Consider the following 56,137-nt stretch of genomic DNA (forward strand, 5'->3'; position numbering starts at 1 on the left):
CCCTCGAAGAACTTCGTGAGGTCACCGCCGTCCAAGATGAACCACACCGGCACGTTCAGGAGCTGGTGCAGACCGACCGGGATCAGCAACCGGTTGAGCACACCGTAGATACCGCCACCGACCACCGGCGCGCCGGTGACCGCCTCACCCGCGGCCTGGATGCCGTCGTTGACCCAGTGGAAGACCAGGCCGAGCGGCACCGCGAGGATCATCAGCGTCAGTGCGGTGACGATCGGCACGAACCGGCGGCCGCCGAAGAAGGCCAGGTACGGCGGCAGCTTGATGCGGTAGAACTTCTGCCACAGCAGCGCGGTGACGAGACCGACGATCACACCGGCCAGCACGCTGTAGGGCCACTTGAGCGGGTTGAGCATCAGGCCCGCGGGCTTCTCGGGGTTCCAGCCCGGCAGTTCGGAGAACGGCGCGAAGACCTGGAGAACGCTGGTGAACACGAAGAAGCCGACCACTGCGGCCAGTCCGGTCGCGCCGTCGCTCTTCCGCGCGAAGCCGACGGCGATACCCACCGCGAACAGGAGCGGCAGCCAGCTGAACAGCGAGTTGCCCGCCGCGCCGAGCACCTCGGCGACCTTGTCCCAGCCGAGGCCGTCCTTGCCGAGCAGGTCCGGCTGACCGAGCCTGTTGAGAAGTGCGGCGGCGGGAAGAGCGGCGATGGGGAGCATGAGGCTGCGGCCGAAGCGCTGAAGCCCGGCCAGTCCCTTGCCCTTGCTCTTCGCCCCCTCCGCGGTGGTGGAGCTCATCGGGTACCTCCGTAGTGAGGATGGTGACCGGAATCCGGGGTGTTCCGGTCAAGCTGCATGGTGACCTGGTAGTGATCGCCCCGGTACCAGGAAGTCATGTCTTCGATCGGTTCCCCGTTGACGCTGGAGACCCGGCGGAAGACAAGGAGCGGACTGCCGGCGCGCATGCCGAGCATGCGGGCCGTTTCGCGGTCCGCGGATTCGGCCCAGACCGTCTGCCACGCGTGGTCCGGGCGAAGGTCATACGACTGGGCGAGTTGGACGTACAACGATCGAGTGAGATCGAGGTCGAGCAAGCCGGGCATCCGGCCGGCGTGATACCAGCCGCGTTCGACCGCCAGCGGTACCCCGTCGGCACGGCGAAGCCGGACCAGCCGGTGCGCCGGCGTGCCGGGGGCCAGGCCGAGTGCGTGTGCCGAAGGGGCGGGCGGGACCTCGGTGGCGGTCTTGACGACCTCCGTGGTCGGCGTCATCCCGCGACGGCGCATGTCCTCGGTGAAGGACATCAGGTAGAGCTGCAATTCCATCCGCCTCGCGGCGGTGAACGTCCCTTTCCCGCGCACGCGGGACAGGAGCCCTTCTTCGACGAGCTTGCCGATCGCCGACCGGACCGTGAGCCTGGACACCTGGTAGGTCTCGGCGAGGTCACGTTCCGAAGGGATCGGTGAGCCAGGGGGTAGCTCACGCTCCACTGTGCGGCGCAGAATCTCCCGCAGCTGGGCGTGCTTGGGCGTCGGTCCGTTGATCACACGGTCGGACGGCGGCAGCTGCGCCGAAGCGCTCATGACGGTCACCGTCCTTTCGGGCCGGTCGATTTGGGTAACCCGTACTCGCGTCTGGTCCGGAAGATTGGTACGTTCCGGTCTAGACCAATGATCCGATGGGGCAGGATGCTCCGTCGCACGAGCGGGTGTCAACCACCGTTACGCGTTCGTGGCCAGGGATCGGGTGCGAGTCGGCGAACGGCGTAGTACAGCTGGTTCGCATGTGGGAAACCGACAGGGAACAGGGAGACCGCGATGGCGGATGACAGGCCGGAAAAGATCCTCGCCGCGCTCGGCGGCGCCGAGAACGTCATCGAGGTGGAGGGGTGCATCACCCGGCTGCGCTGTGAGCTCGAAGACATGAGCCTGCTCGACGAGGCGGCGCTGAAGGCGGCCGGCGCGATGGGTGTCGTGCGCATGGGCGCCGGTGTCCAGGTCATCGTGGGGCCGGAGGCCGACACGATCGCCAGTGACATCGAGGACCTGCTGTGAGCCTGGAGATCCTGAGCCCGGTCGGCGGGAAGACGACCGCCATGACCGACGTGCCCGATCCGGTCTTCGCGCAGGCGATGGTCGGCCCCGGCCTCGCGGTCATGCCCGCGGGCGGGCGCCAGGACGCGGTCGCGCCGGTCGACGGGACGATCGTGACCCTGCACCCGCACGCCTTCGTGGTGGCCACCGAAGACGGCCGCGGCGTGCTGGTCCACCTCGGGATCGACACGGTGAAGCAGAAGGGCGAGGGGTTCACGCTCCACGTCGTCAAGGGTGAGGCCGTTCGCGCCGGACAGCCGGTCGTCGGCTGGGACCCGGAGGCCGTCGCGGCGGCGGGCTACTCGCCGATCGTGCCCGTCGTGGCACTGGACGCGAAGGCCGAAGTCCTTTCCGGACTGCTCACCGGCGGCGACGTCGAGGCGGGCGACCTGATCTTCACCTGGGACAGCTGAACTCCACACTCGCGAGTGTCATGAGGGGTCCCCATAGGACGGTAGTCGTCCGATGGGGCCCCTCATGACGTTTCTCAGGCGGTGACGACCTGACCGTTGGCGACCCTGACCGCGATCGAGGGCAACGGCTTGTCCGCCGGTCCCTTTTTGACCGCGCCGGTCGCCGCGTCGAAGATCGAGTTGTGGCAAGGACAGTTGAGTTCCGCGCCCGCCGGGACGACCGCGCAGCCCTGGTGCGTGCAGATCGCGCTGAACGCGGCCGCGGTGCCCTCGGCGGTCCTGGTGACGATGACGTCCTTGCCGTCGGCGGTCTTGGCGGCCTTCGCCTGGCCGACCTCGAGGTCGGAGAGCGCGGTCAAGGTCTCGCCCGGTGCCGCGACGGGCGGAGCGGCGGCCGAGCCGGACGACGGGGCTTCGCTTCCGCAGGCCGTGAGGGTGACGGCACCGACGGCCACGCCGGCGACGGCGGCCCCGGTGCTCAGGACGGTGCGGCGGGAATGCAGTTCGGCAGTCATGCCCATAGACACGGTTCAAGCGGCCATCCGGTTCAATTTCGGCGACCATCGGGTGCGGAATTGAACCGAGAGCCCCGCTTTTCCGTGTTCAAGGGCATGGGGGAACCGAACACGCGAAAAGAGATACGGGCATGATCCGGTGGTTGTTGCGGGCGGTGGTGGCGGCGAGCCTGCTCGGTTCGACGTGGGTGCATTACGTCGTATGGCAGGACTGGGCCGCCGAGACGGACGTGGTCGGGCCACTCTTCCTGGTGAACGTGGTGGCGGGCGTGGTGATCGCGGTCGCCGTTCTGGTCTGGCATCACTGGCTGCCCGTGCTGGCGGCGATCGGCTTCGGTTTGGCCACGCTGGGTGCGTACGTGCTTTCACTGACGACAGGGTTCTTCGGCGTCTCAGAGCGCTTCACCACCCAGGCCGAGCTGTGGGGCTTGATCACCGAAGTGGCGTGCGTCGTCTTCGCCCTCCCTTTGCTTTTCCTTCGCGAAGGCACGGATCGGTGAAGGAATTCGCGGAGGACCGGCTGATGCGGGCTCTGCACGACGAGCACGCCGCGGCGCTGTGGTCCTACGCACTGCACCTGACCAGCGGTGACCGGGTCCGCGCCGAGGACGTCGTCCAGGAGACGTTGCTGCGGGCCTGGCGCAACGCCAAGGTGCTCGACCAGTCCGAGGGATCGGCGCGGGGCTGGCTGTTCACCGTGGCGAGACGGATAGCGATCGACGACTGGCGTGCTTCCGCGGCGCATCCGGAGGTGGTGACCGGCGAACCGCCCGAAACGGCGGTCACCGACGGCACCGAACGGGCGGTTCAGGGCTGGCTGGTCGCCGAAGCCCTCGGCGAGCTCTCGCCGAGACATCGTGAAGTGGTCGTTTTGTGCTATTTCCAGGGCTACTCCGTCGCGGACGCGGCGAAGCGGCTTGGTGTGGCCGAAGGGACCGTCAAGTCGCGGACGCATTACGCCTTGCGGGCGTTGCGGATGGTATTGGAGGAAAGAGGGGTGACTCGATGACCGACCCCTTCGCCACCTACGACGCGGCCTACGTACTCGGGGCGCTGTCCCCGGAAGACCGGTCCGCCTACGAGAAACACCTCCATGTATGTGACCAGTGCGCCGCGTCCGTGCGGGATCTGGCGGGGATCCCGGGGCTGCTCGCCCAGGCCGGTGCCCCCGCGCCGCCGGCGGAGGAACCGCCGCCGGAACTGCTGCCGACCGTGCTCGACCGGGTCCGCCGGGGAAGGCGGCTCCAACGATCGATCACCGCCGTCGCGGCCGGAGTCGCCGTCGCGGCCAGTGTCACGCTCGCGGTCGTGCTGACCGGGCCGGTCGCGGCGGGCGGTGATCCGATGACGCCGCTCGGCGACTATCCGGTGACCGCCCAGGTCGCGATGTCCGCCACGGACACCGGCACCAAGGTCGACATGACCTGCAGCTACGGCGGCAACCGCACCGGGGACTACATCCTGGTCGCCGTCGACGCCGACGGCGGCACCAGCGAACTGGCGTCCTGGCGCGCGATGCCCAAGGACACCGCGCACATCGTGGTCGGCACCGCGATGCGCACCGGGGACATCAAGGCGCTGGAGATCCGCACGCCCTCGGGGCTGCCGCTGCTGCGGATGAACCCCTGAGTCCGGTGGGTCGTGAGTGATTCGGGTCGTTCTAGCCAAGGGTGTTTCAGGTACCTACGGCGGGTGAGCCCGGTAGCCGCCTGACCGTGAAGGACTCTTTGAGGGACTGTATTGGGTCACCCACTGGTGTGGGGCCCCACCCTCGGGCAGGGCAGGGCAGGCGTAAGTGCACAACTGCAGGTTCTCCTTTCCCAGTACATGAAGGCCCCCTTCACTGCGCCTAGCGCAAGGAAGGGGGCCATCATGTACTTCACGCGAGCAGGACCGCAGGTGACGAGTACCGCCCAGCCGCGGCGCCTCGCCTGCCGTAAGTGCGTGAAAGTCCCTGTCACGAAAAGAAGTTCTTGCCTGAGGGCACCACGGGGGCGGACTCTTGATCTTGTGTTCATGCCGATTGCCTTCGCGGTGGCGGGCGCCGGATCGGCGCTCGCCACCCGCGCCTGCCTGCGCCGCGCGGGAGCGCCGGTGACGGTCTGGACGGCCGCCCTCACAGCGGCCCTCCTCCTGGCGGTCTCCCTCCGCCACCAGGACGGGGCCTGGCCGTCCTGGTGGCTCGCGGTCCCCGCCGTGCTGACCGTCTTCGCCGTCCCGCTGGCGCTCGCCGACCTCAAGTACCGCCGCTTGCCCGACGTCCTGACCCTGCCCGCGTACCCGGCCCTCGCGGCCGCCATCACGGTCGCCGCGGCCGGGGGAGGGGCGGCCATCGCGGGGCGGGCCGTGCTGGGCGCGCTGGTCTTCGGCGGCGCGCACGCGCTCGTGCACGCGCTGTCGCCGTGCTCGCTCGGCGCCGGTGACGTGAAGCTCGCCGGGAGTCTCGGCGCGGTCCTCGCCGCGACGGGCTGGCCCTCGGTCGTGCTCGGCGCGGTCGCCGCGGCGCTGCTGAGCGTGGCGCTCGCGGTGGGCGGACCCAGGCATCCGACGGTGCCGCACGGCCCCGGTCTCCTGGTCGCGGCCTGGGCGCTCGCGGTCTTCGCCGGACCCGGTCCGGGATAGCCCGGCCCTTCCCCGGCAGGTTGGGACGTGTGACAGGATCTGTCAGGTGTTGCGCTGGATAACCGCAGGGGAATCGCACGGACCCGCCCTCGCCGCCATCCTGGAAGGGATGCCCGCCGGGGTCGAGGTCACGACCGCCGAAGTGGGCGAGCAGCTCGCGCGACGGAGGCTCGGCTTCGGCCGCAGCCCCCGGATGGGCTTCGAGACCGACCACATCGAGTTCACCGGCGGCGTCCGGCACGGGCTCACCCAGGGTGGCCCCGTCGCGATCCAGATCGAGAACGCCGAGTGGCCCAAGTGGGAGAAGGTCATGTCGGCCGATCCCGTGCCCGCCGAGGAGCTGGAAGGTCTGGCGCGCAACGAGCCGCTGACCCGTCCCCGGCCCGGCCACGCGGATCTGCCCGGCATGCAGAAGTACGGCTTCCCCGAGGCCCGTCCGGTGCTGGAACGCGCGAGCGCCCGCGAGACCGCCTCGCGGACCGCGCTCGGCACGGTGGCCCGCGCCTTCCTCAAGCAGCTGCTCGGGGTCGAGATCCTCAGCCACGTCGTGTCGATCGGCGGCGCCTCGGCGCCGGAGGGCCCGCTGCCCGTGGCGTCGGACCTGCCCGCCATCGACGAGAGCCCCGTCCGCGCCTTCGGCCAGGAGGGGACCGACGCGATGGTCGCCGAGGTCGACGCCGTGCGGAAGGCCGGTGACACCGTCGGCGGCGTCATCGAGGTGATCGCCTACGGGCTGCCGCCGGGCCTCGGCTCGCACGTGCACTGGGACCGCAGGCTCGACTCCCGCCTCGCCGGCGCGCTCATGGGCGTGCAGGCGATGAAGGGCGTGGAGGTCGGCGACGGCTTCACCACGGCCACGCGCTGGGGCAGCCAGGCCCACGACGAGATCGACCGCGGCACCGGCCCGGTCGGGGTGACCCGCCGGTCCAACCGCGCGGGCGGCCTCGAAGGCGGCATCACCAACGGCGAGCCGCTGCGCGTGCGTGTCGCCATGAAGCCGATTTCGACCGTCCCGAAAGCACTGTCCACTGTGGATGTCACCACCGGCGAACCCGCGGTGGCCATCCACCAGCGGTCCGACGTCTGCGCGGTACCCCGTGCCGGGGTCGTGCTGGAGTCGGTGGTCGCGCTGATCCTCGCCGACGCCGCGCTGGAGAAGTTCGGCGGCGACTCGCTGGCCGAAAGCAAGCGCAACGCCGAGGCCTACCTGAAGGCGCTCGAGGAGCGCTGGTGACTCCTCGTGCGGTGATCATCGGGCCGCCGGGCTCGGGTAAGAGCACGGTCGGCCCCGCGCTCGCCGCCGCACTCGGCCTGGCCTTCCGCGACAGCGACGACGACATCGTCGCCCGGGCGGGCAAGTCCATCACCGACATCTTCACCGAGGAGGGCGAGCCGGCCTTCCGCGCGCTGGAGGAGGAGGTCGTCGCCAACGCGCTGGCCGAACACGACGGCGTCCTCTCCCTCGGCGGGGGAGCGCCGATCACGCCGGGCACCCGGGCGCGGCTCGCCGCGCACACCGTGGTCTTCCTCAACGTCGGCATGGCCGCCGGCGTGCAACGCGCCGGGCTGTCGACGGCGCGTCCGCTGCTCGCCGGGGTGAACCCCCGTGCCACCTACAAGGCGCTCCTCGACGCGCGCCTGCCGGTGTACCGCGAGGTGGCCACGATCGAGATCGACACCGATCACCGTACGCCCGCCGAGGTCGTCGAAGCCGCCGTCGCCGGGCTGACCGAGTACAGCAAGGAACAAGCATGAAGCGCACCACCGCCGGCGTTCTCTTCGCCGTCCTCGCCTTGACCCTGACCGCGTGCGGCGAAGAAAAGCAGCCCGCCGGCTCCGACGTCGTCCAGACCGGTGGGGCGACCAGCGCCGCTCCCGGCGCGACCAGTGCCGCCGCCGAGGCGGACGTCGCCGCGGACGTCAAGGTCACCAAATGCGACAGCAACAGCTACACCCCGAAGATCACCATCGAGGTCACCAACAGCTCGAGCGAGGACGCGCGCTACGCCGTCACCATCGCGATCAAGGACGCCGAGGGCAAGGCCTCCGGTGAAGCGCTGTTCGCCAAGAACCGCATGACGCCGGGCCAGACGGTGACCGAAGAGATCCCGGGCGACACCCCGGTCAAGGGCAAGATCACCTGCGAGGTCGCCAGGGCCAAGCGGCTTCCGCCGAAGTGAGGGACACGATGACCGAGCCGGTCCGCATCACCGTCAACACCGCCAAGCCGTATGACGTCGTCATCGGCAGGGGACTGCTGGGCGAGCTCACCGAGCAGCTCACTGACGCCTCCAAGGTCGCGCTGATCCACCCCCCGACGCTCACGACCACCGCGGAGGCCATCCGCGACGAACTGGCCGAGGCCGGGATCGACGCGCATCGGGTCGAGATCCCCGACGCCGAGGACGGCAAGGCCCTCACCGTCGCCGGTTTCTGCTGGGAGGTGCTCGGCCGCATCGGCCTCGACCGCCAAGGCGTGGTCGTCGGCCTCGGCGGCGGCGCGGTGACCGACCTGGCGGGGTTCGTCGCCGCGACCTGGATGCGCGGCGTGCGCCTGGTCAACGTGCCCACCACGCTGCTGGGCATGGTCGACGCCTCCGTCGGCGGGAAGACCGGGATCAACACCGAAGCAGGCAAGAACCTGGTCGGCGTCTTCCACGAGCCGAGCGCGGTCCTGGTGGACCTCGCGACGCTGGAGACGTTGCCGCCCAACGAACTCGTCGCCGGGATGGCCGAAGTCGTCAAAACCGGGTTCATCGCGGATCCACGCATCCTCGAACTCGTCGAGCAGGACCCCGCCGCCGCGCTGGATTCCACCGGCGAGGTCCTCGGCGAGCTGGTGCGCCGCTCGATCCAGGTCAAGGCCGACGTCGTCGCCGCGGATCTGCGTGAGTCGAACCTGCGCGAGATCCTCAACTACGGCCACACGCTCGGCCACGCCATCGAACGCCGCGAAAAGTACCGATGGCGTCATGGCGCCGCGGTGAGCGTCGGACTGGTGTTCGCCGCCGAGCTCGCGCGCCTGGCAGGCCGTCTTGACGACGCCACCGCCGATCGCCACGCCGCCGTCCTCAAGCTGCTGGGCCTGCCGACCACTTACGACCCGGACGCGCTCCCGCACCTGCTGGAAACGATGAAGGGCGACAAGAAGACCCGCTCGGGTGTGCTGCGCTTCGTCGTCCTCGACGGGCTCGCCAAGCCCGGCAGGCTGGAAGGCCCCGACCCGTCGCTGCTCGCGGCGGCGTACTCGGTGGTGGCGGGCGAGGCACCCAAGCCCGGCGGGAGTGTCCTGCTGTGAAGGTGCTCGTCCTCAACGGTCCCAACCTCGGCAGGCTCGGGCTGCGGGAACCGGGCATCTACGGTTCGGCCACGCACGCCGATCTGGTCTCGACCTGCGTCGGCACCGGCAAGGAACTCGGGATCGACGTCGAGGTCCGTCAGACCGACCACGAGGGCGAGATGGTCGGCTGGCTGCACGAGGCCGCCGACGTCGGCTGGCCGGTGGTGCTCAACGCCGCCGCGTGGACGCACTACTCCATCGCGGTCCGCGACGCCGCCGCCCAGCTCAAGGCGCCACTGATCGAGCTGCACATCTCCAACGTGCACAAACGCGAGCGGTTCCGGCACCACAGCGTGCTGTCGGACATCGCCACCGCCGTCATCGCCGGTCTCGGTGTCGACGGCTACCCGCTCGCGTTGCGCTGGATGGCCGCGAACGCGGTATGAACACCCCGCCGGAGCTGGTCACCGCACGGCTTCGGCTGCGCGCGTTGACCGAGTCGGACGCCGACGCGATCGTCGAGCTCTTCGCCGATCCGGAAATGAGCGCGCATTTCGCGGTCCCGCTCACCGAGCCGGACCGGGTGCGCGAAATGGTCGGCCGCAGGTTGTCCTACGACGGCCCGGCCGGGATGGGGCACTGGGTGATCGAGCGCGACGGTGACGTCATCGGTCTCGCGCATCTGCGGCCCTCGGCTGAGTTACCCGGCGACGTGCCGGAGATCGGCTATTACCTTTCGCGCGCGCACGGCGGGCAGGGCTTCGCGACCGAAGCCGCGAAGGCCCTGCTGGAGCACGGCCTCATCGGGCTCGGCCTGTCCTCGGTGTGGGCGCTGATCGGCGAGTCCAATGTGGCCAGTCAGAACCTGGTGCGGCGCTTGGGTTTCCTCGACGTCGGTGGGGGAGATCACTACGGCAGCGGGCCGCATCGGGTCTTCGTCGCGCTGCCGTCGGACCACGGCAAACCGCATCACATCGAACTGTGGGTCCCGGATCTCGCACGCGCCGAGGCGAGCTGGGGCTGGCTGCTCGGCGAACTCGGCTGGCGCGAATTCCAGCGCTGGCCCGCCGGGGTCAGCTGGAGGCACGGCGCCACCTATCTCGTCGTCGAACGTTCGCCCGCGCTCAGCGGGGCGACGCACGAGCGCACCCAGCCGGGGCTGAACCATCTCGCCCTGCACGTCGATACGCGCGACCGGGTGAACGAACTGGCCGCGAAAGCCCTCGAACATGGCTGGTCGACGATGTTCCCGGACAAGTATCCGTATGCGGGCGGTGATCAGCACTACGCCGCCTACCTGGAAAACGCCGATGGCTTCGAAGTGGAGCTGGTCGCTCTACCGGGGAGCGACGTCACCCAGGCGGGCTAAGTCTCGCTACACTCGGCCATCATGCGCCTTTTTCGTGGGGGTCGGGGACCCGCCCGTGCCGTGGTGGCCGTCCTCGCGGCCGGCGCGCTTTCGATGGCGTGCAGTGACGGCACCGTCCAGTCCCAGGCCGACGGCAAGGGCGGCGGGATCGGCGGGGTCCAGCAGGCACCCGCCGAGAAGCCCCGCCCGATGGACGTCGAACTCGCCACCGGTGATCCGCGCCAGAGCGGCGGCGTGGTCGCCGCGGGCGATCAGGACGCGGTCTACAACTACGGCCCGACCGTGATGCGGGACGGCGACAAGCTCCGGATGTGGTGGTGCAGCCAGTACGGCAGTGCCCAGCCCGCCGGTGACGACATCCTCTACGCGCAGTCGCCGTCGCTCGACGGTCCCTTCACCGGCCCGTCCGGTGGCGGCCCGGCGGCGGTGTTCTCCGGCGCGCCCGGCGGTTTCGACGGGATGCACACGTGCGACCCCTCGGTGATCAAGGTCGGCTCGACCTACTACATGTATTACACCGGCGCGGCGGGCGACCACGCGCTCGGCAACTCCATCGGCCTCGCCACCAGCACCGACGGGCTCACCTGGACGCGTTCCGCGGGCGGGCAGCCGATCATCGGCCCGTCGCACGACGTGCACCGCGCCAACGTCTACGGCGCGGGCCAGCCCTCGGCGGTGTACCTCGACGGCTGGTTCTACGTGCTCTTCACCGACACCACGGCCAAAGCGGCCGGGTGGAACGGCGCCGGGCAGTTCCTGCTTCGCGCCAGGGACGCGGCCTTCACCCGGGGGGTGGAGACGCTGGGGGAGCAGGGGTTCGTGGCCAAGCCCAGCACGATCTCACCGCGCACCCGCTCGCTGGTCGACGGGTTCAGCACCGATCTCATGTGGGTCGGCGCGCTCGACGCCTTCGTGATCGCGCACGAGACCGACACCGGTACCACGCTCACCTTCTGGACCAGGGACTTCACCGCTCAGCCATACCGGCCGGTGCTCATCCCCGGCAGCTGGAAGGAAGGCCCCGGCCTGGTGCGGCGGCCCGACGGGCACGCGCCGCTCTCCTCGGGCGACGTCTGCGACCGGGTGCCGTTCGACGTCGTCCGTGCCACGATCGTCGGCGGCGCGGGGGCGCCGACCGACCTCAGGCATTTCGGCCTCGACGTCCGCGGTTCGCGGGCCTGCGACGGCGACGCCCGGATCCGGACCGCGTTCGAAGGGGTCGCGATGCCTTCGCCGCAACGGACGATCGACCTGGTGGCCGAGGGAAAACTGGTCCGGGTCGACCGGCGCTCGGTGGCGGCGACGCTCGCGGGCGAGGTGGTCGACCAGCGGCTCAAGGTGCTCGAGAAGTTCCCGCAGGCCGCGCGCCTGAGCGCCGGGGCGAAAATGGTGCGCGCGCCGGGCCGCGGGGTCGCGGTGGTGCTCGACGGCAAGCTGTTCGCCGTGCCCGACACCGGGGCGGCGGCGCTGAACGACTCGACCGTCGAAGAGATCAGCGATCAGGCCTGGGACGGTTTCCCGGCCGGTTTCTCGCTCTCAGGCTGAGCCTCGTCGTCCTCCGGGGCCGTCGTCGCGATCCGGCCGCCGACGAACAGGCCGAGCCCGGCCGGGATGAGCACCAGCAGGGCCGAGAAAGCGGCGCCGCCGGTGAGCGCGCCGCCGAGTTCGGAGGCGCCGGTCTGGTCGACGAACACCGCGCGGCCGATCACGTACAGCACGCCGGAGACCGGGCCCGCGATCAGCGCCGCGATGAACCAGTTCTTGCCGCGCTCGGGTTTGCCCTGCCACGCGTCCACCGCGCCCCAGCCCGCCGCCGCGCCGACCAGGACGGCGAGGGTGAGGGAGGTGACGAGGGTCTGGTCGGTGGGGTTGTAGACCTCGTACTTGGCCAGCACGGTGACGGCCGCGCCGTGCAGCAGCGCCATCACGAGTCCACGAGTCAGCCACGGTGCCATTGGGGGAGTTTAACTCGCCAGTAGCGATCAGCGGCCGCTGCGCCCGGCCGCATTTAGTCCTCTGGATGCGGGCCTCCCCCGCCGGAGGGGTGCCCGGTGGGCCAGTGATACCGAGGCAGTGACTGCTGAGCCTGTGGTGGCATCGCCAAGTACATGAAGGCCCCCTTGCTTGCGCCCAGGTACATGAAGGGGGCCTTCACGTACTTGGGCGGCGGCGAAACGCGTGCCACCAGCGGCCTACCCCCTAAACTCCAAGACGTGCGTGAATACTTCTCTCGCCGCCGTGCGGCGCTGCGTTCTCTGCTTGCCGACTCCGGCGTGGACGCGCTGCTGGTCACGGACCTGCTCAACATCAGGTACCTGACCGGCTTCACCGGGTCCAACGCCGCTCTCCTCGTCCACGGGGGCGGCGACGACAAGACGATCTTCTGCACCGACGGCCGCTACACGGTCCAGTCGGCGACGGAGGTGCCCGACCTCGAACGGGTGCTGGACCGCGCGAGCGCGGCGAAGCTGGCCGACCTCGCGGCCGAGAAGAAGTTCGGCAAGACCGGGTTCGAGAGCCAGCACGTCAGCGTCGAACAGCACGAGGACCTCAAGGTGCGCTTCGACCGCGTCGAGCTGGTCCGCACGCCGGGCCTCGTGGAGCAGCTGCGGCTGGTCAAGGACGAGCAGGAGATCGAGGCGCTGCGCCAGGCGTGCGCGGCGGCTGACAGGGCGCTGGAGGACCTGGTGACCTCCGGCGGGCTCCGGCCGGGCCGCACCGAGCTGGACGTCGCCCGCGACCTGGAGAACCGCATGCTCGGCCACGGGTCGACCGGGCCGTCGTTCGACACGATCGTCGCGGCGGGCGCCAACTCCGCGATCCCGCATCACCGGCCGACCTCGGCCGTCCTCGCGACCGGCGACTTCGTCAAGATCGACTTCGGCGCCACGGTCGACGGCTACCACTCCGACATGACCCGGACGTTCGTGCTCGGCAAGCCCGCGGCGTGGCAGGAGGAGGTCTACGAACTGGTCCGGCGCGCGCAGGCGGCGGGCTGTGCCGCGGTCTTCCCCGGCGCCAAAGTGTCCGAAGTGGACAAAGCCGCCCGCGGTGTGATCACCGACGCGGGCCGCGGCGAGGAGTTCGGTCACGGCCTCGGCCACGGCGTCGGATTGCAGGTGCACGAGGCGCCCAGCCTCGCTACCACGGGCGTCGGTACACTGACCGCCGGTATGGCGGTCACCGTCGAGCCTGGTGTGTATCTGCCCGGCCGCGGTGGCGTGCGCATCGAGGACACGCTGGTCGTGCGGGAAGGTACGCCCGAACTCCTCACACTGAGCACCAAGGAACTCGTGGTCGTCTGACGGCGGCCCGGAAGATCGACACAGGAGACTGCACACTCGTGGCCACCACCAACGACCTGAAGAACGGGCTCGTCCTCAACCTCGACGGCCAGCTGTGGACCGTCACCGCGTTCCAGCACGTCAAGCCGGGCAAGGGCGGTGCGTTCGTGCGCACCACGCTCAAGCACGTGCTGACCGGGAAGGTCGTCGACAAGACCTTCAACGCGGGTACGAAGGTCGATACGGCCACCGTCGACCGCCGGAACATGACCTACCTGTACAAGGAAGGTCAGGACTTCGTGTTCATGGACTCGGAGACCTACGACCAGATCACCGTGCTGGCCGAGACCGTCGGTGACAACGCGAACTACCTGCTCGAGAACACCGAGGTCCAGGTCGCGGTGCACGAGGGCGTCCCGCTGTACATCGAGCTGCCGACCTCGGTCGAGCTGATCGTCCAGCACACCGACCCCGGCCTGCAGGGCGACCGCTCCACCGGTGGCACCAAGCCCGCCACCCTGGAGACCGGCGCCGAGATCCAGGTGCCGCTGTTCCTCACCACCGGCGAGAAGATCAAGGTCGACACCCGTGACGGCCGCTACCTGGGTCGCGTCTCCAGCTGATGGCAGGCTCAGACAAAGCCGGCAAGTCACCGAACCGCGGTGGGCCGATCAGCCGTCGCCAGGCCCGCAAGCGTGCCGTCGAGATGATGTACGAGGCCGCCCAGCGCGGTGCCGACGCGGTGACGCTGCTGGCCGACCGCGTCGGTTCGGTCGAGGTCGACCCGATCGGGGACTACACGATCTCGCTGGTCGAAGGGGTCACCGGACGCAAGGCACAGATCGACGAGCTGCTGTCCGAGCACGCTCAGGGCTGGACGCTGGACCGGATGCCGCCGGTGGATCTCGCGGTGCTCCGGGTCGGTGTCTACGAGCTGCTGTGGGCCCCGGACGTGCCGGACCCGGTCGCCATCGACGAGGCTGTCGGGCTGGCGAAGGAGTTGTCGACCGACGACTCGCCGCGGTTCGTGAACGGCGTGCTCGGCCGGATCGGCACCATCGCGGACCGGCTCCGCGCGGTCCTGTAGAAGACGTACTACAACGGGCCGTGTCCTCTGCCGAGGGCACGGCCCGTTCTCGTGCTCGGTGGTGCTGGTTGGCGTTTCCGGTCCCCCCGGACCGAAAACGTCGCCATCTCTAGTCCTCTTTGGACGGGCGAGCTTCCGGCGGCAGCACACCCCAGTCGATCAGCTGCTCGGTGAGCTCGCCGGGGGTCATGTCGTAGATGATCGCCAGCGAACGCAGGTCTTCGGTGCGGATGGAGAGCACCTTGCCGTTGTAGTCGCCGCGCTGGCTCTGGATGGTGGCGGCGTAGCGGGCGAGCGGCCCGACCTTCTCCGCCGGGAGCTGCTGGAGACGCTCCAGGTTGATGACGATCTTCGTGGCGGGTTCGGCGCCCGAGGGCACCCGGCCCTCCGGCAGCAGCTCGACCACCGGCACGCCGTAGAAATCGGCCAGCTCGGCGAGCTTCTGCACGGTCACGGCGCGGTCGCCGCGCTCGTACGAACCGACGACGACGGCCTTCCACCGGCCTCCGGACTTCTGCTCGACCCCGTGCAGGGACAGGCCCTGCTGCTGGCGGATCCCGCGGAGCTTGGCCCCGAGCGCCTTGGCGTAATCGCCCATCTGGTGGTTCTCCGTTTCCTCATCCCCAACCGGTCGGAGTGACCGGTCCAGGGGACTCCTAGAGTCGAATACTCAGAGTAATGGTTACGCATAGTTGTCACCAGGTCAAGCGGGTGCTTTCGCGAGGCGTTCGTCACCTGGGGCGCGCCACCCGTAAGAAGGAGGGCCCGCTCCTGCTAGTGTCGGTTCGATTTCCTCGCCAAGCAGGAAGTCGACGTCCTTTAAGGACCCGTCCAGAGAGGCGGGGAAGGAGGTCCGCCTTGTCGTCACGTCCACGTGGCGCGGCGGAACCGGCGGGAGAGCGTGAGCTGCTCTCGTCCGGCGATGTCGCGCGCACGATAGCCCGAATGGCCCATCAGGTCATCGAGAAGACCGCTCTCGGTGCCGGTGGCTCGACTCCACCCGTGTTGCTGGGCATCCCGACCCGGGGTACCCCGCTCGCCCTGCGGCTCGCGGACAAGATCGCCGAGTTCTCCGGCATCCGTCCGCCGACCGGCGCGCTGGACATCACGCTCTACCGTGATGATCTCCGCCGCCGTCCGCCCCGCGCGCTCGAACATTCGCAGCTGCCGCCGACCGGCATCGACGACGCGGTGGTGATCCTGGTCGACGACGTGCTGTTCTCCGGCCGCACCATCCGCGCCGCCCTCGACGCCCTGCGCGACCACGGCCGCCCGCGCGCGGTCCAGTTGGCCGTGCTGGTCGACCGCGGCCACCGCGAACTGCCGATCCGTGCCGACTACGTGGGCAAGAACGTGCCCACCTCGCGTGCCGAGGGAATCGAGGTCCTGCTGTCCGAAGTGGACGGACGGGACACGGTTCTGTTGCGGGCGCAACCAGAAGGAGACCGATCGTGAAGCACCTGCTCGCCACCGACGGGCTCGACCCGGCGCTCGCGACAGCCGTGCTGGACACCGCGGAAGAGCTCAAGCACACCCTGCTCGGCCGCGAGGTCCGCAAACTCCCGACCCTGCGGGGCCGCACCGTCATCACGCTGTTCTACGAGAACTCGACCCGCACCCGTGTCTCGTTCGAGATCGCCGGGAAGTGGATGAGCGCCGACGTCATCAACGTCTCCGCGTCCAGTTCTTCGGTCAACAAGGGCGAATCGCTGCGGGACACCGCGCTGACGCTGGCCGCGGCCGGTGCCGACTGCGTGATCATCCGGCATCCCGCCTCCGGGGCGGCGCAGCGGCTTTCGGGCTGGCTCGCCGAGGCCGGGACGGCGGTCGTCAACGCCGGCGACGGCACGCACGAGCATCCGACCCAGGCACTGCTCGACGCGGCGACCCTGCGGGAGCGGCTCGGCTCGCTGGAGGGCCGCCGGATCGCGATCGTCGGCGACGTCCTGCACAGCCGGGTCGCGCGGTCGAACATCCACCTGCTGTCGGCGCTCGGTGCCGAGGTGGTGCTCGTCGCGCCGCCGACGCTGCTGCCCGCGGGCGTGGAAAGCCTGCCGGTCACCGTGTCGCACGAACTCGACGCCGAACTGCCCGCGGTCGACGCGGTCATGATGCTGCGGGTCCAGGCCGAGCGAATGCACGGGGGCTTCTTCCCCTCGGCACGCGAGTACTCGATCGCCTACGGCCTCAACGAACGGCGGATGAAGCTCCTGCCCGAGCACGCCGTCGTCCTGCACCCCGGCCCGATGCTGCGCGGGATGGAGATCGCCTCGGCGGTCGCCGACTCCCCGGCCTCGGCCATCACCGAACAGGTCCGCAACGGCGTCCACGTGCGCATGGCGGTCCTCTACCACCTGCTCGCCAGTGAAGGAGCCGCTGCATGACCACCGTCCTGATCAAGGGCGCTCGGCCCTACGGCGAGGGCGACCCGGTCGACGTGCTCGTCGAGGACGGGGTCATCACCGACATCGGGTCCCTCGACGTGCCAGAAGACGCCGAGGTGATCGAAGCGGGCGGCCAGGTGCTGCTCCCCGGCTTCGTCGACCTGCACACCCACCTGCGCGAACCCGGCCGCGAGGACACCGAGACCATCGCCACCGGTTCGGCGGCGGCCGCGCTCGGCGGCTACACCGCGGTGTTCGCCATGGCCAACACCGACCCGGTGGCCGACAACGCGGTGATCGTCGACCACGTGTGGCGGCGCGGCCAGGAGGCCGGGCTGGTCGACGTGCACCCCGTCGGCGCGGTCACCGTGGGCCTCAAGGGCGAGAAGCTCGCCGAACTGGGCACCATGGCGAAGTCCGAGGCCCAGGTGAAGGTCTTCTCCGACGACGGCCTCTGTGTCGCGGACCCGCTGCTCATGCGCCGCGCGCTGGAGTACTCGACGGCGCTCGGCGTGGTCATCGCCCAGCACGCGGAGGAACCCCGGCTGACCGTCGGCGCGCAGGCGCACGAGGGTGAGCAGGCCGCGCGCCTGGGCTACACCGGCTGGCCCGCTTCGGCGGAGGAGTCGATCGTCGCGCGCGACTGCCTGCTCGCCGAGCACGCGAACGCGCGCCTGCACATCTGCCACGTGTCCACCTCGGGTACGGCCGACATCCTGAACTGGGCCAAGGAGCGCGGTACCAAGGTCTCGGCCGAGGTCACCCCGCACCATCTGCTGCTGACCGACGAACGGCTGGCGACCTACGACCCGGTCAACAAGGTCAATCCGCCGCTGCGCACCGGGGCCGACGCCGAGAAGCTGCGCGCCGCGCTGGCCGAGGGCGTCATCGACTGCGTCGCCACCGACCACGCGCCGCACGCCGTCCAGGACAAGGACTGCGAGTGGAACTCGGCCCGTCCCGGCATGCTCGGCCTGCAGACCGCGCTGTCGATCGTGGTCGAGACCATGGTCCGCACCGGCCTGCTCGACTGGCGGGGCGTCGCGCGCGTGATGAGCGAGCGGCCCGCCGAGATCGGGAACCTGTCCGATCACGGCCGCCCGATCGAGGTCGGGGAACCGGCGAACCTGACGCTGGTCGACCCGGACACCGAATGGACCGTGCGCGGTGCGGAGTTCGCGAGTATCGCGGCGAACACCCCGTACGAAGGAATGCGGCTCCCCGGCGTGGTGACGGCGACGTTGCTGCGCGGGCGGATCACCGCGCGGGAAGGGAAGATCGCATCATGAGCGACCGGATTCTGCTGACCCTGGCGGTCTTCGTCTTCTTCCTGTTCTGCGTCTTCCTGATGTGGCGCGGCTGGCGGCGGAAATCGCGGACCCAGAGCGTCCAGGTGCCGCCGTTCGCCGAGATCCCGGCGGAGCCCGGCGAGGCGCTCCTCGAATCGACCGGTCTCTACGTCAGCACGACGACGGCGGGGCACTGGCAGGACCGCGTCGTCACCCGCGGCGCCGGGCTGCGCACCGGCGCGGTCTGGCGGCTGCACGAAGACGGCGTCGCCATCGAACGCGGCGGCGCCCCGGACTTCTGGATCCCGCGCTCGGCGATCACCGGCGTCCGCAAGGACAAGGGGATGGCCGGGAAGGTGATGGGCATCGACGCGCTGCTCGTCATCACCTGGCTCGCGGGCGACGTCGAACTGGACACCGGCTTCCGCGGTGACGACGTCGACGACTATCCACAGTGGATCGAAGCTTTGCAAGACACCCGCAACGACATCAAGGGAGGTGCCTGATGAGCACCGTGAACGGCACCCGTGCGCCAGCCGCGCTGGTACTCGAAGACGGCCGGATCTTCCGCGGCTCCGCGTACGGCGCCCGTGGCCGCAGCTTGGGCGAGGCGGTGTTCTGCACCGGCATGACCGGCTACCAGGAGACGCTGACCGACCCCTCCTACCACCGCCAGATCGTGGTCCAGACCGCGCCGCAGATCGGCAACACCGGCTGGAACGACGAGGACGACGAGTCCGCCCGCATCTGGGTTTCGGGCTACGTCGTCCGCGACCCGGCGCGCACCCCGTCCAACTGGCGCGCCAAGCGCACGCTGGACGAGGAACTGGAGCGCCAGGGCGTCGTCGGCATCTCCGAAGTGGACACCCGCACGCTGACCCGGCACCTGCGCGAGCAGGGCGCCATGCGGTCCGGCGTCTTCTCGGGTGACGCGCTCGGCAGCGACGAGGAGATGCTCGCCGAGGTGAAGGCCGGCCCGCAGATGAAGGGCGCCGACCTCGCCGGCGAGGTCACCACGAAGCAGTCGTACGTCGTCGAGGCGCAGGGTGAGCGGAAGTTCCGCGTGGCCGCGCTGGACCTGGGCATCAAGTCCAACACCCCGCGCATGATGGCCGCGCGCGGCATCGAGGTGCACGTCCTGCCCTCCTCGTCCACTGTGGACGAACTGCTCGCGGTCGAGGCCGACGGTGTCTTCCTCTCCAACGGTCCCGGTGACCCGGCGACCACCGCGCACGCGACGGAGCTGACGAAAGCCGTACTACAGCGGGAAATCCCGCTGTTCGGCATCTGCTTCGGCAACCAGATCCTCGGCCGCGCGCTGGGACTGGGCACCTACAAGATGCGCTACGGCCACCGGGGGATCAACATCCCGGTGATCGACGTGGCGACGAAACGCGTCGCGATCACCGCGCAGAACCACGGTTTCGCCCTCGAAGGCGAACCGGGACAGCGGTTCGAGACGCCGTTCGGCGCGGCGCAGGTCTCGCACTACTGCCCGAACGACGACACCGTCGAAGGTGTCCGCGCGTTCGACGTCCCCGCGTTCTCGGTGCAGTACCACCCCGAGGCCGCCGCCGGCCCGCACGACGCGGCACCCCTGTTCGATGAGTTCGTGAGCTTGATGGAGAAGGCCAAGTAATGCCGAAGAGGACAGACATCCAGCACGTGCTGGTCATCGGCTCCGGGCCGATCGTGATCGGCCAGGCCGCCGAGTTCGACTACTCCGGCACCCAGGCCTGCCGCGTACTCCGCGAGGAAGGCCTGCGGGTCTCGCTGGTGAACTCGAACCCGGCGACCATCATGACCGACCCGGAGTTCGCCGACGCCACCTACATCGAGCCGGTCACCCCGGAATTCGTCGAGAAGGTCATCGCCGAGGAGCGCCCCGACGCGATCCTCGCGACCCTCGGCGGGCAGACGGCGCTGAACTGCGCGGTCGCCCTGCACGAGCGCGGTGTCCTGGAGAAGTACGGGGTCGAGCTGATCGGCGCCGACGTCGAGGCCATCCAGCGCGGCGAGGACCGGCAGAAGTTCAAGGACATCGTCCGCACGATCGGCGCCGAGGTGCCGCGTTCGCGGGTCTGCCACGACATGGACGAGGTCCGCGCGACCGTCGCCGAGGTCGGCCTCCCGGTGGTCATCCGGCCGTCGTTCACCATGGGCGGGCTTGGCTCGGGCATGGCGCACACCGACGCCGAACTGGAGCGCCTGGCGTCCACCGGTCTCACCGAGTCACCCGTCACCGAGGTGCTCATCGAGGAGAGCGTCCTCGGGTGGAAGGAGTTCGAACTCGAGCTCATGCGCGACCGGCACGACAACGTGGTGGTCGTCTGCTCGATCGAGAACATCGACGCGATGGGCGTGCACACCGGCGACTCGGTCACCGTCGCGCCCGCGATGACCCTGACCGACCGCGAGTACCAGCACATGCGCGACGTCGGTATCGCGGTGCTGCGCGAGGTCGGCGTCGACACCGGCGGCTGCAACATCCAGTTCGCGATCAACCCGGCCGACGGCCGCATGGTCGTCATCGAGATGAACCCGCGGGTCTCGCGCTCCAGCGCGCTGGCGTCGAAGGCGACCGGCTTCCCGATCGCCAAGATCGCCGCGAAACTCGCCATCGGCTACACCCTCGACGAGATCCGCAACGACATCACCGGCGAGACCCCGGCGGCCTTCGAGCCGACGCTGGACTACGTCGTGGTGAAGGTGCCGCGGTTCGCCTTCGAGAAGTTCCCCGGCGCGGACCCGACGCTGACCACGACGATGAAGAGCGTCGGCGAGGCGATGTCGTTCGGCCGCAGCTTCCCCGAGGCGCTCGGCAAGGCGCTGCGGTCCATCGACACCAAGGCCACCGGCTTCTGGACCCGCCCCGACCCCGAAGGCGCGACCAAGGAGTCCATTTTGGACGCTTTGCGCACGCCGCACGACGGGCGGATCTACGAGGTCGAGCGGGCGCTGCGCTTCGGCGCCACCGTCGAGGAGATCCACGAGGCCTCGGGCATCGACCCGTGGTTCATCGACCAGATCGCCCTCATCGGCGAGGTCGGTGCCGAGGTCCGCGACGCCCAGGTGCTCGACGAGCCGCTGCTGCGCCGCGCCAAGCGCACCGGCCTCTCCGACCGCCAGATCGCCGCGCTGCGGCCGGAACTGGCCGGGGAGGACGGCGTCCGCGCGCTGCGCCGCCGTCTCGGCGTGCGGCCGGTGTACAAGACCGTCGACACCTGCGCGGCCGAGTTCGCGGCCAAGACGCCGTACCACTACTCGGCCTACGAGACCGACCCCGCCGCGCAGTCGGAGATCACCGCGCAGTCCGACAAGCCGAAGGTGCTCATCCTCGGCTCGGGGCCGAACCGCATCGGGCAGGGCATCGAGTTCGACTACTCGTGCGTGCACGCCGCGATCGCCTTGCGCGAGGCCGGTTTCGAAGCGGTCATGGTCAACTGCAACCCCGAGACCGTCTCCACCGACTACGACACCTCGGACCGGCTCTACTTCGAGCCGCTCTCGTTCGAGGACGTGCTGGAAGTGGTGAACGCCGAGCAGGAGTCGGGCACCGTCGCCGGCGTCATCGTGCAGCTGGGCGGCCAGACCCCGCTCTCGCTCGCGAAGCGCCTCGCCGACGCCGGTGTCCCGGTGATCGGCACCTCCCCGGACGCGATCCACCTCGCCGAGGACCGCGGCGCGTTCGGCGAGGTCCTCACCGACGCCGGGCTGCCCGCGCCGAAGTACGGCACGGCGACCTCGTTCGAGGGCGCCAAGCGGATCGCCGACAAGATCGGCTACCCGGTCCTGGTGCGGCCGTCCTACGTGCTCGGCGGACGCGGCATGGAGATCGTGTACGACGAGGAGTCCCTCGCCGGCTACATCCACCGCGCCACCGAGGTCACCCCCGAGCACCCGGTCCTGGTCGACCGGTTCCTCGACGACGCCATCGAGATCGACGTCGACGCGCTCTTCGACGGCGACGAGCTGTACCTGGGCGGCGTCATGGAGCACATCGAGGAGGCCGGGATCCACTCCGGCGACTCGTCGTGCGCGCTGCCGCCGATCACGCTGGGCCGGACCGACATCGAGACGGTACGCCGCTCGACCGAGGCCATCGCGCGCGGCGTCGGCGTCCGCGGCCTGCTGAACGTCCAGTACGCGCTCAAGGACGACGTCCTCTACGTCCTGGAGGCCAACCCGCGCGCCTCGCGGACGGTGCCGTTCGTGTCGAAGGCCACCGCGGTGCCGCTGGCGAAGGCCGCGGCGCTGATCATGACCGGGTCGTCTATCAAGGACCTGCGCACCTCCGGGGTGCTCCCGGCCGAGGGCGACGGTGGGCACATGCCCGCCGATTCGCCGGTCGCGGTCAAGGAGGCGGTCCTGCCGTTCCACCGCTTCCGCACCCCCGAGGGCCACGGCGTCGACTCGCTGCTCGGCCCGGAGATGAAGTCCACCGGCGAGGTCATGGGCGTCGACGTCTCCTTCGGCAAGGCGTTCGCCAAGTCGCAGGCCGGTGCCTACGGTTCGCTGCCGACGTCGGGCAAGGTGTTCGTCTCCGTCGCCAACCGTGACAAGCGTTCGCTGGTGTTCCCGGTGAAGCGGCTGGCGGACCTCGGCTTCGAGATCCTCGCCACCTCCGGTACCGCGGAAGTGTTGCGGCGCAACGGAATCGCTTGCACCGTCGTGCGCAAGCACTACGAAGGTTCGGCCGAGGGGGAGCAGAACGTCGTGGACGTCATCCTCAGCGGCGAGGTGCAGATGGTGATCAACACCCCGTACGGCAACAGCGGCCCGCGCATCGACGGCTACGAGATCCGCACCGCCGCGGTGTCGCGGGACATCCCGTGCATCACCACGGTGCAGGGCGCCGCGGCGGCCGTGCACGGGATAGAGGCGGTCATCAAGGGCGACATCGGCGTGCGGTCGCTGCAGAGCCTCCAGGCGGCGCTGAAGGCCAAGGCATGACCGAACGGTTCGGGGCGAGGCTGGCGCGGGCGGTCGCGGACAAGGGACCGCTCTGCGCCGGGATCGACCCCCATCCCGGGTTGCTCCAGGCGTGGGATCTCCCGGCGGACGCGGGCGGCTTGGAGAAGTTCGCCCTGACCGCCGCCGAGGCGATCGCGCCCGAGGTCGCGGTGATCAAACCCCAGTCGGCCTTTTTCGAGGCCTACGGGCCTCCTGGGGTCGCCGTTCTGGCCAAGACGATGAAGGTGTGCCGGGAAGCGGGCGCGCTCGTCCTGCTGGACGTCAAACGCGGCGACATCGGTTCGACGATGGCGGCGTACACGGCGGCGTTCCTGCCCGCGGGCGCCGAACTCGAAGCCGACGCCATCACCGTGTCGCCGTATCTCGGGTTCGGTTCGCTGGCGCCCGCGATCGACGTTGCGCAGACGCAAGGCAAGGGACTGTTCGTCCTCGCGCGCACCTCCAACCCGGAGGCGCAGGGACTGCAGAACGCCTTGCTGCCCAACGGAAAGACCGTCGCGCAGGACATCGTCGACACCGCGGCCGCGTACAACGCCGGTGTCGGGCCCCTGGGCGACATCGGCGTCGTCGTCGGCGCCACCATCGCGCCGGGAGAGCTCGATCTGAGCGTGCTGAACGGTCCGGTCCTGGCACCCGGTTTCGGGGCCCAGGGGGCCACTGTGGCCGATTTGCGGGTGCTTTTCGGGCCGGGACTGCCGGGAGTGCTCCCGGCGTCGTCCCGTGACGTGCTCAAGCACGGACCGGACCACGAGGCGTTGCGTGCGGCCGTTCGGCGGACACGGGATTCCCTCGGTCCCCTGGAAAACGGCCAATAGCAGGCCCGGGAATCGGTCATGACCAGCCACCCCCGCATTGTGGGCCGAGGTAACGGGTGGGTACCGTCGCCACACCCACCCAGATTTGAGAACTACCGGAGGAAAACGTGGCACTTCCCCAGCTGACAGAGGAACAGCGTGCTGCGGCGCTGGAGAAGGCCGCCGCCGCCCGCCGCATCCGTGCTGAGCTGAAGGAGCGGCTGAAGCGGGGCGGTACCACTCTGGTCGACGTGTTGAAGCAGGCCGAGGAGAACGAAGTCCTCGGCAAGATGAAGGTCTCGGCTCTGCTCGAGGCTCTTCCGGGCGTCGGCAAGGTCCGTGCCCAGCAGACCATGGAACGACTGGAGATCGCACCCAGCCGTCGTCTTCGCGGCCTCGGCGACCGGCAGCGCAAGGCGCTGCTGGCCGAATTCAGCGGCGAGTGAGCGGCGACGGTCAGGACCACCCGGTGAACCCGGGCGCTGACCGCGGCGGTGAGCCGGTGGCGGGAGTTTTTTCCCGACACCGGCTCACGGTCGTATCGGGGCCTTCGGGAGTCGGGAAGTCGAGCGTGGTGGGGGAGCTGCGCAAGCTGGATCCGGAGATCTATTTCAGTGTTTCGGTGACCACGAGGAAGCCGAGGCCGGGTGAGGTCGACGGCGAGCACTACCACTTCGTCGACCGAGCCGAGTTCGACCGCATGGTGGCCGAGGGCAGGCTGCTGGAGCACGCCGAGTTCACCGGCAACTGCTACGGCACCCCGCGCGAGCCCGTCGAGCGGGCTCTGGCGGCCGGGCGCAACGCGGTACTGGAGATCGAACTCCAGGGCGCGCGGCAGGTCCGCAAGGCGATGCCGGAAGCCCGGCTGGTGATGCTGATGCCGCCGTCCTGGGCGGAACTGGTCGGCAGGCTGACCGGTCGCGGCACCGAGAACCAGGCCGCCGTCCAGGCGAGGCTGGCCGAGGCCGAGCGTGAACTGGCCGCCGCCGGCGAGTTCGACGAGCGCGTCGTCAACGCCGACGTGCGGGACGCCGCCGAGCAGTTGCTAAACTTGATAACCGGCGACCAGAACTTTGAAGATTCGGAGCACCACGAGTGACCCAGGCCATCCTGAACGAAGAACTCGAAGGCATCACCAACCCGCCCATCGACGACCTGCTCGAAAAGGTCAGCTCGAAGTACGCGTTGGCGATCTACGCGGCCAAGCGCGCTCGTCAGATCAACGACTACTACGCCCAGCTGGGCGAGGGTCTGCTGGAGTACGTCGGCCCGCTGGTCGAGCCGGGCCCGCGCGAGAAGCCGCTGTCCATCGCCCTGCGCGAGATCCACGGTGGCCTGCTCGAGCACACCGAGGGTGAGTAAAGCCAAGATCGTTCTGGGCGTAGGCGGCGGGATCGCCGCTTACAAGGCCTGTGAGGTCCTGCGGGGACTGACCGAATCCGGTCACGACGTCCGCGTGGTCCCCACCGAAGCCGCGCTGAACTTCGTCGGCGCGGCCACCTTCGAGGCATTGTCCGGGAACCCGGTGCACACCGGCGTGTTCACCGAGGTGCCCGAGGTCCAGCACGTCCGCGTCGGCAAGGAAGCCGATCTGGTGATCGTCGTGCCCGCCACGGCGAACCTGCTCGCCAAGGCCGCGCACGGCATCGCGGACGATCTGCTGACGAACACCCTGCTCACCGCCCGGTGCCCGGTCGCCTTCTTCCCGGCGATGCACACCGAGATGTGGGAGCACCCGGCCACCCGCGACAACGTGGCGCTGCTGCGCTCGCGCGGGCTGGTCGTCGCCGAACCCGCCGCCGGCAGGCTCACCGGGGCCGACACCGGCAAGGGGCGGCTCGCCGACCCCGCCGAGATCGTCGACCTCGCCCGGCTCCTGCTCGCCGTGCCGAACGCCCTCCCGCGCGACCTCGAAGGCGTGCGCGTGGCGATTTCGGCGGGCGGTACACGGGAGCCGCTGGACCCGGTCCGGTACCTGGGGAACCGCTCGTCCGGCAAGCAGGGCTACGCGCTGGCCCGCGTCGCCGTGCAGCGCGGCGCCGAGGTCACCCTGGTCACCGCGCACACCGTCGCGTTGCCGGAACCGGCGGGCGCGAAGGTCGTCCACGTGTCGACCGCCGAAGAGATGCGCCAGGCGATGCACGCCGAGGCCGCCTCCGCCGACGTCGTCGTGATGGCCGCCGCCGTCGCCGATTTCCGGCCGTCGAACCGGGCCGAGCACAAGATCAAGAAGTCCGACGACTCGCCGGACCCTGTCGTCGAGCTCGCCCGCAACGCGGACATCCTGGCCGAACTGGTGCGGAACCGGACGGAAGGCCGGTTGGTCGTGGGGTTCGCCGCGGAAACCGGGGACGACAAGGGTGGCGTTCTCGATCACGCTCGGGTCAAATTGAAGCGCAAGGGTGCTGATCTGCTGGTGGTGAACGCCGTCGGCGAGGGAAAGGCTTTCGGGACCGAGGACAACTCGGGCTGGCTTCTGGGGGCCGACGGAACCGAGATCCCGATCCCGCTCGGCGCCAAGGCGGAACTGGCGTCCACATTGTGGGACGCTGTTGTGACCTTGATGAAGCGTTGACCGCGCCTTGAACGATAGTCAGTACGCTTAGGGCAAGCTAAGGGGTGCCTAACTTTCTGGGCATCAGACGTCTAGGTGAGGAAGTGACGGCCACCGTGACCGCGTCCACGAGCAGACTGTTCACATCGGAATCGGTGACCGAAGGTCATCCTGACAAGATTTGCGACGCCATCAGCGACTCCATCCTGGACGGCCTGCTGGCGAAGGACCCCCGCAGCCGGGTGGCGGTCGAAACCCTCATCACCACCGGACAGGTGCATGTCGCCGGCGAGGTGACCACCGAGGCCTACGCGGACATCCCGACCATCGTCCGCGATGTGATCCTGAAGATCGGCTACGACTCTTCGGCCAAGGGCTTCGACGGCAACTCCTGCGGCGTCAACGTCGCCATCGGTTCCCAGTCGCCCGACATCGCGCAGGGTGTCGACACCGCGTACGAGTCCCGCGTCGAGTCCGACGAGGACGAAATCAACCGCCAGGGCGCCGGCGACCAGGGCCTGATGTTCGGCTACGCCTGCTCGGACACCCCCGAGCTGATGCCCCTGCCGATCGCGCTCGCGCACCGGCTCTCGCAGCGGCTGACCCGGGTCCGCAAAGACGGCGTGCTGCCGTACCTGCGCCCGGACGGCAAGACCCAGGTCACCATCGAGTACGCCGGTGACCAGCCGGTGCGGCTCGACACGGTGGTCGTGTCCACTCAGCACGCCGACGGCATCGACCTCGAGCAGATGCTCGGCGTCGACGTCCGTGAGCACGTGGTCGCCCCGGAGATCGCCGACCTCGGCCTCGACACCTCCAACGTGCGGCTGCTGGTGAACCCGACCGGCCGCTTCGTCATCGGCGGCCCGATGGGCGACGCGGGCCTGACCGGCCGCAAGATCATCGTCGACACCTACGGCGGCATGGCCCGCCACGGTGGCGGCGCGTTCTCCGGCAAGGATCCCTCCAAGGTGGACCGCTCGGCCGCGTACGCGATGCGCTGGGTGGCGAAGAACGTCATCGCCGCCGGTCTCGCCTCGCGCGCCGAGGTGCAGGTGGCGTACGCGATCGGCAAGGCGGCCCCGGTGGGCCTCTTCGTCGAGACCTTCGGCACCGAGACGGTCGACCCGTCGAAGATCCAGGCCGCCATCACGGAGGTCTTCGACCTGCGGCCGGCCGCGATCATCCGCGACCTCGACCTGCTCCGCCCGATCTACGCGCCGACGGCCGCGTACGGCCACTTCGGCCGCCCTGAGCTGAACCTCCCGTGGGAGAGCACGGCGCGGGCCGCGGACCTGAAGTCGGCCGCGGGCGCCTGAGGCTTCGGTCCAGTAGTGCCATGAAAGGCCCCTTCATTGCAAATTTTGCAATGAAGGGGCCTTTCATTGCACGCGGTGACCGGCCCCGGCGAGCGAGTCTGGTAGAGATCACCGGGTGAGCAGCAGTCCCGAACCGACCCCGCTGTGGGAGCTTCCGGAGCCGAAGGCCGAGCCGGCGCGGAAGGCCAAACCGTCGCGCGCGAAAACCGCCAGCCGCCGGGGAGCGCAGAACCCCGCGCCCGAGAACCCGGTCGCCCGCGTCGTCGTGGACATCCCGCTCACGCATCTCGACCGGACCTTCGACTATCAGATCCCGGAGAAGCTGCACGAAGCCGCCGTGCCCGGCTGCCGGGTGCGCGTCCGGTTCGCGGGCCAGCTCGTCGACGGGTATCTCGTCGAACGTGCCGACAGCACGGAGTTCACCGGGAAGCTCGCGTACATCGACAGGGTGACCTCCAGCGAGCCGGTGCTGCCCCCGGCGTTGCACACGCTCTGCCGGTCGGTCGCGGACCGGTACGGCGGCACGCTCAGCGACGTCCTGCGGCTGGCCATCCCGTCCCGGCACGCGAAGGTCGAGGGCGAGCCGCCCGCCGAGCCCGCGCCGACGCCGGAGGCACCCGAAACCACCGCGTGGGAGAAGTACCAGAGCGGGCCCGCGTTCCTGGAGGCCGTCGCGGAACGGCGTCCCGCCAACGCCGTCTGGCAGGCGCTGCCGGGGGAGGACTGGCCGCGCCGCCTCGCCGAAGCCGCCGCGGTGGCGGCCGCGGCCGGCCGCGGCGTGGTGATGGTCGTCCCCGACCACCGTGACCTCACGAGGTTGCACGACGCTTGCGTCTCCTTGCTGGGTGAGGGCGCGGTGGTCGCGTTGATCGCCGGGCTGGGCCCCGCCGAGCGCTACCGGCGCTGGCTCGCGGTGCTGCGCGGCGCGGTCCGCGTCGTCGTGGGCACGCGCGCGGCGATGTTCGCGCCGGTCGCCGATCCGGGGCTCTTCGTGGTGTGGGACGACGGCGACGACGTCCACCTCGACCAGCACGCGCCGTACCCCCACGTCCGTGACGTGCTGATGGATCGCGCGCACGCCGCGAAGGGGTCGATGCTCGTCGCCGGTTTCGCACGGACCGCCGAGGCACAGTTCCTGGTGGAGTCGGGGTGGGCGCAGCCTCTCGTGGCGGCCAGGCCCGAACTTCGGGCCGCCGCACCGCGCGTCACGCCGGTCGGCGAGGACTTCGACGTCGCCCGGGACGAGGCAGCGAAGGCGGCACGGCTCCCGTCGGTCGCGTTCGAAGCGGCGCGGCAGTCGCTGGCAGGCGGATTCCCGGTGCTGGTGCAAGTTCCGCGTCGCGGGTACGTTCCCGGGCTCGCCTGCGGCAACTGCCGGACGTCGGCGCACTGCCGTCGCTGCGCGGGTCCGCTTTCCTTGCCCGGCGGCCTGATCGACGGCGCACCGAGGCCACCCGCCTGCCGGTGGTGCGGTGTCCCCGAGACGAACTTCCATTGCGCCGCTTGCGGTTCCGTCCGCCTGCGGGCGGTCGTCGTCGGCTCCAAGCGGACCGCGGAGGAATTGGGCCGCGCCTTCTCCGGGTTCCCGGTGCGGACCTCGGGCGCGACGGAGGTCTTGGCCTCGGTGCCCGGGAAACCGGCGCTGGTGGTGTGCACTCCCGGAGCCGAGCCGATCGCGGAAGGCGGCTACGGCGCGGCATTGCTGTTGGACGGCTGGGCGCTGCTGGGACGGCAGGACCTGCGCGCGGGGGAGGAGACCCTGCGCCGCTGGATGGCCGCCGCGGCACTGGTGCGGCCGGGGACCGAAGGCGGACGTGTGTTCGTCGGCGCCGAGGCTGGCCTCGCGGTCGTGCAGGCGCTGGTGCGCTGGGATCCGGGCTGGCACGCGAGCCAGGAACTGGCCGAACGGCGCGAACTGGGCTTCCCGCCCGCGATGCGGATGGCGAGTATCGAGGGCACCCCGGACGCGGTCGCCGGGCTGCTCGACGACCTCGCCCTGCCGGAAACCGGCGAAGTCCTGGGCCCGGTGCCGCTCGGCGACGTCGACGAGGACGGCAACGCCGAACGGGAGCGCGCCCTGGTCCGGGTGGCGCGTCCGCACGGGAAGGAGCTCGCCGCCGCCGTCCACGCGGCCGCCGCCCGGCGGGACGCGCGCAAGGCCACCGAGCCCATCCGGATCCAGCTCGACCCACTTGAGCTCATCTAGTCCCCCGGAAACCCCGCATTTCGTCCTCTAAACGCGTTCCTTGCACACGCAACTACCGCGTTCAGAGGACGAAATGCATGGGGTTAGAGGGTTGTGCCGGGGATCGCGAGGATGTCGGCGCGGGGCGAAGCGCCCGGAGCGGGCGTAGTAGACGGAGCGGGTTTAGTGGCCGGGCCGCCTAGGGCGGCGGTGAGCAGCGTGACGATCTGCGCCGAGATCGCCGCCCGCCGCGCCTCGAAATCGGCATCGGTCAGCGCCGAGGGATCGGTGGGCGTGCCGAGCACGGGCGTGTGCAGATGCCCGCCCGCGACACCGTCCAGGCCCAGGCCCGTCCGGAGCCGGTTGCTGCGGTACATGGACTCGTTGGACAGGTAGTTGCCGCCGCCACCGGAAGCCGCGATCTCGCCGGGCTTCGGCGCGTCCGTCCGGCAGACCGCCGTCCCCGTCCCGGGCTTCGTGCTGTCCGGCCACACACAGAACGCCTGGTTGTACAGCACCTGATACGCCCCGGCGGGCGCCGCGAGCATCTTTTCGTACGGCAGCGTGGTTTCGATGAACTGGACGGCGGGCTGCGGCCAGCCGGCGGCGGGCGGGACCTGGCCGGTGACGGACTCGTCGAGGTTGTCCGGGAAACCGCCGCGCCACGCACCGGCCCAGCGCTCGATGTCGAACCGGCCGGGACGGCCCTGGCTGATCGTCATGATCAGTTCCGGGCGGCGGAAGCGGTCCTTGAACGCCTTGCCGTAGGCCGCCTCCACGATGCCCGCGTCGAAGTAGCTCCACACCACCGGGAACGACACCGCCTGCACCAGCGCGGGGCCGGTCGGGGTCTGGATCACCTTGCCGTCCAGATGCAGGGCGGCCGCACCCGACGGGTTCGCGATGCGGACGCCCGCGCCGTTGAGGGTGAACGGATCGAAGCCGCTCACGAGCACCCGGCGCAGCGACGGGCCGAGCGGGAAGCGGGAGTCGTCGAGGCCCCGGGCTCCGACGTCGAACGTCTTCAGCAGCTTCGCCCGGGCGGGCGCGGACAGCGGGAAGCGCGGCGTCCACTGGCGCAGCGCCTTGCTCATCAGCAGACGCGCCCAGTAGAGCGGCCGGTCGTCGGCCTTGTCGATACCGCCGAGGTCGGGGCGGCGGCCCTGCGCGCGGTCGACAGCGGTCCGCCAGAGCCCGTCACCGGCGGTTTCCGCGAGCTTCTCGGCCTGCGCGGCGGTTTTCGTGGCGCAGAGACGGGTCGTGAAGTCGGAGACGAGCCGGTCGAACCCCGCGAGCCGGACCAGTTCCGGGCCGACGGCGGGACCACCGGACGGCAGTGTCGCGGTGAGGCGCCGTTCCTCGACCGTGATGGCCGCCGAGTCGTCGAAACAGGCCCGCGTGGGTTCGGCCTGCGCGACGCCGGGGACCGCGAGTACGGGAAGGGCGATGAGCAGCGGGAGGAACGCGCTCCATCGCCTGCCGGGAGTCTTCATGGACCGCATTCTGCTCAACGCGATCCCCTCGCACTACCGACCTTCGCCGGTGCGGACAGGACTTGTCCGGGGTGGACAGGCGGGGCAGACTCGCGCCATGGCCGCGCACAGAAGCACTCTGGGACGCATCACCGCAGTCACCGCGATCGCCGCTCTGGTCGGTGCCGCCGTGCCGGGCACCGCGGCGGCGGCACCACCGACACCCAAAGCCCCGACCGCCGTCGGCTATCTGGGTGCCGTGTCGAGCATCGACGCGGACGCGACCGCGATCGGCACGAAGATCCTGCGTGAGGGCGGCAACGCCGTCGACGCGGCCGTGGCGACCGCCGCCGCGCTCGGCGTCACCGATCCGTTCTCCGCCGGGTTCGGCGGTGGCGGCTTCTTCGTCTACTACGACGCGCGCTCGGGCAAGGTGCACACCCTCGACGGCCGCGAGACCGCGCCGTCCACCGCGAACGAGAACCTCTTCGTCGAGAACGGCAAGGCGATCCCGTTCGCCGAAGCCGTCACCAGCGGACTCGGGGTCGGCGTGCCCGGTACGCCCGCCACCTGGCAGGAAGCCCTGCGCAAGTGGGGGACCAGGTCGCTGGCGAAGGCGGTCAAACCCGCCGAAGACCTCGCCCGCAAGGGCTTCACCGTCGACCAGACCTTCAACACCCAGATCGCCAACAACGCCGCCCGCTTCTCGGCGTTCCCGTCGACCCGGTCGCTGTACCTGCCCGGCGGCGCGCCGCCCGCGGTCGGATCGACGTTCAAGAACCCGGACCTGGCTGGCACGTACGCGCAACTCGCCACGAAGGGCACCGACGTCCTCTATCACGGGCCGATCGGCGCGGACGTCGTCAAGACCGTGCGGACGCCGCCGGTCGACCCCGCTTCGACGCTGAAGGTGCGCCCCGGCGACATGACCGCGGCCGACCTCGCCAAGTACCGCGTCGTGGAGCGCAAGCCGACCAGGACCGAGTACCGCGGCCTCGACGTCTACGGCATGCCCGCGCCGTCGTCCGGCGGGCTGACCGTCGGCGAAGCGCTGAACATCCTCGAGAACACGAACCTGCGCAAGCTGGAGAAGGCCGACTACCTGCACTACTTCCTGGAGTCGACCCGGCTCGCCTTCGCCGACCGCAACCGGTGGATCGGCGACCCGGCGTTCGTGGACGTCCCCGCGAAGGAACTGATCAGCCAGAAGTTCGCGAACAGCCGCGCGTGCCTGATCGACCCGGCGAAGGCAGGGACGAGCCCGGTGGCGCCCGCCGACCCGCGCAAGCCGGCTCCGTGTGTCGCGGGGACGAACGCCGCGCCGACGCCCTACGAGGGCGAGAACACCACGCACCTGACCGTCGCCGACCGGTGGGGCAACGTCGTCGCCTACACGCTGACCATCGAGCAGGAGGGCGGCAGCGGCATCGTCGTCCCGGGCCGCGGGTTCCTGCTCAACAACGAGCTGACCGATTTCTCGTTCACCCCGGTGACGCCGGGTGTGCCCGACCCGAACCTGCCGGGCCCGGCCAAGCGGCCGCGTTCGTCGATGGCGCCGACCATCGTGCTCGACCACGGCAAGCCGCTGCTCGCGGTCGGTTCGCCCGGTGGCGCGTCGATCATCACCACGGTGCTGCAGATCCTCACCGGCCGCATCGATCGCGGGCTGAAGCTGGTCGACGCGATCGCCGAACCGCGCGCTTCGCAGCGGAACTCGGCTGCCGCGCAGGTCGAGCAGGCTTTCCTCGACCAGACCGAGGTGCTCAAGGCGCTGAAGGCCAAGGGGCAGGGCTTCTCGACGGCGCCCGCGGAGATCGGGGCCGCGACCGGCGTCGAACGGCTGCGGGACGGGCGGTGGCTCGCCGCCGCCGAGCCCACGCGGCGGGGTGGCGGTTCTGCTGCTGTCGTGCTGCCCTGGCCGCCCCGGTAGGTCTTCGCGCGTGCCATGAAAGGTCCTTTCCTTGCAAAATTTGCAAGGAAAGGACCTTTCATGGCGCTCTACGGAGGGGACAGGGAGAGCGACCGCGCCCCGAGACCGAGGCCCTTCTAGACTGAGCGGCGATGTTCGCCCAGTCAGAGGTACCCGTCCCGCCGGCGGAGGTGCGTTGATGCGCCTCGTCTTCGCCGGTACCCCCGAACCCGCCGTCCCGTCGCTGCGCGCGCTCCTCGCGTCCGAACAGCACGAGGTCGTCGCCGTCGTGACCCGTCCGGACGCGCAGGCAGGCCGCGGCCGCCGGGTCGTCCGCTCCCCGATCGGCGCGCTGGCCGACGAGCACGGGATCGAGGTGCTGACCCCGCCGAAGGCGAGTGACCCCGCGTTCCTCGCCCGGCTCGCGGAGATCGCCCCCGACGCGTGCCCGGTCGTCGCGTACGGGGCGTTGCTGCCCCAGGCCGCGCTGGACATCCCGGCGCACGGCTGGGTCAACCTGCACTTCTCACTGCTGCCCGCGTGGCGCGGCGCCGCGCCGGTACAGGCCGCGATCCGCGCCGGGGACGAGATCACCGGCGCCTCGACCTTCCGGATCGTCAAGGAACTCGACGCGGGCCCGGTCTACGGGGTGATCACCGAGCGGATCGGCGAGACCGACACCGCCGGTGAACTGCTCGGCAGGCTCGCGGAGTCCGGCGCGAAGCTGCTCGTGTCCACGATGGACGGAATCGCCGACGGTTCGCTGCGCGCGGTCGAGCAGACCGGCGACGGCGTGAGCTACGCGCCCAAGGTGACCGTCGAGGACGCGCGGGTGTCGTTCGCCGACCCGGCCACCGCGGTCGACCGGCAGATCCGCGCGGTCAGCCCGGAACCGGGCGCGTGGGCGGAGTTCCGCGGCGAGCGGCTGAAGCTCGGGCCGGTGACGGTCGTCGACGAACCGGGCCCCCCGCCGGGTGAACTGGTCGTGGAGCGCAAGCGGGTCCTGGTCGGCACGGCGTCGAAGCCGGTGCGGCTGGGCGAAGTGCAGGCGCAGGGGAAGAAGCGGATGGCGGCCACCGACTGGGCGCGCGGTACGAGGATCGAACAAGGAGAGCGCCTGCAGTGAACGAGCGTAGGGAACGCCGGCCGTCGAGGCCGGAGCGAGGCCGTCCGGGCCCGCGCAAGGAAGGACCCAGCCGCCCGCCGCAGATCGACCCCGCCCGTCAGGTCGCCTTCGACGTCCTGCGCGCGGTCCGTGAAGAGGACGCGTACGCGAACTTGGTGCTGCCGCAACTGTTGCGCACCCGCCGGATCTCCGGCCGTGACGCGGCGCTGGCCACCGAACTGACCTACGGCACCTGCCGCGCGGTCGGCATGCTGGACGCGGTCATCGAGGCGTGTCTCGACCGGCCACTGGCCAAAGTGGACGCCATCGTGCTGGACGGGCTGCGGCTCGGCGCGTACCAATTGCTGCGCACCCGCATCCCCGAGCACGCCGCCGTCGGGGCCACCGTGGACCTCGTCCGCGCCGAAGTCGGTTCCTGGATCGCGGGTTTCGTCAACGCCGTGCTCCGTTCGGTGTCCGAAAAGGACGAACAGGCCTGGCTCGAACAGCTGGCCCCGGACGAGGCCGCCGACCCCATCGGCGCGTACGCGCTGCGGACGGCGCACCCGCGCTGGGTCGCCCGGTCGTTCGCGGAAGCGCTGGGGGACAAGGGAGCCGAGCTGAAGGCGGCGCTCGAGGCCGACGACGACCGGCCCGACGTGCATCTGGTCGCCCGTCCCGGTGAGATCAGCGCCGACGAGCTGGCCGCCATCACCGGCGGCGACGTCGCCCCGTATTCGCCGTACGGCGTCCGGATGCCCGCGGGCTCCGGTGACCCCGGCGACGTCGAGCCGATCAAGGAAAAGCTGGCCGCGGTCCAGGACGAGGGCAGCCAGCTGTGTGCGGTCGCCGTCACGAAGGTACCGCTCACCGGCTCCGACGAACGCTGGCTGGACCTGTGCGCCGGCCCCGGGGGCAAGGCCGCGCTGCTGGGCGCGCTCGCGTCGATCAGCGGCGCCACCGTCGACGCCGTCGAGAAGGCGCCGCACCGCGCGAAGCTGATCGAGAACGTCGTCCAGGGGCTTCCGGTGAAGGTCCACGTCGCCGACGGCCGCGAGTCCGGCCTCGAACCGGGTTACGACCGTGTCCTGGTCGACGCGCCGTGCAGTGGTCTCGGCTCGCTGCGGCGCCGCCCGGAAGCGCGCTGGCGCCGCCGGCCCGGCGACATCTCGGACCTGACGAAACTGCAGGGCCAGCTGATCACCGCGGCGCTGGACCTGGTCCGCCCCGGCGGCATCGTCACCTACGTCGTCTGCTCGCCGCACCTGGCCGAGACCGAAGGCGTCGTCGGGGAGACCGCGCGCCGCGCGGGCGCCGAGGTCGTGGACGCGCGGGAGTTCTTCCCGGGTGTCCCGAAGCTCGGCAACGGGCCGTACGTGCAGCTGTGGCCGCACCGTCACGGCACCGACGCGATGTTCTGCGCCGTCCTGCGGAAGCCGGATTCCGCCGGGTGAGCAGGGTTCTCGGCCTGGTCGCGAGCGCGTGCGGCGGACTGGACGTCCGGTTCGCCGCACAGCTCGCGCGACCGGCGGCGGACCGCGGCTGGGAGCTCGCGATCACGCTCACCCCGACCGCGGCCCGCTGGCTGGAGACGACCGGCGGGCTCGGTGAGCTGGAGAAGTTCACCGAGCTGCCGATCCGCAGTACCTCCCGGCTGCCGGGCGAACCACGCCCGCATCCGGATCCCACGGTGTTCCTGTTCGCGCCCGCGTCCGCGAACTCCGTGGCGAAACTGGCCTTGGGCATCGCCGACAACCAGGCGCTGACCCTGCTCGGCGACGTCCTCGGCACGCCGGGCATCACGATCGCGGTCGGCTACCAGATCCAGGACACGCGAGTGCACCATCCGGCGTGGCGACGGCATCTCGACACGCTCGCGTCGGCGGGCGTCACCACCGCCCGGCTGGCGCCCGAAGCGCCCTGGACCTCCGTGCTGGACTTGCTCCCCGCGCCTTAGCGGGCGCAGAACCCGATATCGACGGCGGCCGCGAGGTCGTCCGAAGCCTTGTCCGGCAACGGATCCTGGTTCACCACGACGTTCACCCGCCTGCCGTGCGGGACAGCGCCCGACAGGTTCGCGAAGCCGACGATGTTCCCGCCGTGCCCCCAGAACCTGCCACCGCACGACAGCGGGACGGACGCGATGCCGAGCCCGTATTCCGCGCCGGGAAGGCCGACGGGCGCCGGAACGGTCCGCCGCATCTCCGCCTGCTGTGCCCGCGGGAGGAGGTGGCCGTCGACGAGCGCGCCGTAGAAGCGGTTCAGGTCTTCACCGGTCGAAATCAGTCCGCCGGAGGCTCCGGCCGCCGAAGGGTCGAATCCGGTGAAGTCGACAGGCCCCGGCGCATAGCCCCTGGCGTGGGGTGACGGCAGACGCTCGTCACCGCGCACCGGCAGGTACGTGTCGCGCAGACCGAGCGGTGCGGTGATCCTGTTCCGGATCTCGGCGGTGACCGGGCGTCCGGTGAGCTTCTCGATGAGCATTCCGGCGATGATGTAGTTCGTGTTGGAGTACGACCAGCTCGTGCCCGGTGCGAACAACGGTAGATGCGCGAGGCCGATCGCCACCAGTTCTTCCGGCTCCGCCCCGCGGTGCCGCCACTCGTCGATATCGAGGTCACGCACGTAGTCGTAGAGACCGCTGGTGTGCTGGAGCAGCTGCCGGACGGTGATCTCGGTGCCGTCGTTGCCGTTCCCGCGCACGAGACCGGGCAGGTACCGGTCGATCGGCGTGTCCAGCCCGACCTTCCCCTCGGCCACCAGCTGCAGCACCACGACGGCGACGAAGGTCTTGGTGACACTGGCCGCCCGGAACTTCGAGCCGTGCGGGAACGGCGTCCGGGTCTCGACGTTCCCGACGCCTTCCCGTGCTGACCACGTTCGCCCGGAGGCGCTCGTCACGGTCGCCTGCGCGCCGGGAACCCCGTCCTGAACCAGGGTCTTCAGTGCCTTGTCGACTTCGTCGTGCGGCTTGGCGACGGCGAGCGCCGGTGCGGCGGTCGCCGTGCCCAGCAACGCGATCAGCGAACCGATTGCGATGATCTTCCTGCCTGGCAAGGTTTTTCGCATGAGCCGAAGTTAGGGGCGCCGGTATCGGGTGGCCATGGTGCTGTCCCCACTCCGCGCCGGGGGTCTGCCCCACCCGTCGCGACACGGTTCAGCGCAGGCTGTGCCCGGGCGAGACGACGCCGGTCTCGTAGGCGAACACCACCGCCTGGCTGCGGTTGGCCGCGCCCAGCTTCCCGAAGATGTTGCCCACATGGGTTTTGACGGTTTCGAGACTGATGACCAGCTGGGCCGCGATGTCCACATTGGACATGCCGGTCGCGATGAGACGCAGGACCTCGGTCTCCCGTTTCGTCAGCGACGACGGACGGGGCGCGAGACCCGATTCCGCCGGGCGCGCGGCGACCATCCGCCGGATCGCGTCGGGGAAAAGCAGGGTTTCCCCGGCGGCGATGGTCCGGATCGCGTGCGCGAACTCCTCTTTGCGTGCCCGCTTCAGCAGGAACCCGCTCGCCCCGGCGAGAAGCGCGTCGTAGACGTAGTCGTCGTTGTCGAACGTCGTGATCACGAGGACCTTCGGTGGTTCGGGCACTTCCGCCAGCACGCGCCGGGTCGCCTCGATCCCGTCGACCCCGGGCATGCGGACATCCATCAGCACCACTTCGGGACGCGTGCGGCGGACCAGGTCCACCACCTCGCCGCCGTCACCCGCCTCGCCGACCACGGTCAGGTCGGGCTGGTTGTCCAGCAGCGACCGCAGCCCGGCGCGCAGCAGTGGCTCGTCGTCGACGATCAGGACCCGCAGTGTCATGAACGCGACCGTAGCGGGATCGTGGTCACCAGCCGCCACAGCGGTTCCCCGTCCATGGCGGGCCCCGCGACGAGTTCGCCGCGCAGCGCTTCGACGCGTTCGGTGAGCCCGGGCAGTCCGTTGCCGCCGCGGCCGGAGTCGGTCGTCACCTCGCGAAGCGGGTTCACGATCTCGATCCGCAGCGCGTCGGCGAGCACCGCGACCCGTACCGTCACCGGGCCGGGATGGGCGTGCCGCAGCGCGTTCGTCAGTCCTTCTTGGACGATCCGGTACGCCTCGCGGGAAAGGGTCGCGGGCAGTTCGGCGGCGGGCCCGGTCAGTTCGTAGTCGATCACGGCGCCGCCGGATCGTGCCCGCTCGGCCAGCGTCGCGACCTCGATGAGCCGTCGCTCGGGCTCACGGGACGACCGATCCTCACGCAGCAGGCCGAGGACGTGGTCGAGGTCTTCGAGCGCCATCCTCGACGACTCTTCGATGGTGCCCAGCGCCTGCCGGGCCAGCTGTGGTTGCGACTCGACCAGTTCGGCGGCCGCGGCGGCCTGGATGGTCGACGTCGTCAGGGTGTGCCCGATGGAGTCGTGCAGTTCGCGGGCCAGCCGGTTGCGCTGCTCGAAGTGGTTCGCCCGGACTTCGGCCGCGGCGACGCGTTCGGCGGCCGACGGACCCAGCAGCACGACCGCGCTGTACTGGAAGAGCCTGGTGAACCCGATCAGGAGATACGCGATGAGGACGAGCGTGCCCAGCGCGATCGGCAGCGTCCACAGCCCGCCGGTGCCGGATTCGACCGTCACCCGCTCCCCGAAGACCTCGATCGGGCTACCGCCGCCTCCCGCCCACACCGCGGCGAACACGAAGCCGAGCATCAGGAAGGAGCCGAGTCCGAACAGGACCCAGCCGAGCGCGGTGTGCACGAGCAGCCAGCCCGCCGAGCGCCAGCGCTCCGCCCAGGCGAGCTTGGTGTGCGGCGGGGGCTGCGCGATCCGGGTGCCCAGCATCTGGTTGGAGAACCAGATGCCGACCCGCCGCATCGGCCCCGGCAACCCGGCGAGCGCGACCAGCACGCCCATCGCGAGTACGCCGTAGACCAGCTTCGCTTTCGTGTCGCCGGGGATGAGGACGGCGGGGAGGAGCGCGACCGGGAACGGCACCGCCGTCATCGCCATACCGAGGAAGCCGAACGGCACGCTGCGGTAACCGCCGATCCGCACCACGGGTTTGAAGGGGTTGACCATGACCGGAACGCTATTCGGCGGCGCGTGCGCGCACCTCCCACTCCGGTGCCATTTCGCGTCATCCTCAAGACCGGGTGGCCGGTCACAGCCGGTTAGCGGACGTTAGCGGCGCCCTCCTACACTCGGGCGCGTGGCTCACCGACCTTTGATCGCACCCAGCATCCTCTCCGCGGACTTCGCCCGGCTCGGCGACGAGATCCGCGCCGTCGCGGGTGAGGGGGAAACCCGCGCGGACTGGGTTCACGTCGACGTCATGGACGCGCACTTCGTGCCGAACCTGACCCTCGGCCTCCCCGTGGTGAAGTCGCTGCTCAAGGCCACCGACGTGCCGATCGACTGCCACCTGATGATCGAGAACCCCGACAAGTGGGCCATCGGGTACGCCGAGGCGGGCGCCTACAACGTCACCGTGCACGTCGAGGCGGCGCACGACCCGGTCGCACTGGCGAAGAACCTCCGTGCCGCCGGGGCGAAGGCCGGTCTGTCGATCAAGCCGAACACGCCGCTCGAAGACCACCTCGAGACCCTCAAGCACTACGACACGCTGCTGGTGATGTCGGTAGAGCCCGGCTTCGGCGGCCAGTCGTTCATCACCGATGTCCTGGAGAAGGTGCGCACCGCGCGGCGCCTGGTCGACACCGGTCACCTCAAGCTCGTCGTCGAGATCGACGGCGGGATCAACGCCGACACCATCGAGCAGGCCGCCGAGGCCGGTGTGGACTGCTTCGTCGCCGGTTCCGCCGTCTACGGCGCCGAAGACCCTGGTAAGGCCGTCGCGGCCCTGCGCGAACAGGCGGCCCGCGTCCGCGGCTGATCCCGCCTCTTGATCCGCCGTCGGGTCAGGGGAGGGAATCGGACCGGATGGGTGTTGGATGAAGGGAGCACCGTGTTCAGCGACGGTGCGACCAGGAGGAGGGCAGCAGGAGTGTTCACCGGCATTGTCGAGGAACTCGGCGAGGTCACCGCGGTCGAGCAGGTACCGAACGCCGCGCGGCTGACCGTGCGGGGGCCGCTGGTGACCAGCGACGCCGGCCACGGCGACTCCATCGCGGTGAGTGGCGTGTGCCTCACCGTGGTCGCGGTGGCGGGCGGTGAGTTTACCGTCGACGTCGTGCACGAAACCCTGCAGCGCTCCAGCCTCGCGAAGGTGAACGTCGGCGACGTCGTGAACCTGGAACGCGCGACGCCGGCGGGCGGCAGGCTCGGCGGGCACATCATGCAGGGCCACGTGGACGGCACCGGCGTCTATCTCAACCGGGACGACCTGGGGCTCACCACGTTCGCCCTGCCCGGAAAACTGTCACGTTACGTGGTCGAGAAGGGGTCGATCGCGGTCGATGGCGTCTCCCTCACGGTCGCTTCGGTGACCGACGAGGAGTTCTCCGTCGCCCTGATCCCGACCACCCTCGAACTGACCACCCTCGGCCGTAATCAGCCGGGTGATCTGGTGAACCTCGAGGTCGACGTGGTCGCCAAGTACGTCGAGAAGCTGGCCATGCCGCACCTGCGCACGCAGGGGGACCATGGTGGCGCGGAGGAGCGGGCGTGAGTGAGACGAGTGCGATTCCGGGGTCGGCGGATCTGACCCCCTGTGGAGGCGGGGTGGCAGTGAACGCCAATGCCATCGAGGCGGCGATCGCCGATATCAAGGCGGGCCGTCCGGTCGTCGTGGTGGACGACGAGGACCGCGAGAACGAGGGCGACCTGATCTTCGCGGCGGAGAAGACCACGCCGGAACTGATGGCCTTCATGGTGCGCTACACCTCGGGTTACGTGTGCGTGGCGCTGACCGAGGCCGAGGCCGACCGGCTCGATCTGCCGCCGATGTACCACACGAACCAGGACCAGCGCGGCACCGCGTACAGCGTCACGGTCGACGCCGCCGAGGGCATCACCACCGGGATCTCCGCGGCCGACCGTTCGCACACCATCCGGCTGCTCGCCGACCCGGCGTCGAAGGCGTCGGACTTCCGGCGCCCCGGCCACGTGGTCCCGCTGCGTGCCAAGCAGGGCGGTGTCCTGCGGCGCCCCGGGCACACCGAAGCCGCGGTGGACCTGGCCCGCCTCGCCGGACTTTCCCCGTCCGGCGTGCTCTGCGAGATCGTGTCGCAGAAGGACGAGGGCGACATGGCCCGTCGCGACGAACTCGAGGTCTTCGCCGCGGACCACGACCTCAAGATGATCACCATCGCCGATCTGATCGCCTACCGCCGACGTACCGAGAAGCAGGTCGAGCGGGTCGCCGAGGCCCGCATCCCGCTGTCGGCCGGCACGTTCCGCGCGGTCGGGTACGACAGCCTGCTCGACGGCATCGAGCACATCGCCTTCGTCTACGGCGAGATCGGCGACGGCGAGGACATCCTCGTGCGCGTGCACTCCGAATGCCTCACCGGCGACGTCTTCGGCTCGCTGCGCTGCGACTGCGGCCCGCAGCTGGAGGCGGCACTGGAAGCGGTGGCCAAGGAAGGCCGTGGTGTCGTGCTCTACATCCGCGGCCACGAGGGCCGGGGGATCGGGCTGCTGCACAAACTGCAGGCCTACCAGCTGCAGGACGCCGGCGCGGACACCGTCGACGCGAACCTGCAGCTCGGCGTCCCCGCCGACGCGCGGGACTACGGCACCGGCGCGCAGATCCTGTGCGACCTCGGCGTCCGCTCGATGCGGCTGCTGACGAACAACCCGGCCAAACGCGTGGGGCTGGAGGGTTACGGCCTGCGGGTCAGCGGCCGGGTGTCGCTGCCGATCTCGCCGAACCCGGAAAATCTGCGCTACCTCAAGACCAAACGGGACCGGATGGGACACGACCTTTCCCAGCTGGAGCATTTCGACCAGGTCGGCGCCGAGGTCGACCAGGGCAACGGAGGTGGCACGCGGTGAGCGGCGAGGGCCGTCCGGACGTCGAACTCGACCTGTCCGACTGTAAGAACATCCGGCTCGGGATCGTGGCCACGCGCTGGCACACGAAGATCACGAGCGCCCTGCTGGACCGCGCGCTCGAGGCGGCCAAGGCGGCCGACCTGGAGGAAGAGCCGACGGTGGTCCGCGTCGCGGGCGCCGTCGAACTGCCCGTCGCCGCGCAGGCACTCGCCCGCACGCACGACGCGGTGGTCGCGCTGGGCGTGGTCATCCGGGGCGGGACACCGCACTTCGAGTACGTCTGCGACGCGGTCACCGCGGGCCTGACCAGGGTGGCGCTCGACGAGAGCACCCCGGTCGGCAATGGCGTCCTCACCTGTGACACCGAACAGCAGGCCCTCGACCGGTCCGGTCTGCCGGGCTCCGTCGAGGACAAGGGTTACGAAGCGACCGTCGCCGCGCTGGACGCCGCGCACGCGCTGCGGAACCTGCGCCAGCCGTGGACCGAGCGGGGCTTCGTGTGAGCGTCGAGGCGGATGTGATGACAGAGCCCGAGATCGTGGTGGTGCGGCCTCGCCGTGCCCTGGTGATGTGCTCGGTGCTGGCGGTGATCCTGCTGGCGACGTTCGTGGTCGTCGCGGTCCTGCTGCGCGGCTCGGACACCGGCGTGATCTTCCAGCCGTCCGACCAGGTGGCGATGATCGGCATCGGCGTCCTGCTCGCGGCGGGCACGATGCTGTTCGCGATGGCGCGCGTGAAGGCCGACGCCGACGGCATCGAGGTCCGGAACGTGCTGATGACCAAGCGATTCGCGTGGTCGGAGGTGCTTTCGGTGAGCTTCCCGGACGGCGCTTCGTGGGCGCGGCTGGAGCTGCCGGACGACGAGTACTACTCGGTCATGGCCGTGCAGGCGGTGGACCGGGAGCGGGCGGTGGCCGCGGTGCGGGCGCTGCGGCGGCTGCACAAGGCGGCCTGGAACGGCTGACGCCTCCTGACTAACGCAATGAAGGGGCCTTTCATCGCAAAATTTGGGATGAAAGGCCCCTTCATTGCGCGCGGGTCGGGGCAAGGGCTCCGGCTGACCTCCGGCTCACCAAGTCCGTGAAGGCCTCCTTCCCTACCCTCAAAGTAGGGAAGGAGGCCTTCACGGACCTCGAACCCCAAAACTTCTCAGAGCGAGAGATCCACCACGATCGGCGCGTGGTCCGAAGGGCCCTTCCCCTTCCGTGCCTCACGGTCCACATAGGAATCGGTCACCGCGGCCGCCACCGTCGCGTCGGCGTACACGAGGTCGATCCGCATTCCCTTGTTGTTCGGGAAGTTCCCGGCCCGGTAGTCCCAGTAGGTGAACGGGTGGTCGTACTTCAGCGGCCGCGGGAACACGTCGGACAGCCCGAGGTCCCGCAGCGCCGCGAGCGCCTTCCGTTCCGGCTCGGTCACGTGCGTCGACTCGGCGAACACGGCGATGTCCCACACGTCCGCGTCGGTCGGCGCGATGTTGAAGTCGCCGAGCACCGCGAACGGCAGCCCGCGCGCCTGCTCTTCGCGCACGGTCGCTTCCAATGCCGAGAGCCAGGCCAGTTTGTAGTCGTAGTGCGGATTTCCCAGCTCACGGCCGTTCGGCACGTACACCGACCACAGCCGCAGCCCGCCGCAGGTGGCGCCGATGGCCCGCGCGTCGGTCTTGCCCTCGAAGGTGGGCTCGCCGGTCAGCCCCCGCGTCACGTCCTCCAGCCCCACGCGCGACACGATGGCGACGCCGTTCCAGCGGCCGATGCCGTACGCGGCCGTCTCGTAGCCCAGTTCCCGCACCGCGTCGACCGGGAAGGCGTCGGTGCCGGATTTGAGTTCCTGCAGGCACAGCACATCCGGTTGCACCGAGCCGAGCCAGTCGAGGACCCTCGGCAGCCGGGGTCCGATCGAGTTCACGTTCCAGGTCGCGATCCGCATGCCCGCGAGCGTCCCACACCCCACCGACACCCGGACGCGAAAGGGCCCTCCGAGGCGGGTCGCGTCTCGGAGGGCCCTTTCACCGGGGTGGAGGTCAGACCCCGGTGGTCGAGCGGATCCAGGAGCGTGCCGAAGCGACGCTGCCGTAGTTGTTGGTGCCGCGGATGTTCGAGCCGCTCTGGTTCTGCACGGTCGAAGCGACGCCGACCTGGACGCCGTTGGAGACCTGGGGGCCGCCCGAGTCGCCCTTCCACGCCGATCCGTTGATGCCGACGCTCTGGATCGCCGGGCCGCCGTAGGCGTCGGTCGAGCTGCCGGTGACGCGGACGTTGGCCACCTTCAGCGCCGAGGCGGGCGGGCCGGTCGGGGTCTCCCGGCCCCAGCCGTAGAGCTGGTTGGTGCTGCCGACCGAGGGGTTCGAGCCGGCCAGGGCGATCGGCGTGACACCGGCGTCGGAGGCCAGGTGCAGCAGCGAGATGTCGGAGCCGGCGGGCGAGGACACCTTGCGGTCGACGGCGATCACGCGGCCGCCCTGGAGCTGGTTGCTGCCGACGCGGACCCGCATGCCGCTGCCGTCGGAGTCGAGGCAGTGCTTGGCGGTCAGGACCCAGCGCTGGGCGATGACGCTGCCCGAGCAGTTGAAGCCGTCCCATTGGCGGCCGGGGGTGTTGACGTAGACCTGGGCGCCCCAGCTCACGGTGGGGGCGGTGCCGCCGCCCACGATGTTGGGCTGGACCCCGGTCGGGGTGCCCGCGGAGGCGACCGCGCCGGCGGTCATGGTGAGGGCTGCGGCGGCGAGGGTGGCGGCGCCCAGCGTGCGAAGACGGCTCACGGTGCAGGAGTCCTTTCGAGCGTCATCTGACGAAGAACCGAGGGAAGTGGAACTGGGACGGAAAGTAATCACCCGGTTCACCCGCTAGGAACCAACGAACGTCTGATCCGGCACAAGACCCGACTTAGGTCGGTATACGTAGTGAAATACGGACCGCATCGTGGTAATCGCCACCCGTACGAGGGTTAGACCATGGGGGCTCGTAAGACTGTCGGTGGGGCCCCATAGGCTTGGCGGTGTGGCTGACCCGACCACCTACCGTCCCTCGCCGGGGAGCATCCCGGACGCCCCTGGCGTGTACAAATTCCGTGACGCCACGAAGCGGGTCGTCTACGTCGGCAAGGCGAAAAGCCTCCGCAGCAGGCTGAACTCGTACTTCGCCGACATCACCGGCCTGCATCCGCGCACCCGCCAGATGGTGACCACGGCGGCGAGCGTCGAGTGGACCGTGGTGACCACCGAGGTCGAAGCGCTCCAGCTCGAGTACAACTGGATCAAGGAGTTCGACCCGCGGTTCAACGTCCGGTACCGCGACGACAAGAGCTACCCGGTCCTCGCCGTCACGATGAACGAGGAGTACCCGCGCCTGCACGTCTACCGCGGCCCGCGTAAGAAGGGCGTGCGGTACTTCGGGCCGTACGCGCATGCTTGGGCCATCCGCGAGACGCTCGACCTGCTGCTCCGGGTCTTCCCGGCGCGCACCTGCTCGGCCGGGGTCTTCAAACGGCACGGCCAGATCGGCAGGCCCTGCCTGCTCGGCTACATCGGCAAATGCTCCGCGCCGTGCGTCGGCAAGGTGTCCGCCGACGAGCATCGCGACATCGTCGAGGACTTCTGCGACTTCCTCGCCGGTCGCACCGACGCGATGATCCGCCGCCTGGAGCAGGAAATGGCGGCCGCGTCGGAGGAGCTGGAGTTCGAGCGCGCGGCCCGGCTGCGGGACGACCTCGGCGCGCTGCGGCGGGCGATGGAGAAGCAGGCGGTGGTGCTCGGCGACGGCACGGACGCCGACGTCGTCGCCTTCGCCCACGACGAACTCGAGGCCGCGGTCCAGGTCTTCCACGTCCGCGGCGGCCGGGTCCGCGGCCAGCGCGGCTGGGTGATCGACAAGGCCGAGGAGATGGACGTCAAGGACCTCGTCGACCACTTCCTCACACAGTTCTACGGCGAACAGGCCGAACGCGCCGACGATCCCGACGGCGGCTCGCCGGTCCCGCGCGAGGTGCTCGTCCCCGAGCTGCCCGCCGACGCCGAAGCGCTCGGCGAATGGCTTTCCGGGCTGCGCGGTTCGCGGGTGAGCCTGCGGGTGCCGCAGCGCGGGGACAAACGCGCGCTCGCGGAAACGGTGACCCGCAACGCCGGCGAAGCGTTCACCCAGCACAAACTGCGCCGCGCGGGCGACCTCACCGCGCGTTCGGCCGCGCTCGCGGAACTGCAGGACTACCTGGCGCTGGAAACCGCGCCGCTGCGTATCGAATGCGTCGACATCAGCCACATCCAGGGCAGCGACGTCGTCGCGTCGCTGGTGGTGTTCGAGGACGGGATCCCGCGCAAGTCCGAGTACCGGCGGTTCGCGCTGCGCGAGGCGGCGGAGGAAGGCGACGTCGCGTCGATCGCCGAGGTCGTCCGTCGCCGTTTTTACCGTTATCTCAAGGAAAACGCCGAGGGCGCCGCCGTCGATCCGGACCGGCCGGGGATCGACCCGGAGACCGGTAAACCGCGCAAGTTCGCCTACGCGCCGAACCTGCTCGTCGTCGACGGCGCGGGTCCACAGGCCACCGCGGCCGCGGACGTCCTCTCCGAACTGGGCATCACCGACATCGCCGTGGTCGGCCTGGCGAAGCGGCTGGAAGAGGTGTGGCTGCCCGGCGATCCCGATCCGGTGATCCTGCCGCGCACCTCCGACGCGCTGTATCTGCTGCAGCGGCTGCGCGACGAGGCACACCGCTTCGCCATCCGCTACCACCGCGAGAAGCGGTCCAAACGGTTACAGGTGTCCGCATTGGACGGCGTGCCGGGCTTGGGGCAGGCTCGCCGTACCGCGCTGATCAAGCATTTCGGCTCGGTGAAGAGACTCCGTGAAGCACGGATCGAGGAGATCGAGGCGGTGCCCGGTTTCGGCAGGCGCACCGCGGAAGCGGTCGTCGCGGCGCTCGCAGGGGAGCCCGTGACGACGGGGGAGTCAGGTACGACGTGATCGGGGAAAGGACCATCGTGAGTGCGCAAGAAGAAGGCCGCGGTTCCGGGATGGAGGTCGCGGTCGTCTCCGGGTTGTCCGGGGCGGGTCGCAGTACCGCCGCGAAATGCCTGGAGGACCTGGGCTGGTTCGTGGTGGACAACCTGCCGCCCGAGCTGATCGCCACCATGGTCGAACTCGGCGCGCAGGCGCGGGGCGCGATCACCAAGGTCGCCGTCGTGATGGACGTGCGGTCGCGCGCGTTCACCGACGACCTGGCGTCGGTCATCAAGGACCTCGACGCCCGCGGGTACAAGCCGCGCGTGCTGTTCCTGGAGGCCACCGACGCGGTGCTGGTGCGCCGCTTCGAGGCCGTCCGCCGCGGACATCCGATGCAGGGGGACGGCAGGCTCGCCGACGGCATCACCGCCGAGCGCACACTCCTGGAGCCGCTGCGGGAAGAAGCCGACCTCGTGCTCGACACGTCGTCGCTTTCGGTGCACGACCTGCGCGCGAAGATCGAGGACGCCTTCGGTTCCGAGGCGAGCACACAGACCCGCGTCACCGTGCTGTCGTTCGGCTACAAGTACGGCCTGCCGATGGACGCGGACCTGGTGATGGACGTCCGGTTCCTGCCGAACCCGTTCTGGATCCCGGAACTGCGCGACCACACCGGTCTCGAGGGCGAGGTCCGCAACTACGTGCTCAGCCAGGAAGGGGCGGACGAGTTCCTCGACCGCTACCACCAGCTGCTGCGCCTGATCGGTGCCGGCTACAAGCGCGAGGGCAAGCGGTACCTGACGCTGGCCGTCGGCTGCACAGGCGGGAAGCACCGCAGCGTCGCCATTTCCGAGGAACTCGCCCAGCGTCTGTCCAATGAGGACGGTATGGCCGTGAAGGTGGTGCACCGCGACCTTGGCCGCGAGTAGCGCACCGCGCGCGGTCGCCTTGGGTGGCGGGCACGGCCTGCACGCCACCCTCACCGCGTTGCGCCGGGTGACCTCGCAGGTCACCGCCGTGGTCACCGTCGCGGACGACGGGGGCTCGTCCGGCAGGCTGCGCCGGGAACTGGGGCTGCTGCCGCCGGGCGACCTGCGGCAGGCCTTCGCCGCGTTCGCCGCCGAAGACGGCGGGACCTTGTGGGCGGAGGTGTTCCAGCACCGCTTCGGTGGTGACGGCGCGCTCGCCGGGCACGCGGTCGGAAATCTGTTGCTGGCCGGGTTGTTCGAGGTGCTCGGAGATCCGGTCGCCGCGCTCGACGAGGCGAGCAGGCTCATGGGCATCTCCGGCCGGGTCCTGCCGATGTCACCCGAACCGCTGGAAATCCAAGGCGAGGTTTCGGGGCTGGACGCCGAGAATCCCGAGGCGCTCAGGCGGATCCGCGGTCAGGTGGCGGTGGCGACCACGCCCGGTCAGGTGCACCGGATCAGCCTGCACCCGACGGGGCAGGCCGACAGGCCGCCGCGAGGCTGCGCGGAGGCGATCGAAGCGGTGCTCGGCGCGGACGTGGTGTTCCTCGGCCCGGGGTCGTGGTTCACCAGCGTGCTTCCGCATCTGCTGGTCCCGGACCTGCACGACGCCCTGGTCCGGACGAAGGCCACGAAGGTCGTCATTCTCAATCTGATCCCCCAACCGGGGGAGACAGCGGGCTTCTCTCCGGAGAAGCATCTGGACGTGCTCTTCGAACACGCCCCGGAATTGCGGGTGGACGCGGTCATCGCGGACCGTGACTCGGTGCCCTCACCAGCCCGGTTACGGAAGGCGGCCGGGAGACTGGGCGCACGGGCGTTGCTGGGGGCGGTGGCTGACCCGGTCGTGACGGGGCGGCATGATCCTGATGCGCTCGCGGGCTGTATGCGAGACGCTCTGGAGTCTCACCGGGGGAGGAGCTGAAAGTATGGAGGGGCAGCGATGGCGATGACCGCCGCCGTGAAGGACGAGCTGAGCCGGCTGGAGATCACCAAGATCGGCCCGCGCCGCGCGGAGGTCGCGTCGATGCTGCGATTCGCGGGCGGGCTGCACATCGTGGCCGGTCGCGTCGTGGTGGAAGCCGAACTGGACACCGGTTCGGTGGCGAGGCGGCTGCGCAAGGAGATCCACGAACTGTACGGACACCAGTCCGACGTCCACGTCATCTCCTCCAGCGGGTTGCGCAAGGGCACGCGGTACGTCGTCCGGGTGGTCAAGGACGGTGAGGGCCTCGCCCGGCAGACCGGTTTGATCGACCAACGGGGCCGTCCGGTGCGCGGGCTGCCCGCCGCCGTCGTGTCCGGCGGTGTCGCCGACGCCGAAGCCGCCTGGCGCGGCGCGTTCCTGGCACACGGTTCGCTCACCGAACCCGGCCGTTCGTCGTCGCTCGAAGTCACCTGCCCGGGCCCGGAGGCCGCGCTGGCGCTCGTCGGCGCCGCCCGCCGGATGGGCATCCAGGCCAAGTCGCGCGAGGTGCGCGGAGCGGACCGGGTCGTGGTGCGCGACGGCGACGCGATCGGCGCCCTGCTGACCCGGCTCGGCGCGCACACGAGTGTGCTCGCGTGGGAAGAGCGGCGGATGCGCCGCGAGGTGCGGGCCACCGCGAACCGGCTCGCGAACTTCGACGACGCCAACCTGCGGCGCTCGGCCCGCGCGGCCGTCGCGGCGGCGGCCAGGGTCGAGCGGGCACTGGACATCCTCGGTGAGTCCGCCCCGGATCACCTGCTCGCCGCGGGCAAGCTGCGGCTGTCGAACCGGCAGGCCTCGCTCGAAGAACTGGGCCAGCTGTCCGACCCGCAGATGACCAAGGACGCCGTCGCCGGCCGGATCCGCCGCCTGCTGGCGATGGCCGACAAGAAGGCGAAGGAACAGGGCATCCCGGACACCGAATCCGCCGTGACCCCGGACATGCTGGAAGAGGACGAGGCCTGACCCGCCGCCTTTAGTCCTCTGAATGCGGCAGTCGCGCTTGCGTCAATCGCCATCAGAGGACTAAACGCGGTGTTCGCCGAAGACGTCACAGGTGGCCGGGTCGCCGTCGAGAGCGGCGGTGGCCAGCAGGACGGCGCCCGCGGTCCAGGTGGTGCGCTCGTCCGGCCAGAACTCGTCGTCCGCGAACTGATAGCCGGTCCAGTACGAACCGTCTTCGTGCCGTAGCCGGGCAAGGCACGCGAGGAGTTCGGCGGCGCGCATCCCGCGGCCAACCGCGCGGTGGCGTCGGAACCGGTCACCACCGAGCCCAGGATCGGGTAGTACCAGTCCATCGCGTGTGGTTTCGCGGCGAACAACCCCGGCTCGCCGATCAGTGCCTCGCGAAGACGGCGAGCCGAGTTCCGCCACCGTGGACGGCTCAGACCCAGCGAAGCCGTGAGGGCGATCGCCTGGGTCAGCGCGTGATGGATGCTGCTGCACCCGGTGACGAGCCGGACGCCGGGGTCGGCCCGCCAGGCGATGGCGCCCGACGACTGCTGTCGCGCGAGGACGGCGTCGATGGCCTTGTCCACCACCGGCCACATCCGCTCCAGGTACGCGTGGTCTTCGCGCAGCAGATAGTGGTGCCGGACCCCGACCGCGACGTAGGCGGTGAAGTTCGTGTCCATAGTGGACACACTGATCCCGCCGCCGCGGTACTCGGCCGCCCACGAGCCGTCGGAACGCTGGTTCCGCGCCAGCCAGTCGTAGGCGGCTTCGGCCTCGGCGTGCAGCCCGGCGACGTCCAGCCCCATGGCGGCTTCGAGATGGTTCCACGGATCGAGGTGACCACCGGACCGCCACGGTCAGCGTGGGCAGCCGCCGCGCGACGCGGTGCTGCATGTCGGCGAAGCCATACCATCGCTTGACCCTCGTCGCTTCCCGGCCCGTGACGGTGGTCGCGAGATGACGGGCGACACGCAGGGAGAACGCCAGCGGTTCCGGGAAGCCACCGCGTCGCATGCCGAGGAACTCGATCCACGACGGCAGGTCGCGCAGCTCTCGCGGTCGCGGTGTCCGGAACGGGTCCGGTTCCGCGAACAGGTCGAGCCCCGGGAGCTTCGTCAACCGCACGCCGTCATCGACCTCCGGATAAGGCGGCCCGGACAGCACCTCGACCCGATGACCCAGAGCGGCGAGTTCGCGGCTCAAATGCCGGACGTACACCCCTTGACCGCCGCTGCGCGGGTTTGCCCGGTAGGTCAGGAGCGCGATCCGCAACGCGCTCACCGCTCACTCCCTGGCACCCCAGTATTCGAGCTGCGTACGGATCTTCCGGGTTTCCTGATGCCGTTCGCCGCGGACTTCGACGGAATCGTCGAGCAACTGGGTCCAGACCGAGAGGGCTTCGGTGACTTGACCGGCTTTGGCGAGCGTGAGGGCGAGGCCGAACCGGAGGTCGAGGACGTCGGGATGCCGGTCATTCAGCCGTCCCGTCGCTTCGTCGAGGAGCCGTCGGTACTCCGAAACAACGGCTGGGGGGTGCTCGATCTCGGCGCTCCAGAAAGCGATGTTGTGCCGGATGTGACCGACGATCTCGTCGTCGCCCAAGGCCTGTTTCGCCTCCGGCAGCAGTTCTCGTGCCAGCCGGAGGGCTTCCTCGCCGTTCCCGGTCTTGCCCGTCGCCACCGCGAGGAAATGGCGCGCGTGCAGCGTCTCGCGATGGTCCGGGCCGAGTGACCGGGTGGCGTCGGAGACCAGGGCTTCGAACGCGGCCCGCGATTGCTCCAAGCGACCTGATTCGGCGAGGAGGTGCCCGATATTGTTGCGGACGCTCAAAACGTCTTCGTCGCCTTCACCCAGTGCGGCGGTGACGATCGGCAACAGCTCCTCGAACCGCGCGAGTGCCGTGGCGGCGTCCCCCGCCTTGCCGGTCCAGGTGGCATGCCTTGCCTTGCAGCGCAACGTGATCCGGTCGGTCTCCCCGAGTTGCCGGGCCGCGCGGTTGGTCCAGGCCGCCCAGCGTTCCCGGTTCTCGACGGGAATAGGTGACGCCCGGCGCTCCAGGGCGCGTAACGCGTCTTCGTGCAGATCGGCGAGCCAGAAGTACTCGGCCTCGTTGGCGCCGGCGTAGCTCTGTTCGAGGGTCGGCTCGTCGTCCCCGGTCACGGGCGCCACCTCCGAGGCCGCCTCCGCCAGCCGGAGTCGCAGCCGCCTCGCCACGTCGGGGAAGGGCGAAGGCAGGGCGCCCGTCCACAGAACCGTTTCGTCGGCCAGACCCGCCTGCGTCCGGCTGACGGAGTCACCGAGTTCGACGAGGACGTCGCGGACGTGCACCTGCCTGTCCGGGCCCCCGCTCGCCGCGCTCGCCTTGGTGAGAATCGAGATCGGGATGGGGCCGCGGCCCGCGGCCACGCGCAGCAGGTCCAGGAGAACCGCCCGTGCGGGCTGGGGCGCGGCCGTCGCGCCGGTGTCCTCATCGGACTCCGGCCAGGCTTCCTCCTGGGTGACATTGATGAAGGTGACCGTCGAATCGCCGAGCCGGACGACGTCGCGGTGGGTCAGTACGGCGTTCAGCACGCGGCGCCCGTTGACGAAGGAGCCGTTGGCGGAGTCGAGGTCGGTCAGCCACGCTGTCTCGCCGTCCCAGCGGATCTCGCAGTGGAGCCGGGAAACCCGCGAGTCGTTGAGGCGGAGCGCGGCCTTCCTGCTGCGGCCGAGGGTGATGAGCCCGTAGTTCAGTTCGTGCTTGACCGGCGGCTGGCCGGGGACGTCGATGATCAGGGTGCCGGGCGTGAGCTTCGGCGAGGTGGGCGAACCGCCGGGCGGGCGCACTTGTCCCGGCACCGGCCGTGTCCTGCCGGGCACCACCTGAGTCCGGTCCGGCTCCGGTCGGGTACCGAGCACCCGATTACGTCCGGTGGGATACATGTCGACGGTGACGGCGGCGGCCGTGAGGCCGCTCCGCTCACGCGTCGCCATCACCGTCTTGACCCACCCCAGCGCCGGATCGGCCGACAGGCTCCGGAGGAAGTCGCTCAGCCGGGCACCGACGTCCGGGTCGAGGTCGTCGAGCCCGTCCACCGCGATCCGCACGTGGCCGTCCGTCCACTGTGGAGCGAGAGTGCGCAAGGGGCCGAGAAGGACCAGATCGAAAGCGCTCGCACCGCTGCGCGCATCGTCGTCGAGATCGCTCGAAAACGTCTCGTCCGCTTCGCTGAAACCGGGAACGGTGCGCCGCAACTGGCGGGCCAGCTCCCGCGCGAGTTGCTCCGCGGTCCGGCCGCGTGCGGCGAACAGCACGGCGTGCAGGAAATCCGGCGGCACGTACGCGCCGGCCACCGACGGTCGCGCCAGCGCGGCGAGCATGGTCGACTTCCCGGACCGCTCGCCGCCGGTGATCGCGACCAGGCGTGCCCCGGTGAGCAGGTGTCCGACGGTTTGCCCGAGCCGGGGGTCCGGCTGGTAGTCCTCGGTCAGCCGCTCGATCAGCGGGGCGGCCGGGTTGCCCGCCAGCGGCGATCGGCGCCACGTGGGGGAGGAGTTGAGCGCGATCCAGAGACCCTGATCGGCCTCGGTCACTTCACGGGTGCCGTCGAAACCCAGGTGCACCGCGGTCTGCATGGGGCACAGCCCGGCGATGACCCGTTTGAGATCCGCGCAGCGGACGCGCTCGCCGAGGCTCTCGTGCCCCGAACGCAGCACGGTGACCAGCGAGCGGCTGAAGCAGCCGTTGGCCGCGACGCGGTCGTCGGACGCGGTGAGCAGGTCGAACCGTTTCCCCGCCTCGCCCACGATCCGCAGCCAGCGCCTGCCCGCCTGCAACGCCCCGATGCCGGCGTGGCAGGTGTCGAGCAGGATCACCAGGCCGTCCAGCATCGAGTAGCGGCCGAGGAGTTCCTTGATCCGCTGCGCGAACAGGAACGACCTCCGGCTGTCCACCGGCAGGCTGGTGTCCTTGGTGAGGAAGTAGAAGTCGTCGTCGGCGTATTCGCCGTGCCCGACGAGCGAGAGGAAGAGCGTCGCCTCGTCCTCCGACGCGCGCTCGAACGCTTCGGCCAACGCGTCGTCGAGTTCGACCATGGTCGGGTCGACGAGCAGTCCGCGACCGTCCGCGAGAGCGGGAACGCAGCCGCCGATCCCCGGATCGAGCAATGCCGCCGAGACCTGCTTGCCCGCGTCCGGGAGGAACGACAACAGATTCAACGCCTCGCACTGCGACGCGACGACCAGTGACCTCCGCTCTCCCACGGAGATCACTTTGTCTCATCGAAGGGGCACCGGCAAGGGCATGCGCGATACTGTGCGTGTCGATACGGGAAAGGGGTGCCGGTGGCTCGGATCGTTCTGGTGCACGGCATCGCCCAGGAACAGAAGTCCGCGGACACCCTCGAGGCGGAATGGCTGCCGAGCCTGGCGGGCGGGGTGCGGCTCGCCGGTGACCCCGCGCTGGCCGACGAGCTCTGGCGGGACGCCCGGCCCGGCGCGGCGCGGATGGCCTTCTACGGCGACCTTTTCCGCCGTGACGGTCAGCAGGGTGGCGCGGACGAGCTGACCGCCGAGGAATGGGGACTCGCCGGGGCGCTGGCCGCGGAATGGCTGCGGAACGCGGCGTCGTCGGCCGCACGCGAGGCCGACCGCGCCCGGGCCCAGGCCGAATTGGCCCGGCTGACGGCGGATCGCGGGGAAGAACAGGGCGTGCGCGCCGCCGCCCGCCCGGTGCTGAACGCGCTGGTGCGACTGCGGCCGTTCGCCCGCCTCGGGGTCGCGTTCGCCGAACGCGTGGTGGTCAAGGCACTCAAACAAGTGACGCTGTACCTCACCGACGAGACGATCCGGAACCGCGTGCAGGATCGCGTCGCCGAGCACATCGGCCCGGAAACCGAAGTCATCATCGGCCATTCGCTCGGTTCCGTCGTCGCCTACGAAGCCGCTCATCTGCACGGCCGCCCGCTGCCGCTGCTGCTCACCCTCGGCTCGCCGCTCGGCCTGCGCACGGTGGTCTACGAGCGGACCCGCCCCCAGCCGCCGTCCGTCCCGCCCGGTGTCGCGCGCTGGGTGAACCTTGCCGACCGCGACGACCTCGTCGCCGCCCGCCCGGATCTCACGCCGCTCTTCCCCGGCGCGGACGGCGTCCTCGACAGCGGTTACATCGTCGACAACGGGGCCAAACCGCACGAAGCGGCGTTCTACCTGGCCAAGCGCCGCACCGGCGAAGTGCTTTCCGCCGCGCTGAGGTAGGGCTTTCGGTCGGTTCACTCACGAGCCCCGAACCAGTGGCGCGGCTTAACGGACAGCGGGAGCCGGTGTCTTCGCGGGCTGCCAGCCGGGCGGGCCGAACACATAGCCGAGTTTGTCCCGCCACGATCCGGCCGCGCGGACGTCACGCAGGATCGACCCGTACTCGTGGAAGCCGACCTTGAGCAGGTTGTAGGTCCCGATGTTCTTGGTCAGCCCGTAAGTCGGCCGCTTGCCCTCGGGCACGAAACTGCCGAACATCCGGTCCCAGATGATCAGGATGCCGCCGTAGTTCGCGTCGAGGTACTCCTTGTCGCTGCCGTGGTGCACTCGATGGTGTGAAGGGGTGTTGAACACGTACTCGAACCAGCGCGGCAGCTTCCGGATCTTCTCGGTGTGCACGAAGAACTGGTAGACGAGGTCGATCGACAGGCCGGTGAGGATCATCCACGGCGGGATGCCGGCGAAGGCCAGGATCGACCAGAACGGCAGCTGGAAGTACGGGGTCCACTTCTGCCGCAGCGCGGTCGAGAAGTTGTAGTGCTCGC

Annotated in this window: 56 protein-coding genes and 2 pseudogenes (2 of these 58 only partly in view); 43 read left to right on the top strand and 15 right to left on the bottom strand. The window is 70.1% G+C overall.

The genetic code is table 11. The annotated features are described in order from the left end of the window. Both AVL48_RS31465 and AVL48_RS31470 read right to left on the bottom strand, forming a co-directional pair. A protein-coding gene (locus AVL48_RS31465) for a PTS transporter subunit EIIC (protein WP_061990017.1) crosses the window boundary here: on the bottom strand, positions 1 to 758 show its 5' portion. 499 nt of this gene lie to the left of the window's left edge; 758 of the gene's 1,257 nt are visible here — the first part of the coding sequence; its start codon is at positions 756 to 758; its stop codon lies beyond the left edge, outside the window. Beyond that, complete coding sequence (locus AVL48_RS31470; protein ID WP_061990048.1) at positions 755 to 1,543, bottom strand: GntR family transcriptional regulator; 789 nt, start codon at positions 1,541 to 1,543, stop codon at positions 755 to 757. The genes AVL48_RS31465 and AVL48_RS31470 overlap by 4 nt, the downstream gene beginning before the upstream one ends. Positions 1,544 to 1,768: 225 nt before the next feature. On the opposite strand from AVL48_RS31470, the pseudogene AVL48_RS31475 reads away from it, so the two are divergent. Beyond that, positions 1,769 to 2,014, top strand: a pseudogene (locus AVL48_RS31475) (PTS sugar transporter subunit IIB); the annotation flags it as partial. Further along, positions 2,011 to 2,466 carry a PTS sugar transporter subunit IIA gene (locus tag AVL48_RS31480; protein WP_061990013.1) on the top strand — a complete coding sequence of 152 codons (456 nt, stop codon included), beginning with the start codon at positions 2,011 to 2,013 and terminating at the stop codon, positions 2,464 to 2,466. The pseudogene AVL48_RS31475 and the gene AVL48_RS31480, both read left to right, overlap by 4 nt. Before the next feature lie 74 nt (positions 2,467 to 2,540). Here AVL48_RS31480 and AVL48_RS31485 read toward each other — a convergent pair whose 3' ends face one another. Then, the gene (locus AVL48_RS31485; protein WP_061990046.1) at positions 2,541 to 2,981 is read right to left on the bottom strand and encodes a QcrA and Rieske domain-containing protein; all 441 of its coding nucleotides are present in this window, start codon (positions 2,979 to 2,981) and stop codon (positions 2,541 to 2,543) included. A 131-nt stretch (positions 2,982 to 3,112) separates the two neighbouring features. Between AVL48_RS31485 and AVL48_RS31490 the strand changes: the two genes are divergently transcribed. The 11 genes from AVL48_RS31490 to AVL48_RS31540 all read left to right on the top strand — a co-directional run bounded on the left by AVL48_RS31490 (position 3,113) and on the right by AVL48_RS31540 (position 11,797). Continuing rightward, entirely contained in the window at positions 3,113 to 3,481 is a 369-nt protein-coding gene (locus AVL48_RS31490) for a hypothetical protein (RefSeq protein ID WP_061990011.1), read from the top strand. After that, on the top strand, positions 3,478 to 3,990 hold the full coding sequence (locus AVL48_RS31495; RefSeq protein WP_074038191.1) for a sigma-70 family RNA polymerase sigma factor: 513 nt from the start codon (positions 3,478 to 3,480) through the stop codon (positions 3,988 to 3,990). Before AVL48_RS31490 ends, AVL48_RS31495 begins: the two co-directional genes overlap by 4 nt. Continuing rightward, positions 3,987 to 4,610, top strand: a complete 624-nt coding sequence (locus tag AVL48_RS31500; protein ID WP_061990009.1) for an anti-sigma factor family protein — start codon at positions 3,987 to 3,989, stop codon at positions 4,608 to 4,610. Before AVL48_RS31495 ends, AVL48_RS31500 begins: the two co-directional genes overlap by 4 nt. A 387-nt stretch (positions 4,611 to 4,997) precedes the next feature. After that, positions 4,998 to 5,603 (top strand): prepilin peptidase, encoded by a 606-nt coding sequence (locus AVL48_RS31505; protein ID WP_244162464.1) that lies wholly within the window; start codon positions 4,998 to 5,000, stop codon positions 5,601 to 5,603. 46 nt (positions 5,604 to 5,649) lie between these two features. Continuing rightward, on the top strand, positions 5,650 to 6,837 hold the full coding sequence (aroC, locus tag AVL48_RS31510; RefSeq protein WP_061980641.1) for a chorismate synthase: 1,188 nt from the start codon (positions 5,650 to 5,652) through the stop codon (positions 6,835 to 6,837). Then, positions 6,834 to 7,358 (top strand): shikimate kinase, encoded by a 525-nt coding sequence (locus AVL48_RS31515; protein WP_082857825.1) that lies wholly within the window; start codon positions 6,834 to 6,836, stop codon positions 7,356 to 7,358. The genes aroC and AVL48_RS31515 overlap by 4 nt, the downstream gene beginning before the upstream one ends. Continuing rightward, positions 7,355 to 7,783, top strand: a complete 429-nt coding sequence (locus AVL48_RS31520; protein WP_061980643.1) for a hypothetical protein — start codon at positions 7,355 to 7,357, stop codon at positions 7,781 to 7,783. The genes AVL48_RS31515 and AVL48_RS31520 overlap by 4 nt, the downstream gene beginning before the upstream one ends. A gap of 8 nt (positions 7,784 to 7,791) precedes the next feature. Further along, positions 7,792 to 8,901, top strand: a complete 1,110-nt coding sequence (gene aroB / locus AVL48_RS31525; RefSeq protein WP_061980644.1) for a 3-dehydroquinate synthase — start codon at positions 7,792 to 7,794, stop codon at positions 8,899 to 8,901. Next, on the top strand, positions 8,898 to 9,329 hold the full coding sequence (gene aroQ / locus AVL48_RS31530) for a type II 3-dehydroquinate dehydratase (RefSeq protein WP_061980645.1): 432 nt from the start codon (positions 8,898 to 8,900) through the stop codon (positions 9,327 to 9,329). Before aroB ends, aroQ begins: the two co-directional genes overlap by 4 nt. Then, a complete protein-coding gene (locus AVL48_RS31535) occupies positions 9,326 to 10,252 on the top strand; it encodes a GNAT family N-acetyltransferase (protein ID WP_061980646.1) in 927 nt (308 codons plus the stop codon). The genes aroQ and AVL48_RS31535 overlap by 4 nt, the downstream gene beginning before the upstream one ends. Before the next feature lie 60 nt (positions 10,253 to 10,312). Further along, positions 10,313 to 11,797: a glycoside hydrolase family protein gene (locus AVL48_RS31540; RefSeq protein ID WP_061980647.1), complete on the top strand. Its 1,485-nt coding sequence runs from the start codon at positions 10,313 to 10,315 to the stop codon at positions 11,795 to 11,797. On the opposite strand, the gene AVL48_RS31545 is transcribed toward AVL48_RS31540, so the two are convergent. After that, positions 11,752 to 12,207: a B-4DMT family transporter gene (locus AVL48_RS31545; protein ID WP_167386355.1), complete on the bottom strand. Its 456-nt coding sequence runs from the start codon at positions 12,205 to 12,207 to the stop codon at positions 11,752 to 11,754. The genes AVL48_RS31540 and AVL48_RS31545 overlap by 46 nt on opposite strands. Positions 12,208 to 12,465: 258 nt before the next feature. Between AVL48_RS31545 and AVL48_RS31550 the strand changes: the two genes are divergently transcribed. Genes AVL48_RS31550 through nusB form a run of 3 tightly spaced genes read left to right on the top strand, consistent with a single transcriptional unit; the run spans position 12,466 to position 14,623 of the window. Continuing rightward, entirely contained in the window at positions 12,466 to 13,557 is a 1,092-nt protein-coding gene (locus tag AVL48_RS31550) for a M24 family metallopeptidase (protein WP_061980649.1), read from the top strand. A 38-nt stretch (positions 13,558 to 13,595) separates the two neighbouring features. Further along, positions 13,596 to 14,159, top strand: coding sequence for an elongation factor P (gene efp / locus AVL48_RS31555; RefSeq protein WP_061980650.1), 564 nt, complete (start codon positions 13,596 to 13,598; stop codon positions 14,157 to 14,159). Then, positions 14,159 to 14,623, top strand: coding sequence for a transcription antitermination factor NusB (gene nusB, locus AVL48_RS31560; protein WP_061980651.1), 465 nt, complete (start codon positions 14,159 to 14,161; stop codon positions 14,621 to 14,623). Before efp ends, nusB begins: the two co-directional genes overlap by 1 nt. Before the next feature lie 109 nt (positions 14,624 to 14,732). On the opposite strand, the gene bldD is transcribed toward nusB, so the two are convergent. Then, positions 14,733 to 15,221, bottom strand: a complete 489-nt coding sequence (gene bldD / locus AVL48_RS31565; RefSeq protein WP_003096372.1) for a transcriptional regulator BldD — start codon at positions 15,219 to 15,221, stop codon at positions 14,733 to 14,735. Between the two features lie 260 nt (positions 15,222 to 15,481). Here bldD and pyrR point away from each other — a divergent pair, with 260 nt between their 5' ends. The 13 genes from pyrR (at position 15,482) to AVL48_RS31630 (ending at position 30,143) form a co-directional block, all read left to right on the top strand. Beyond that, on the top strand, positions 15,482 to 16,078 hold the full coding sequence (pyrR, locus tag AVL48_RS31570; RefSeq protein WP_016333099.1) for a bifunctional pyr operon transcriptional regulator/uracil phosphoribosyltransferase PyrR: 597 nt from the start codon (positions 15,482 to 15,484) through the stop codon (positions 16,076 to 16,078). Continuing rightward, positions 16,075 to 17,007: an aspartate carbamoyltransferase catalytic subunit gene (locus AVL48_RS31575; RefSeq protein WP_061980652.1), complete on the top strand. Its 933-nt coding sequence runs from the start codon at positions 16,075 to 16,077 to the stop codon at positions 17,005 to 17,007. Before pyrR ends, AVL48_RS31575 begins: the two co-directional genes overlap by 4 nt. Further along, complete coding sequence (locus AVL48_RS31580) at positions 17,004 to 18,296, top strand: dihydroorotase (RefSeq protein ID WP_061980653.1); 1,293 nt, start codon at positions 17,004 to 17,006, stop codon at positions 18,294 to 18,296. The genes AVL48_RS31575 and AVL48_RS31580 overlap by 4 nt, the downstream gene beginning before the upstream one ends. Then, the gene (locus AVL48_RS31585) at positions 18,293 to 18,802 is read left to right on the top strand and encodes a PH-like domain-containing protein (protein ID WP_061980654.1); all 510 of its coding nucleotides are present in this window, start codon (positions 18,293 to 18,295) and stop codon (positions 18,800 to 18,802) included. The genes AVL48_RS31580 and AVL48_RS31585 overlap by 4 nt, the downstream gene beginning before the upstream one ends. After that, a complete protein-coding gene (gene carA, locus AVL48_RS31590) occupies positions 18,802 to 19,935 on the top strand; it encodes a glutamine-hydrolyzing carbamoyl-phosphate synthase small subunit (RefSeq protein ID WP_061980655.1) in 1,134 nt (377 codons plus the stop codon). Before AVL48_RS31585 ends, carA begins: the two co-directional genes overlap by 1 nt. After that, positions 19,935 to 23,249, top strand: a complete 3,315-nt coding sequence (gene carB / locus AVL48_RS31595; RefSeq protein WP_061980656.1) for a carbamoyl-phosphate synthase large subunit — start codon at positions 19,935 to 19,937, stop codon at positions 23,247 to 23,249. Before carA ends, carB begins: the two co-directional genes overlap by 1 nt. Continuing rightward, entirely contained in the window at positions 23,246 to 24,085 is an 840-nt protein-coding gene (pyrF, locus tag AVL48_RS31600) for an orotidine-5'-phosphate decarboxylase (RefSeq protein ID WP_061980657.1), read from the top strand. The genes carB and pyrF overlap by 4 nt, the downstream gene beginning before the upstream one ends. 107 nt (positions 24,086 to 24,192) lie before the next feature. After that, a complete protein-coding gene (gene mihF / locus AVL48_RS31605; protein WP_003096398.1) occupies positions 24,193 to 24,510 on the top strand; it encodes an integration host factor, actinobacterial type in 318 nt (105 codons plus the stop codon). After that, positions 24,507 to 25,163: a guanylate kinase gene (gmk, locus tag AVL48_RS31610; RefSeq protein WP_074038190.1), complete on the top strand. Its 657-nt coding sequence runs from the start codon at positions 24,507 to 24,509 to the stop codon at positions 25,161 to 25,163. The genes mihF and gmk overlap by 4 nt, the downstream gene beginning before the upstream one ends. Beyond that, complete coding sequence (rpoZ, locus tag AVL48_RS31615; RefSeq protein WP_037320858.1) at positions 25,160 to 25,426, top strand: DNA-directed RNA polymerase subunit omega; 267 nt, start codon at positions 25,160 to 25,162, stop codon at positions 25,424 to 25,426. The genes gmk and rpoZ overlap by 4 nt, the downstream gene beginning before the upstream one ends. Beyond that, a complete protein-coding gene (coaBC, locus tag AVL48_RS31620; protein WP_061980659.1) occupies positions 25,419 to 26,639 on the top strand; it encodes a bifunctional phosphopantothenoylcysteine decarboxylase/phosphopantothenate--cysteine ligase CoaBC in 1,221 nt (406 codons plus the stop codon). Before rpoZ ends, coaBC begins: the two co-directional genes overlap by 8 nt. A 95-nt stretch (positions 26,640 to 26,734) precedes the next feature. Beyond that, the gene (gene metK, locus AVL48_RS31625) at positions 26,735 to 27,937 is read left to right on the top strand and encodes a methionine adenosyltransferase (protein ID WP_061981100.1); all 1,203 of its coding nucleotides are present in this window, start codon (positions 26,735 to 26,737) and stop codon (positions 27,935 to 27,937) included. A 115-nt stretch (positions 27,938 to 28,052) separates the two neighbouring features. Further along, on the top strand, positions 28,053 to 30,143 hold the full coding sequence (locus AVL48_RS31630) for a primosomal protein N' (protein WP_061980660.1): 2,091 nt from the start codon (positions 28,053 to 28,055) through the stop codon (positions 30,141 to 30,143). Between the two features lie 83 nt (positions 30,144 to 30,226). On the opposite strand, the gene AVL48_RS31635 is transcribed toward AVL48_RS31630, so the two are convergent. After that, positions 30,227 to 31,615 carry a pyroglutamyl-peptidase I gene (locus AVL48_RS31635; protein ID WP_061981101.1) on the bottom strand — a complete coding sequence of 463 codons (1,389 nt, stop codon included), beginning with the start codon at positions 31,613 to 31,615 and terminating at the stop codon, positions 30,227 to 30,229. Between the two features lie 97 nt (positions 31,616 to 31,712). Between AVL48_RS31635 and ggt the strand changes: the two genes are divergently transcribed. The 4 genes from ggt to AVL48_RS31655 all read left to right on the top strand — a co-directional run bounded on the left by ggt (position 31,713) and on the right by AVL48_RS31655 (position 36,565). Next, positions 31,713 to 33,524 carry a gamma-glutamyltransferase gene (ggt, locus tag AVL48_RS31640; protein ID WP_061980661.1) on the top strand — a complete coding sequence of 604 codons (1,812 nt, stop codon included), beginning with the start codon at positions 31,713 to 31,715 and terminating at the stop codon, positions 33,522 to 33,524. 178 nt (positions 33,525 to 33,702) lie between these two features. Beyond that, complete coding sequence (gene fmt / locus AVL48_RS31645; protein WP_061980662.1) at positions 33,703 to 34,629, top strand: methionyl-tRNA formyltransferase; 927 nt, start codon at positions 33,703 to 33,705, stop codon at positions 34,627 to 34,629. After that, positions 34,626 to 36,062, top strand: a complete 1,437-nt coding sequence (locus tag AVL48_RS31650; RefSeq protein ID WP_143104691.1) for an RsmB/NOP family class I SAM-dependent RNA methyltransferase — start codon at positions 34,626 to 34,628, stop codon at positions 36,060 to 36,062. The genes fmt and AVL48_RS31650 overlap by 4 nt, the downstream gene beginning before the upstream one ends. Further along, positions 36,059 to 36,565 carry a flavoprotein gene (locus tag AVL48_RS31655; protein WP_061980663.1) on the top strand — a complete coding sequence of 169 codons (507 nt, stop codon included), beginning with the start codon at positions 36,059 to 36,061 and terminating at the stop codon, positions 36,563 to 36,565. Before AVL48_RS31650 ends, AVL48_RS31655 begins: the two co-directional genes overlap by 4 nt. Here AVL48_RS31655 and AVL48_RS31660 read toward each other — a convergent pair. From AVL48_RS31660 to AVL48_RS31670, 3 genes are all read right to left on the bottom strand, one after another. Then, positions 36,562 to 37,677 carry a serine hydrolase domain-containing protein gene (locus AVL48_RS31660; protein ID WP_061980664.1) on the bottom strand — a complete coding sequence of 372 codons (1,116 nt, stop codon included), beginning with the start codon at positions 37,675 to 37,677 and terminating at the stop codon, positions 36,562 to 36,564. The genes AVL48_RS31655 and AVL48_RS31660 overlap by 4 nt on opposite strands. 88 nt (positions 37,678 to 37,765) lie before the next feature. Then, positions 37,766 to 38,425: a response regulator transcription factor gene (locus tag AVL48_RS31665; RefSeq protein ID WP_061980665.1), complete on the bottom strand. Its 660-nt coding sequence runs from the start codon at positions 38,423 to 38,425 to the stop codon at positions 37,766 to 37,768. Beyond that, positions 38,422 to 39,657, bottom strand: coding sequence for a sensor histidine kinase (locus tag AVL48_RS31670; protein WP_061980666.1), 1,236 nt, complete (start codon positions 39,655 to 39,657; stop codon positions 38,422 to 38,424). Before AVL48_RS31670 ends, AVL48_RS31665 begins: the two co-directional genes overlap by 4 nt. A gap of 145 nt (positions 39,658 to 39,802) precedes the next feature. Between AVL48_RS31670 and rpe the strand changes: the two genes are divergently transcribed. The 5 genes from rpe (at position 39,803) to AVL48_RS31695 (ending at position 43,498) form a co-directional block, all read left to right on the top strand. Then, positions 39,803 to 40,471 carry a ribulose-phosphate 3-epimerase gene (gene rpe / locus AVL48_RS31675; RefSeq protein ID WP_061980667.1) on the top strand — a complete coding sequence of 223 codons (669 nt, stop codon included), beginning with the start codon at positions 39,803 to 39,805 and terminating at the stop codon, positions 40,469 to 40,471. Between the two features lie 111 nt (positions 40,472 to 40,582). Next, a complete protein-coding gene (locus tag AVL48_RS31680; RefSeq protein WP_061980668.1) occupies positions 40,583 to 41,206 on the top strand; it encodes a riboflavin synthase in 624 nt (207 codons plus the stop codon). Between the two features lie 53 nt (positions 41,207 to 41,259). Then, positions 41,260 to 42,534, top strand: a complete 1,275-nt coding sequence (locus AVL48_RS31685; protein WP_177242276.1) for a bifunctional 3,4-dihydroxy-2-butanone-4-phosphate synthase/GTP cyclohydrolase II — start codon at positions 41,260 to 41,262, stop codon at positions 42,532 to 42,534. After that, on the top strand, positions 42,531 to 43,037 hold the full coding sequence (ribH, locus tag AVL48_RS31690) for a 6,7-dimethyl-8-ribityllumazine synthase (RefSeq protein ID WP_037343973.1): 507 nt from the start codon (positions 42,531 to 42,533) through the stop codon (positions 43,035 to 43,037). The genes AVL48_RS31685 and ribH overlap by 4 nt, the downstream gene beginning before the upstream one ends. A gap of 17 nt (positions 43,038 to 43,054) precedes the next feature. Beyond that, a complete protein-coding gene (locus tag AVL48_RS31695) occupies positions 43,055 to 43,498 on the top strand; it encodes a PH domain-containing protein (RefSeq protein WP_061981103.1) in 444 nt (147 codons plus the stop codon). A 185-nt stretch (positions 43,499 to 43,683) separates the two neighbouring features. On the opposite strand, the gene AVL48_RS31700 is transcribed toward AVL48_RS31695, so the two are convergent. Further along, on the bottom strand, positions 43,684 to 44,463 hold the full coding sequence (locus AVL48_RS31700; RefSeq protein ID WP_061980670.1) for an exodeoxyribonuclease III: 780 nt from the start codon (positions 44,461 to 44,463) through the stop codon (positions 43,684 to 43,686). A gap of 94 nt (positions 44,464 to 44,557) precedes the next feature. Next, positions 44,558 to 45,295 carry a S1 family peptidase gene (locus AVL48_RS31705; RefSeq protein ID WP_061980671.1) on the bottom strand — a complete coding sequence of 246 codons (738 nt, stop codon included), beginning with the start codon at positions 45,293 to 45,295 and terminating at the stop codon, positions 44,558 to 44,560. A 238-nt stretch (positions 45,296 to 45,533) separates the two neighbouring features. On the opposite strand from AVL48_RS31705, the gene uvrC reads away from it, so the two are divergent. Genes uvrC through whiA form a run of 4 tightly spaced genes read left to right on the top strand, consistent with a single transcriptional unit; the run spans position 45,534 to position 50,372 of the window. Beyond that, the gene (gene uvrC / locus AVL48_RS31710; RefSeq protein WP_074038189.1) at positions 45,534 to 47,492 is read left to right on the top strand and encodes an excinuclease ABC subunit UvrC; all 1,959 of its coding nucleotides are present in this window, start codon (positions 45,534 to 45,536) and stop codon (positions 47,490 to 47,492) included. Positions 47,493 to 47,542: 50 nt separating this feature from the next. Beyond that, a complete protein-coding gene (gene rapZ, locus AVL48_RS31715; protein ID WP_034311885.1) occupies positions 47,543 to 48,400 on the top strand; it encodes an RNase adapter RapZ in 858 nt (285 codons plus the stop codon). Further along, complete coding sequence (locus AVL48_RS31720) at positions 48,387 to 49,364, top strand: gluconeogenesis factor YvcK family protein (RefSeq protein WP_061980673.1); 978 nt, start codon at positions 48,387 to 48,389, stop codon at positions 49,362 to 49,364. Before rapZ ends, AVL48_RS31720 begins: the two co-directional genes overlap by 14 nt. 18 nt (positions 49,365 to 49,382) lie before the next feature. After that, the gene (whiA, locus tag AVL48_RS31725; protein ID WP_061980674.1) at positions 49,383 to 50,372 is read left to right on the top strand and encodes a DNA-binding protein WhiA; all 990 of its coding nucleotides are present in this window, start codon (positions 49,383 to 49,385) and stop codon (positions 50,370 to 50,372) included. 60 nt (positions 50,373 to 50,432) lie between these two features. Here the strand turns inward: whiA and AVL48_RS40340 are convergent, their stop codons facing one another. The 3 genes and pseudogenes from AVL48_RS40340 to AVL48_RS31735 form a co-directional block, all read right to left on the bottom strand. Continuing rightward, the gene (locus AVL48_RS40340) at positions 50,433 to 50,633 is read right to left on the bottom strand and encodes a hypothetical protein (RefSeq protein ID WP_061980675.1); all 201 of its coding nucleotides are present in this window, start codon (positions 50,631 to 50,633) and stop codon (positions 50,433 to 50,435) included. Between the two features lie 795 nt (positions 50,634 to 51,428). Further along, a pseudogene (locus tag AVL48_RS40750) lies at positions 51,429 to 51,641 on the bottom strand (glycosyltransferase); the annotation flags it as partial. A 3-nt stretch (positions 51,642 to 51,644) separates the two neighbouring features. After that, the gene (locus AVL48_RS31735; RefSeq protein WP_244162463.1) at positions 51,645 to 54,602 is read right to left on the bottom strand and encodes an FHA domain-containing protein; all 2,958 of its coding nucleotides are present in this window, start codon (positions 54,600 to 54,602) and stop codon (positions 51,645 to 51,647) included. 81 nt (positions 54,603 to 54,683) lie between these two features. Between AVL48_RS31735 and AVL48_RS31740 the strand changes: the two genes are divergently transcribed. Beyond that, positions 54,684 to 55,592, top strand: coding sequence for a hypothetical protein (locus tag AVL48_RS31740; protein WP_061981105.1), 909 nt, complete (start codon positions 54,684 to 54,686; stop codon positions 55,590 to 55,592). A 45-nt stretch (positions 55,593 to 55,637) separates the two neighbouring features. On the opposite strand, the gene AVL48_RS31745 is transcribed toward AVL48_RS31740, so the two are convergent. Beyond that, positions 55,638 to 56,137, bottom strand: the 3' portion of a protein-coding gene (locus AVL48_RS31745) for a sterol desaturase family protein (RefSeq protein WP_061980676.1). Its footprint extends 373 nt past the window's final position; only the last 500 of its 873 coding nucleotides appear in the window; the start codon falls outside the window, past its right edge; it ends in the stop codon at positions 55,638 to 55,640.

It is taken from the genome of Amycolatopsis regifaucium, assembly GCF_001613935.1.
GTDB classification, from domain to species: Bacteria; Actinomycetota; Actinomycetes; order Mycobacteriales; family Pseudonocardiaceae; genus Amycolatopsis; species Amycolatopsis regifaucium.

What these genes read in the sequence shown, in the direction of transcription:
- AVL48_RS31470 (WP_061990048.1), bottom strand. Translation starts at nt 1,543, where the DNA reads ATGAGCGCTTCGGCGCAGCTGCCGCCGTCCGACCGTGTGATCAACGGA.
- AVL48_RS31485 (WP_061990046.1), bottom strand. Translation starts at nt 2,981, where the DNA reads ATGACTGCCGAACTGCATTCCCGCCGCACCGTCCTGAGCACCGGGGCC.
- AVL48_RS31490 (WP_061990011.1), top strand. Translation starts at nt 3,113, where the DNA reads ATGATCCGGTGGTTGTTGCGGGCGGTGGTGGCGGCGAGCCTGCTCGGT.
- AVL48_RS31500 (WP_061990009.1), top strand. Translation starts at nt 3,987, where the DNA reads ATGACCGACCCCTTCGCCACCTACGACGCGGCCTACGTACTCGGGGCG.
- AVL48_RS31505 (WP_244162464.1), top strand. Translation starts at nt 4,998, where the DNA reads ATGCCGATTGCCTTCGCGGTGGCGGGCGCCGGATCGGCGCTCGCCACC.
- AVL48_RS31520 (WP_061980643.1), top strand. Translation starts at nt 7,355, where the DNA reads ATGAAGCGCACCACCGCCGGCGTTCTCTTCGCCGTCCTCGCCTTGACC.
- aroB (WP_061980644.1), top strand. Translation starts at nt 7,792, where the DNA reads ATGACCGAGCCGGTCCGCATCACCGTCAACACCGCCAAGCCGTATGAC.
- AVL48_RS31535 (WP_061980646.1), top strand. Translation starts at nt 9,326, where the DNA reads ATGAACACCCCGCCGGAGCTGGTCACCGCACGGCTTCGGCTGCGCGCG.
- AVL48_RS31545 (WP_167386355.1), bottom strand. Translation starts at nt 12,207, where the DNA reads ATGGCACCGTGGCTGACTCGTGGACTCGTGATGGCGCTGCTGCACGGC.
- nusB (WP_061980651.1), top strand. Translation starts at nt 14,159, where the DNA reads ATGGCAGGCTCAGACAAAGCCGGCAAGTCACCGAACCGCGGTGGGCCG.
- bldD (WP_003096372.1), bottom strand. Translation starts at nt 15,221, where the DNA reads ATGGGCGATTACGCCAAGGCGCTCGGGGCCAAGCTCCGCGGGATCCGC.
- AVL48_RS31580 (WP_061980653.1), top strand. Translation starts at nt 17,004, where the DNA reads ATGACCACCGTCCTGATCAAGGGCGCTCGGCCCTACGGCGAGGGCGAC.
- AVL48_RS31585 (WP_061980654.1), top strand. Translation starts at nt 18,293, where the DNA reads ATGAGCGACCGGATTCTGCTGACCCTGGCGGTCTTCGTCTTCTTCCTG.
- carA (WP_061980655.1), top strand. Translation starts at nt 18,802, where the DNA reads ATGAGCACCGTGAACGGCACCCGTGCGCCAGCCGCGCTGGTACTCGAA.
- carB (WP_061980656.1), top strand. Translation starts at nt 19,935, where the DNA reads ATGCCGAAGAGGACAGACATCCAGCACGTGCTGGTCATCGGCTCCGGG.
- pyrF (WP_061980657.1), top strand. Translation starts at nt 23,246, where the DNA reads ATGACCGAACGGTTCGGGGCGAGGCTGGCGCGGGCGGTCGCGGACAAG.
- AVL48_RS31635 (WP_061981101.1), bottom strand. Translation starts at nt 31,615, where the DNA reads ATGAAGACTCCCGGCAGGCGATGGAGCGCGTTCCTCCCGCTGCTCATC.
- ggt (WP_061980661.1), top strand. Translation starts at nt 31,713, where the DNA reads ATGGCCGCGCACAGAAGCACTCTGGGACGCATCACCGCAGTCACCGCG.
- fmt (WP_061980662.1), top strand. Translation starts at nt 33,703, where the DNA reads ATGCGCCTCGTCTTCGCCGGTACCCCCGAACCCGCCGTCCCGTCGCTG.
- AVL48_RS31660 (WP_061980664.1), bottom strand. Translation starts at nt 37,677, where the DNA reads ATGCGAAAAACCTTGCCAGGCAGGAAGATCATCGCAATCGGTTCGCTG.
- AVL48_RS31665 (WP_061980665.1), bottom strand. Translation starts at nt 38,425, where the DNA reads ATGACACTGCGGGTCCTGATCGTCGACGACGAGCCACTGCTGCGCGCC.
- AVL48_RS31670 (WP_061980666.1), bottom strand. Translation starts at nt 39,657, where the DNA reads ATGGTCAACCCCTTCAAACCCGTGGTGCGGATCGGCGGTTACCGCAGC.
- AVL48_RS31695 (WP_061981103.1), top strand. Translation starts at nt 43,055, where the DNA reads ATGACAGAGCCCGAGATCGTGGTGGTGCGGCCTCGCCGTGCCCTGGTG.
- AVL48_RS31700 (WP_061980670.1), bottom strand. Translation starts at nt 44,463, where the DNA reads ATGCGGATCGCGACCTGGAACGTGAACTCGATCGGACCCCGGCTGCCG.
- rapZ (WP_034311885.1), top strand. Translation starts at nt 47,543, where the DNA reads ATGGAGGTCGCGGTCGTCTCCGGGTTGTCCGGGGCGGGTCGCAGTACC.
- whiA (WP_061980674.1), top strand. Translation starts at nt 49,383, where the DNA reads ATGGCGATGACCGCCGCCGTGAAGGACGAGCTGAGCCGGCTGGAGATC.
- AVL48_RS40340 (WP_061980675.1), bottom strand. Translation starts at nt 50,633, where the DNA reads ATGCGCGCCGCCGAACTCCTCGCGTGCCTTGCCCGGCTACGGCACGAA.